Origin of the sequence: Halomonas cupida, from assembly GCF_900142755.1 — a bacterium.
In the GTDB taxonomy this organism is placed as follows: domain Bacteria; phylum Pseudomonadota; class Gammaproteobacteria; order Pseudomonadales; family Halomonadaceae; genus Halomonas; species Halomonas cupida.
In genome coordinates this window covers 399,346-457,016 of the sequence record NZ_FRCA01000003.1, presented here as the reverse complement: position 1 = coordinate 457,016, position 57,671 = coordinate 399,346, and the positions used below count along the sequence as shown (strand labels likewise).

Annotated in this window: 56 protein-coding genes (2 of these 56 only partly in view); 33 read left to right on the top strand and 23 right to left on the bottom strand. The window is 59.7% G+C overall.

All coding sequences use genetic code 11. The features are described 5' to 3' along the window. The 8 genes from BUE38_RS08435 to BUE38_RS08400 form a co-directional block, all read left to right on the top strand. Window positions 1–6,177 carry the 3' portion of a DUF4781 domain-containing protein gene (locus BUE38_RS08435; protein WP_143166241.1) on the top strand. It extends 1,188 nt beyond the left edge of the window, so 6,177 of the gene's 7,365 nt are visible here — the last part of the coding sequence; the start codon falls outside the window, past its left edge; its stop codon occupies window positions 6,175–6,177. A gap of 533 nt (window positions 6,178–6,710) precedes the next feature. Then, window positions 6,711–6,902 (top strand): hypothetical protein, encoded by a 192-nt coding sequence (locus BUE38_RS08430; protein ID WP_073434597.1) that lies wholly within the window; start codon window positions 6,711–6,713, stop codon window positions 6,900–6,902. Between the two features lie 154 nt (window positions 6,903–7,056). Further along, entirely contained in the window at window positions 7,057–8,220 is a 1,164-nt protein-coding gene (locus BUE38_RS08425) for a SctD/MshK family protein (RefSeq protein ID WP_084541823.1), read from the top strand. A gap of 57 nt (window positions 8,221–8,277) precedes the next feature. Next, window positions 8,278–8,670 (top strand): hypothetical protein, encoded by a 393-nt coding sequence (locus BUE38_RS08420; RefSeq protein ID WP_073434593.1) that lies wholly within the window; start codon window positions 8,278–8,280, stop codon window positions 8,668–8,670. Next, the gene (locus BUE38_RS08415; RefSeq protein ID WP_200802162.1) at window positions 8,667–8,999 is read left to right on the top strand and encodes a tetratricopeptide repeat protein; all 333 of its coding nucleotides are present in this window, start codon (window positions 8,667–8,669) and stop codon (window positions 8,997–8,999) included. Before BUE38_RS08420 ends, BUE38_RS08415 begins: the two co-directional genes overlap by 4 nt. Continuing rightward, window positions 8,996–11,170: a type III secretion system export apparatus subunit SctV gene (gene sctV / locus BUE38_RS08410; protein WP_073434591.1), complete on the top strand. Its 2,175-nt coding sequence runs from the start codon at window positions 8,996–8,998 to the stop codon at window positions 11,168–11,170. Before BUE38_RS08415 ends, sctV begins: the two co-directional genes overlap by 4 nt. Window positions 11,171–11,275: 105 nt before the next feature. Beyond that, window positions 11,276–12,547 (top strand): type II and III secretion system protein family protein, encoded by a 1,272-nt coding sequence (locus tag BUE38_RS08405; protein WP_073434589.1) that lies wholly within the window; start codon window positions 11,276–11,278, stop codon window positions 12,545–12,547. A gap of 9 nt (window positions 12,548–12,556) precedes the next feature. Continuing rightward, a complete protein-coding gene (locus BUE38_RS08400; RefSeq protein ID WP_073434587.1) occupies window positions 12,557–12,988 on the top strand; it encodes a hypothetical protein in 432 nt (143 codons plus the stop codon). An 8-nt stretch (window positions 12,989–12,996) separates the two neighbouring features. On the opposite strand, the gene BUE38_RS08395 is transcribed toward BUE38_RS08400, so the two are convergent. Both BUE38_RS08395 and BUE38_RS23360 read right to left on the bottom strand, forming a co-directional pair. Then, window positions 12,997–13,878: a tetratricopeptide repeat protein gene (locus BUE38_RS08395; RefSeq protein ID WP_143166240.1), complete on the bottom strand. Its 882-nt coding sequence runs from the start codon at window positions 13,876–13,878 to the stop codon at window positions 12,997–12,999. Between the two features lie 11 nt (window positions 13,879–13,889). Further along, window positions 13,890–14,015 (bottom strand): hypothetical protein, encoded by a 126-nt coding sequence (locus BUE38_RS23360; RefSeq protein WP_255320731.1) that lies wholly within the window; start codon window positions 14,013–14,015, stop codon window positions 13,890–13,892. 22 nt (window positions 14,016–14,037) lie between these two features. Between BUE38_RS23360 and BUE38_RS08390 the strand changes: the two genes are divergently transcribed. The 16 genes from BUE38_RS08390 (at window position 14,038) to BUE38_RS22915 (ending at window position 26,042) form a co-directional block, all read left to right on the top strand. Continuing rightward, the gene (locus BUE38_RS08390; RefSeq protein WP_143166239.1) at window positions 14,038–14,583 is read left to right on the top strand and encodes a hypothetical protein; all 546 of its coding nucleotides are present in this window, start codon (window positions 14,038–14,040) and stop codon (window positions 14,581–14,583) included. A gap of 110 nt (window positions 14,584–14,693) precedes the next feature. Continuing rightward, window positions 14,694–14,885, top strand: coding sequence for a hypothetical protein (locus BUE38_RS08385; RefSeq protein WP_073434583.1), 192 nt, complete (start codon window positions 14,694–14,696; stop codon window positions 14,883–14,885). 63 nt (window positions 14,886–14,948) lie between these two features. After that, window positions 14,949–15,356, top strand: coding sequence for a hypothetical protein (locus BUE38_RS08380; RefSeq protein ID WP_073434581.1), 408 nt, complete (start codon window positions 14,949–14,951; stop codon window positions 15,354–15,356). A 60-nt stretch (window positions 15,357–15,416) separates the two neighbouring features. Beyond that, window positions 15,417–16,163 (top strand): type III secretion system inner membrane ring lipoprotein SctJ, encoded by a 747-nt coding sequence (sctJ, locus tag BUE38_RS08375; RefSeq protein ID WP_255320732.1) that lies wholly within the window; start codon window positions 15,417–15,419, stop codon window positions 16,161–16,163. Next, window positions 16,160–16,864, top strand: coding sequence for a hypothetical protein (locus BUE38_RS22920; RefSeq protein ID WP_073434579.1), 705 nt, complete (start codon window positions 16,160–16,162; stop codon window positions 16,862–16,864). Before sctJ ends, BUE38_RS22920 begins: the two co-directional genes overlap by 4 nt. Further along, window positions 16,857–17,456 carry a FliH/SctL family protein gene (locus tag BUE38_RS08365; protein WP_073434577.1) on the top strand — a complete coding sequence of 200 codons (600 nt, stop codon included), beginning with the start codon at window positions 16,857–16,859 and terminating at the stop codon, window positions 17,454–17,456. The genes BUE38_RS22920 and BUE38_RS08365 overlap by 8 nt, the downstream gene beginning before the upstream one ends. After that, entirely contained in the window at window positions 17,453–18,802 is a 1,350-nt protein-coding gene (locus BUE38_RS08360) for a FliI/YscN family ATPase (protein ID WP_073434574.1), read from the top strand. The genes BUE38_RS08365 and BUE38_RS08360 overlap by 4 nt, the downstream gene beginning before the upstream one ends. Then, the gene (locus tag BUE38_RS08355; RefSeq protein WP_073434572.1) at window positions 18,799–19,272 is read left to right on the top strand and encodes a hypothetical protein; all 474 of its coding nucleotides are present in this window, start codon (window positions 18,799–18,801) and stop codon (window positions 19,270–19,272) included. The genes BUE38_RS08360 and BUE38_RS08355 overlap by 4 nt, the downstream gene beginning before the upstream one ends. Then, window positions 19,272–20,378, top strand: a complete 1,107-nt coding sequence (sctQ, locus tag BUE38_RS08350) for a type III secretion system cytoplasmic ring protein SctQ (RefSeq protein ID WP_084541819.1) — start codon at window positions 19,272–19,274, stop codon at window positions 20,376–20,378. The genes BUE38_RS08355 and sctQ overlap by 1 nt, the downstream gene beginning before the upstream one ends. Then, window positions 20,371–21,027 (top strand): type III secretion system export apparatus subunit SctR, encoded by a 657-nt coding sequence (sctR, locus tag BUE38_RS08345; RefSeq protein ID WP_073434568.1) that lies wholly within the window; start codon window positions 20,371–20,373, stop codon window positions 21,025–21,027. The genes sctQ and sctR overlap by 8 nt, the downstream gene beginning before the upstream one ends. 3 nt (window positions 21,028–21,030) lie before the next feature. Further along, window positions 21,031–21,300 (top strand): EscS/YscS/HrcS family type III secretion system export apparatus protein, encoded by a 270-nt coding sequence (locus BUE38_RS08340; protein WP_073434566.1) that lies wholly within the window; start codon window positions 21,031–21,033, stop codon window positions 21,298–21,300. A gap of 11 nt (window positions 21,301–21,311) precedes the next feature. Further along, window positions 21,312–22,127 carry a type III secretion system export apparatus subunit SctT gene (sctT, locus tag BUE38_RS08335; RefSeq protein ID WP_084541818.1) on the top strand — a complete coding sequence of 272 codons (816 nt, stop codon included), beginning with the start codon at window positions 21,312–21,314 and terminating at the stop codon, window positions 22,125–22,127. 11 nt (window positions 22,128–22,138) lie between these two features. Next, the gene (locus BUE38_RS08330; RefSeq protein WP_073434564.1) at window positions 22,139–23,188 is read left to right on the top strand and encodes an EscU/YscU/HrcU family type III secretion system export apparatus switch protein; all 1,050 of its coding nucleotides are present in this window, start codon (window positions 22,139–22,141) and stop codon (window positions 23,186–23,188) included. Between the two features lie 371 nt (window positions 23,189–23,559). Then, window positions 23,560–24,273, top strand: a complete 714-nt coding sequence (locus BUE38_RS08325) for a carbonic anhydrase (RefSeq protein WP_073434561.1) — start codon at window positions 23,560–23,562, stop codon at window positions 24,271–24,273. Between the two features lie 51 nt (window positions 24,274–24,324). Then, window positions 24,325–25,848 (top strand): SulP family inorganic anion transporter, encoded by a 1,524-nt coding sequence (locus BUE38_RS08320; protein ID WP_073434559.1) that lies wholly within the window; start codon window positions 24,325–24,327, stop codon window positions 25,846–25,848. A 41-nt stretch (window positions 25,849–25,889) separates the two neighbouring features. After that, on the top strand, window positions 25,890–26,042 hold the full coding sequence (locus BUE38_RS22915) for a hypothetical protein (protein WP_159438872.1): 153 nt from the start codon (window positions 25,890–25,892) through the stop codon (window positions 26,040–26,042). Between the two features lie 82 nt (window positions 26,043–26,124). On the opposite strand, the gene BUE38_RS08315 is transcribed toward BUE38_RS22915, so the two are convergent. Together BUE38_RS08315 and pobA are read right to left on the bottom strand one after the other, a co-directional pair. Next, on the bottom strand, window positions 26,125–26,970 hold the full coding sequence (locus BUE38_RS08315; protein WP_234986827.1) for an ion transporter: 846 nt from the start codon (window positions 26,968–26,970) through the stop codon (window positions 26,125–26,127). 66 nt (window positions 26,971–27,036) lie between these two features. Then, window positions 27,037–28,239 carry a 4-hydroxybenzoate 3-monooxygenase gene (gene pobA, locus BUE38_RS08310; RefSeq protein ID WP_073434557.1) on the bottom strand — a complete coding sequence of 401 codons (1,203 nt, stop codon included), beginning with the start codon at window positions 28,237–28,239 and terminating at the stop codon, window positions 27,037–27,039. 199 nt (window positions 28,240–28,438) lie between these two features. Here pobA and BUE38_RS08305 point away from each other — a divergent pair, with 199 nt between their 5' ends. Continuing rightward, entirely contained in the window at window positions 28,439–29,374 is a 936-nt protein-coding gene (locus BUE38_RS08305; RefSeq protein WP_234986825.1) for a helix-turn-helix domain-containing protein, read from the top strand. Between the two features lie 11 nt (window positions 29,375–29,385). Here the strand turns inward: BUE38_RS08305 and BUE38_RS08300 are convergent, their stop codons facing one another. The 3 genes from BUE38_RS08300 to BUE38_RS08290 are packed head-to-tail and all read right to left on the bottom strand — an operon-like array spanning window position 29,386 to window position 32,226. Then, on the bottom strand, window positions 29,386–30,675 hold the full coding sequence (locus BUE38_RS08300) for a TRAP transporter large permease (protein ID WP_073434555.1): 1,290 nt from the start codon (window positions 30,673–30,675) through the stop codon (window positions 29,386–29,388). Next, window positions 30,665–31,192, bottom strand: coding sequence for a TRAP transporter small permease (locus BUE38_RS08295; RefSeq protein WP_073434553.1), 528 nt, complete (start codon window positions 31,190–31,192; stop codon window positions 30,665–30,667). The genes BUE38_RS08300 and BUE38_RS08295 overlap by 11 nt, the downstream gene beginning before the upstream one ends. A gap of 5 nt (window positions 31,193–31,197) precedes the next feature. After that, on the bottom strand, window positions 31,198–32,226 hold the full coding sequence (locus tag BUE38_RS08290) for a TRAP transporter substrate-binding protein (protein WP_073434551.1): 1,029 nt from the start codon (window positions 32,224–32,226) through the stop codon (window positions 31,198–31,200). A gap of 434 nt (window positions 32,227–32,660) precedes the next feature. Between BUE38_RS08290 and BUE38_RS08285 the strand changes: the two genes are divergently transcribed. After that, on the top strand, window positions 32,661–34,739 hold the full coding sequence (locus tag BUE38_RS08285) for a TonB-dependent receptor family protein (protein ID WP_073434549.1): 2,079 nt from the start codon (window positions 32,661–32,663) through the stop codon (window positions 34,737–34,739). 100 nt (window positions 34,740–34,839) lie between these two features. Here the strand turns inward: BUE38_RS08285 and BUE38_RS08280 are convergent, their stop codons facing one another. After that, complete coding sequence (locus tag BUE38_RS08280; RefSeq protein WP_307725390.1) at window positions 34,840–36,171, bottom strand: OmpP1/FadL family transporter; 1,332 nt, start codon at window positions 36,169–36,171, stop codon at window positions 34,840–34,842. 394 nt (window positions 36,172–36,565) lie between these two features. Here BUE38_RS08280 and BUE38_RS08275 point away from each other — a divergent pair, with 394 nt between their 5' ends. From BUE38_RS08275 to BUE38_RS08265, 3 genes are all read left to right on the top strand, one after another. Then, window positions 36,566–36,997, top strand: coding sequence for a MerR family transcriptional regulator (locus BUE38_RS08275; RefSeq protein ID WP_073434547.1), 432 nt, complete (start codon window positions 36,566–36,568; stop codon window positions 36,995–36,997). Next, entirely contained in the window at window positions 36,994–39,570 is a 2,577-nt protein-coding gene (locus BUE38_RS08270) for a heavy metal translocating P-type ATPase (protein WP_073434546.1), read from the top strand. The genes BUE38_RS08275 and BUE38_RS08270 overlap by 4 nt, the downstream gene beginning before the upstream one ends. Window positions 39,571–39,698: 128 nt before the next feature. Beyond that, on the top strand, window positions 39,699–40,115 hold the full coding sequence (locus tag BUE38_RS08265) for a VOC family protein (protein ID WP_073434545.1): 417 nt from the start codon (window positions 39,699–39,701) through the stop codon (window positions 40,113–40,115). 115 nt (window positions 40,116–40,230) lie between these two features. Here BUE38_RS08265 and BUE38_RS08260 read toward each other — a convergent pair whose 3' ends face one another. The 12 genes from BUE38_RS08260 to ffh all read right to left on the bottom strand — a co-directional run bounded on the left by BUE38_RS08260 (window position 40,231) and on the right by ffh (window position 52,005). Then, window positions 40,231–40,482: a GlsB/YeaQ/YmgE family stress response membrane protein gene (locus BUE38_RS08260; protein WP_073434544.1), complete on the bottom strand. Its 252-nt coding sequence runs from the start codon at window positions 40,480–40,482 to the stop codon at window positions 40,231–40,233. Between the two features lie 203 nt (window positions 40,483–40,685). Further along, entirely contained in the window at window positions 40,686–42,485 is a 1,800-nt protein-coding gene (gene recJ, locus BUE38_RS08255) for a single-stranded-DNA-specific exonuclease RecJ (RefSeq protein ID WP_073434543.1), read from the bottom strand. Window positions 42,486–42,675: 190 nt separating this feature from the next. Continuing rightward, window positions 42,676–43,293, bottom strand: coding sequence for a glutathione S-transferase family protein (locus tag BUE38_RS08250; protein WP_073434542.1), 618 nt, complete (start codon window positions 43,291–43,293; stop codon window positions 42,676–42,678). Window positions 43,294–43,384: 91 nt separating this feature from the next. Next, entirely contained in the window at window positions 43,385–44,776 is a 1,392-nt protein-coding gene (gene thrC / locus BUE38_RS08245; RefSeq protein WP_073434541.1) for a threonine synthase, read from the bottom strand. A gap of 4 nt (window positions 44,777–44,780) precedes the next feature. After that, window positions 44,781–46,094, bottom strand: coding sequence for a homoserine dehydrogenase (locus tag BUE38_RS08240; RefSeq protein WP_073434540.1), 1,314 nt, complete (start codon window positions 46,092–46,094; stop codon window positions 44,781–44,783). A gap of 129 nt (window positions 46,095–46,223) precedes the next feature. Continuing rightward, window positions 46,224–46,961 (bottom strand): DsbC family protein, encoded by a 738-nt coding sequence (locus BUE38_RS08235; protein ID WP_073434539.1) that lies wholly within the window; start codon window positions 46,959–46,961, stop codon window positions 46,224–46,226. A 2-nt stretch (window positions 46,962–46,963) separates the two neighbouring features. Next, complete coding sequence (gene xerD / locus BUE38_RS08230; RefSeq protein WP_073434538.1) at window positions 46,964–47,899, bottom strand: site-specific tyrosine recombinase XerD; 936 nt, start codon at window positions 47,897–47,899, stop codon at window positions 46,964–46,966. A gap of 142 nt (window positions 47,900–48,041) precedes the next feature. Next, window positions 48,042–48,398 carry a 50S ribosomal protein L19 gene (gene rplS, locus BUE38_RS08225; protein ID WP_073434537.1) on the bottom strand — a complete coding sequence of 119 codons (357 nt, stop codon included), beginning with the start codon at window positions 48,396–48,398 and terminating at the stop codon, window positions 48,042–48,044. Between the two features lie 141 nt (window positions 48,399–48,539). Next, window positions 48,540–49,334: a tRNA (guanosine(37)-N1)-methyltransferase TrmD gene (gene trmD, locus BUE38_RS08220; protein ID WP_073434536.1), complete on the bottom strand. Its 795-nt coding sequence runs from the start codon at window positions 49,332–49,334 to the stop codon at window positions 48,540–48,542. Between the two features lie 86 nt (window positions 49,335–49,420). Then, window positions 49,421–49,978, bottom strand: a complete 558-nt coding sequence (gene rimM, locus BUE38_RS08215; protein ID WP_073434535.1) for a ribosome maturation factor RimM — start codon at window positions 49,976–49,978, stop codon at window positions 49,421–49,423. A 167-nt stretch (window positions 49,979–50,145) separates the two neighbouring features. After that, window positions 50,146–50,394, bottom strand: coding sequence for a 30S ribosomal protein S16 (gene rpsP / locus BUE38_RS08210; protein ID WP_021818040.1), 249 nt, complete (start codon window positions 50,392–50,394; stop codon window positions 50,146–50,148). Window positions 50,395–50,595: 201 nt separating this feature from the next. Beyond that, complete coding sequence (gene ffh, locus BUE38_RS08205; RefSeq protein WP_073434534.1) at window positions 50,596–52,005, bottom strand: signal recognition particle protein; 1,410 nt, start codon at window positions 52,003–52,005, stop codon at window positions 50,596–50,598. A gap of 326 nt (window positions 52,006–52,331) precedes the next feature. Here ffh and BUE38_RS08200 point away from each other — a divergent pair, with 326 nt between their 5' ends. Both BUE38_RS08200 and BUE38_RS08195 read left to right on the top strand, forming a co-directional pair. Continuing rightward, entirely contained in the window at window positions 52,332–53,132 is an 801-nt protein-coding gene (locus BUE38_RS08200) for a cytochrome C assembly family protein (protein WP_073434533.1), read from the top strand. A gap of 75 nt (window positions 53,133–53,207) precedes the next feature. Further along, on the top strand, window positions 53,208–54,497 hold the full coding sequence (locus BUE38_RS08195; RefSeq protein WP_073434532.1) for an HlyC/CorC family transporter: 1,290 nt from the start codon (window positions 53,208–53,210) through the stop codon (window positions 54,495–54,497). Here the strand turns inward: BUE38_RS08195 and BUE38_RS22910 are convergent. The 3 genes from BUE38_RS22910 to BUE38_RS08185 all read right to left on the bottom strand — a co-directional run bounded on the left by BUE38_RS22910 (window position 54,478) and on the right by BUE38_RS08185 (window position 56,052). Next, entirely contained in the window at window positions 54,478–54,633 is a 156-nt protein-coding gene (locus BUE38_RS22910) for a hypothetical protein (RefSeq protein ID WP_159438871.1), read from the bottom strand. The genes BUE38_RS08195 and BUE38_RS22910 overlap by 20 nt on opposite strands. 82 nt (window positions 54,634–54,715) lie before the next feature. Continuing rightward, entirely contained in the window at window positions 54,716–55,435 is a 720-nt protein-coding gene (locus tag BUE38_RS08190; RefSeq protein ID WP_234986823.1) for a 1-acyl-sn-glycerol-3-phosphate acyltransferase, read from the bottom strand. After that, window positions 55,432–56,052, bottom strand: coding sequence for a TetR/AcrR family transcriptional regulator (locus BUE38_RS08185; RefSeq protein WP_073434531.1), 621 nt, complete (start codon window positions 56,050–56,052; stop codon window positions 55,432–55,434). Before BUE38_RS08185 ends, BUE38_RS08190 begins: the two co-directional genes overlap by 4 nt. A 270-nt stretch (window positions 56,053–56,322) precedes the next feature. On the opposite strand from BUE38_RS08185, the gene BUE38_RS08180 reads away from it, so the two are divergent. Beyond that, complete coding sequence (locus BUE38_RS08180) at window positions 56,323–57,009, top strand: SOS response-associated peptidase (protein WP_073434530.1); 687 nt, start codon at window positions 56,323–56,325, stop codon at window positions 57,007–57,009. 29 nt (window positions 57,010–57,038) lie between these two features. Then, window positions 57,039–57,671, top strand: the 5' end (the start) of a protein-coding gene (locus BUE38_RS08175; RefSeq protein WP_084541829.1) for an insulinase family protein. Its footprint extends 2,274 nt past the window's final position; only the first 633 of its 2,907 coding nucleotides appear in the window; its start codon is at window positions 57,039–57,041; its stop codon lies off the right edge, out of view.

Below are 57,671 nucleotides of genomic sequence, written 5' to 3'. Positions count from 1 at the left end.
CAGAACATCACCCGCGAAGGCATTGATGACATCGTTACCGCCGTGGCCAACGGCAAGAGCATCGAGGAGATAGCCGACGCCCAGGGACTGGATCCAGAGCAGGTGGAGGCTCAATTGCGGGCTGCCGGTTATGTTGTCGAATCCAGCAGCGGGCAGCAGACCAATGGTCTGGAGCGTTATACCACCGAGATCGTCAGCGCCGATGATCCCCAGCAGGTCATAGCAAGACACACCTCAGCAGCCGGTACGACACCAGAAACATCCCTGCACGTCGACAGCAACGGTACCGAAACCCGCACCACTGAGTACAACGATGGCCGTAGCTACGAAACCGTCACTCGTAAGGATGGACGCGAAACCACGACCGACGTGGACGCCGATGGCAACACTACCACCTCCATCACTGACAATGGCTATACGCTGACCACCCACCCCGATGGCAACCTGACCCTACAGCGGAATGAAGACGGCACTGAAATCACTATTGAGGAAGGTACTCCCGAAGCCTCACTGGCCGACACCCTGATGGAGATCAACCCCGACAGCGAGGACACCTCTGAAGCGCGAGCTGCCGAAGTCGTTCAGACCGCCATCGAAGGCATGATGGCAGGAGAACGCATTGAGGATCTGCAACCGTCCGTCGATGACAAGACGGAAGAACTGAATCAGGCGATAGAGGTTTATCAGCAAGAGTACGGGGATGGCAGCACTGGGGTAAAACCTGAAAACAACGTCACGACGGAAGACCCCTACGGTGATCCGCCGACGGAGGAACCTCCCTCAGGCGGCACCTGGGTGCCGATGAATGGCGTGTGGATGGACTCGGCTGTCGCCAGAGCCACACTGGAACTGAACGAACTGGTTTCCGAACAGCTTGAAGCCAGTTCCGAGTTCAAGGCCAGTCAGGCTCAGTTGGACGTCTACGCCCTGGACAGTGACTACGACGGTGCCCTTGACCGCGCCCAGCAGATTCTTGATGAAGCCCTGGCACCCCATGGCTTGGTATGGGTATCTCCCGAGGAGCCTTCCGGTAGCCTGGCTGATGCCGAGGAACATCTGGATGATGCCGAGGCCATGGTCGAACAGGCCCGGGGTGCCAGCACCGAATTCGCCGATGCCCAAGACCTGCTGGACAGAGCCACTTCCGCCAGTAAAAACGTGCCTGACATCACGGCTCAGGGTGTCTGCACCGCGGATGATACCCCGGACGACCTCAAACTCATGCAGGACCAGTACGAGCGTGAGCAGAGCGATCGTAATGCCGCCCTGACCAACGTCGACTCGCTGTTCTACGACATGGGGCTGCATTTCGCCAAGGGCAACAATTTCATGTCCGACTACAGCGTCGGTTTTCATGAACAGCAGCTGGCCGAAGCCGAGCCTGGCAGCAAGCAACACGATGAACTCACGGCTGCCTTAGAGGAAGCCCAGCAACAACAGGAAGACAGCAGCAATCAGGTCGATGTCGCCCGGGCCTATTCAGACTTCCATCATGCCCGGAGCGATCAGGCACAACTAACATCCGACGCCTACGACATTCGTGATGATCTGCTCGAAGCCTTCAATGAAGAGAAAGGGTTGAACGAGGAAGGCAAGGAATTTCGCACTGTCGGCGGTGACTACCTGGGCGAAGCGACCGGCGAGCAAGTCATCGAAGAGCGTGAAGATGGCCTTTGGGTCACGACCCATTTCGAGCACGGCACCACAGAAGAGCAACTCGCCCCTGAAGAGATGAGCGAGTTCTGGGAAGAAAACCGCGATCCGGAAGTCACCGCGAACTGGCTTGAACACCTGGACGAACGTCAAGGCGCGCACGAACAAGTATCGAATGCCCATGCAGATCTGACCAACGCCCTGGAACAGGACTACGGCATTCGCCAGCAAGACATGGCCGACAACATCTCCGATCTCGAAACCGAACTGGGTGAATTGTTCGACGAGCATGGCCAGGGCACCACTGAAGCCCCGGAAGATGCTTTTCCCGATGGCAGCGAACCCCGGGACATCGGTACAGATGATCTGCCGATACTGGTGACCCAAGAGGTCGAGGATACCTTTGATGATGAAGGGCTGCTGGCCGCCTTGAACGCCAGCGACCAACCGGTGGGAATCGAGATAGATGGCGAGACTCGTTGGGTGCACCCTGATATCGCCATTACCACCATTGCCCTGGCGGCGGCCAATGACGACCATAAGGCCCTCGGCAATATACGTCAGGAGCTGACGCAAGCCTCAGAGCGTTCGTCCCTGATGGCTGAGCAGCCTGCTCAGCGCATGGGCGAATCTGACATGGATTTTCATGCCCGGCAGGAATACGGCGCCTTGGAAGACGACAGAGAACAGGCCCTGGATGATCTCTATCAGCCCAGGTTCCAACAACTGGCCGACCAGGGGTATGACAACGAGTTCACGACCTACAAGAACGATGAACTGGAGCCGATGCTCGATGAAAGATTCGGACTGAACCGGAACACTGATGAACGCAGCGAAGCGCTGGACGAGGTACTGGAATCGATACATGACATCGGCGGCGACGCCCCCCAAATCAATATCGTGCCGATGTTTCATGTCGATGAAGCCAATGGTGTCAGCCAGGTCAATTTGATTGCCGTTCAGGGAGATGATGGTGAAGTCCGCTATGTCGACATGAGCGGCAAGCACTATTCCGATATCGAGGACTTCCGCGACAACAACCAGATGTTCAGCGATGACGGAAAACTGGTTGCGCCCCGTGACTTCGACATGTCCTCCGAAGATGGCAAGTTCGACCTGGAGGTCGTCGATGCGCATGCCACCTCGGCCTGGGACAGCGTCGTTGACCCGCTGGTGGGTATCGGCACCGGTATTGCTACTATCGCGTCCTTTTTCCCTCCCGCCACCCCATTCGCGGCACCACTGGCTTACGCTGGCGGCGCCTACCTGGGAGGGAGAGCTCTCCTGAACCAGATTGATCATGTCAATCATGGCGGCGACTGGAACGACCTGGAGTCGGGGCTCAACTATCTCTCCATCGCCACCACGGCCTTCCCGATCTTCTCCAGTGGTCTACGTACCGTTGGCATGGCGGGGCGCACTTTCGATGTGGCTGGCACAACTGGCGTCACCATGACCAAAGGGCAAGCCTTCATGGCCAGCATTGGCGGCGTCAAGCCAGGCTCGGATGTGGCCAAGGCAGCGCATATCTACATGAGCAGCGGGGAAACCCTGAATCGATTTGCACGAGGATTCGACTGGGCCGCCATCGCCACCGGTGTGCCACTCATGGGCTACTCGGCCTACAGCCTGTACAAGAATGGCGACCAGATGTCCGGATTGCAGTTAACCGATGCCATCGTTGGTCTGACCACAGGTTTTGCCGGTACCGGACTGGGTGCCCATGGCCTGTGGACGACGCGTCCCAGCCGCAGCCATGGTGCTGATACAAACACCAGCAACTCCGGCATTGATCCCACCCCCCTGGAAGGCACGTCATCCGGCGAAAACACGCCAACGCCTCATAGCAACACACCACACCAAACGACATCTCCTCCCGATGGGATGGCGCAGCTCTATCGCCTCGGTGATCTGGATGCCCTCAACCAGGCCTCACAGGATGGCAGCCTACCCCCGGGACTGTTCGTGCATATCGTTCGTTCTTCCAACCCAGGCCTCGAGAACGGAAGCCAAGTCATCGGTGAAGGCACTGTACCCAAGAGCGGTCGCATCAACGATGACGGGCGTATCGTATGGCCATCGACTCGGCCGGAAGACAGCGTGCGTCTTTCTCTGGACTCAGGCAACAATGGGCGACAGCAGCTACACATCGCCAATACCTCTGGTGATGCCACGCCGCGTTCTCTCAATGTCGGCGCTGATACCCATTTCATCGTGCTCAGTACAGATCGAGTGAGCGATTTCCGGGCACAGGTACAGGGTAACGGCCTGCCCTTTGCTCTTCATGATAATGGGCAGTGGACATTAGCCACCAACCAGACAACGACTCCGTCCCACGCCGGTGAAGCTAGCCAGCCAACATCAACGGTGCACCCGGCTCATGAAGAAACCTCAGCGCCAGCAAGCAATGAAGAAACCTCTGTGTCTGAGGGTACGCAAACCATCTCAGAGCCGAACTCAAGCATCGCCAATGGAGAAATTTCACTACGCCAGGATGGCCAGGGAACGGTGGTTCACCTACAAGGGGTAACAATTGACGGGGCTGTTATTGGTCAATCCAATCGCAAGGTCACTTCCTCGCCCTACGATCGCAATGGCAATACCGGGGCGATTCCTGACACGGTGCTGATGCCTCGTAGCGTACTGGAGCAGGCATTGTCTCCCGAAGCTGCCACCCAACTACCGGAAGGCGAACAGATCCGCGTGTCGTTGGCTGCGGACCCAGAAGCACCTGCGCAAACAGTGGCTCCCAAGCCCGCAGACAGCACACCCTCAGACACCCGTCGTCGGATAGCAAGACTCCTTGCTGCATTGGGAGTGGGCGGTTCTCTGTATGGGGTCAACAGCGCTCACGCCTGGACAGGCAATGTCTTCAATCGTGCGATGTCTCCTGAGTCTCCCGCGCTTATCTTCAACGGCTCAGGGTTCATCGCCCGCGGTGTACTCAATGCCCTGAAAGCACGCTCTGATGGTAAGCACCAGGCCAACGGCAAGTTGATGGAAAGCGGTGAATTGAGCGCAGAACTGCTCAACTGGGAGGCGAGCCGCATCATTGCCTCACGTAGACCGCTGAACCTGAGCAACGAACACATTGGACAAATATCCGGGTTGATCGAGGGGTTATGGGGACGCTATCAACTAATCGACAGCCTACCGGTCACTCAGGCAAGCGAACAACGTGGCTGGACAGCTGATGCCAGGAACACCGCGATCAAGCAGGAGGTCAACAACTACTACGAGCAGCTCGCCGACATAACGGGCAAAACGGTTGATGACATCAAGGGCGTCAACCCTCTGGACCCACAGACTCTGAAAGGGATCATCTTCAATAGCTCGATCTTGACGACACACCTGATCAACGACGTCGTATCCTGGCAATACCTGCAACATCAAGCGAACAATGGAGAACTGTTCAGCCTCGCTCCTCTTGATCTAGTGGGCAATCTTGGGCTGGCGGGTTTTCTTGCTGCCAATGTTGCTCTTGCCGGTAGTGCCGCCGTCAAGGTGGGAACAGGCCTGGCTCGAGTCGATCTCAATTCGCTACGAATGACGGAAAAGCTGACCAAGACCAGCACTTTCCTCGGCTCCTACCTCTACGGCATCATGACGCCGCCTTGGGCAGCCCTCACGCTGAACAGCGCTGCAACAGCCTTCTCCGAGGGTAATTGGCTGGCAGGCAGCATCAATATGGCCGCGGTACCGTTCCAGGTCGGCCTGTCCTACTACGGCATCAAGGGCTTGCGCGACGACGCTATTTCCATGGTGCAGGCATGGAAGAACGGTGCTGATCCCAGCAAGAAAAACTGGCCAATGCGCAGCATCTTCGCTGCTACCACAATCCCCATGGCAGCCTTGACAGGAACTGCTGCCGGCATGCAGTTAGCCGAAGGAAACCTTTTCGCCGCCAGTGTGCTTGGTGGAGGCACCGCCTTACAGGCTTACTTCATATCACTGGGCGCACGCCTCAACTGGCATGACGTTAACGCACGTCATAACCCCTTGTTCCTGCCGATGAGCGAACAAGCCAGGCAAGTCGACGCCAACCGTCTCTGGCAAGGTGTTGGATGGACACTGGCAGCCGGCATGCTTCTACCAGGCGTGCTGGACTTGAGAGAATGGCTGAATGAAAAGGAGATGTTGCCAGAATGGGAGTGGTTGATCGCCGATCTCGACAACGACCCTGTCGCCACAGAAAGTGGCGCTCAACCGCCTGACAACCAACCAGCAGCCCTACCAGATGGGCAAGAGGGCGAAGACTATCACCTTCTCGACCTGATGCCTTTGCCTCAGAATCGTCCGCTGGAATATATCGCAGACCAGGGCCATCGCATCAACCCAGATCTCGAGAATCATCAGGATTATTACAGTGTCGAAGTTCAGGATGGCCAGACACTGGGCAGTATCATTCTCGGTCATGGCCATCATGATGTGGCGAGCGTCGTAGCCAGGAATATGGAGCACATTACCGACCCCACATCACTGCGTGCCGGAGACCGTATTTATCTCCCCAGAAAATCGGCTTGACTGCTGTCGTGAAGCGTCAACGGCAGCACGCCACTTCTCCAGAACACTCGTAAATTCTACCCCCGGGCTCACTGCTGAAAATCAGGCATGGGCCCGGGGCTTATTCCCCCCCCCCTCCACGCCATCTCCCACGCTACATTTTCTTTTCAATGTGGAAGCGTGATGCAAGGCTATCCTGCCAATAACCGGGCAAAGGATACGATGTGATTTATCGTACATTTGTCCTTGCAAATCGATGACAAGTGTCTCCAAAAAGCATCAAGTAAAATGCACCAGAAAATTGCCATGAGACAATCATTTTCTTTTATATCAATCATTTAACATATTGATTAAAAATCTCTCAAAAACTTACCCAAATCCATCTAGCGGCATTTGTATTTCCTTCTACCTTGAACGTGTGCAGCAGCAAGCACCTTTGGTTTTCGAGAAACGCAGTAACTTCCAACCTGATGCCGCTCGGCGATATCAAGGATCGTCCTTAGTGGCTCAGGTTTCTATCGTTCAGCAAGTCCATTCAACAGGGGATAGCAGCAATGACGATGTTTTTCTTGAAGCACAAGCTGAATCAGGTTGAAGGCGCCGGCGGTTCAGGCGGTGGTATCGACGTCAACCAGTTGAAGCAGGTCTTCGAAGAGGCCGCTCAGAAGTCCATGGAAGTGAGCAAGGCCAAGACCGAAGGTAATACTGAAGTCGATACCGCTCGCTCATCACGTCCCAACAACTGATTGCCTGAACGTCAGGTGGGTAGCCGGATTCTGTCTCGGTCGACAGCCCAGTTCGGCAGCCTTCCTGATCCTCACTTCGGGCTCCGTTTCCCCTTACCGGCTGTCGTCAAGTTCGACGGCAGCCGGTGAGGGGTACGTTGGTTAGGTGTATGCCATGGCTTCTACATTCTTGACATCAATACATTCGTTGTTTGCGCCAGTGACGGATCTGTATTCGACACTGGAAGTCACGGAAGGGCTCCATCGAGGCGTCACCATTCCGGTCGAGCAGTCAATCTGTCGCCTTGGGGCATCCTCTGATGTGGATGTCATGCTCAGTGATCCCGGCATCGCCGATGAGCATGTCACCCTGCGTTTCCATGCACGTATGGTGGCCATCGAGGCAAACGGTGGAGATGTACGCGTCGGCAGCAAGGTGCTGACCCAGGGCACGGGCTGGCGGACTACGCTGCCGGTGACCTTCGAGATTGGTGGCGCACGACTGCAACTGGCACAGCCGGAGGTCTCACTTCCTCCAATCATTCGCCATGCCCGGGAACGTCTACAGCCGCTCCGTGAACGACTGGGTCAACAGCTCCCGGTTGTCGCACAGAAAACAGGCAGCATGCTGCAGCGAGCTACAGCGCCTTTGCAGCGACCACTGGCTGCCACTCGCCATGCGATCCGTCGTGGCCTTTCCAGAATACCGTTACCCAATGCCTGGCGGGAACGTATTCAGCGACTGTCTCTCCGCCGCCAACAAAAACCACTGGGCCTGAAGCGAGGCTCCGTGATGACCAGCCTGGGAATCGTCACCCTCGGCATCATCGGGCTCTACCAACTCGGCAACAGTGACAAGGCCGGTGCCAGCATTACAGCCAGCGCCCTTCACTCCACGGCCATCCTGCATCCTCAGGCAGCCGAGGCGGCCCTGATGCTGGCCGAATTGAGCGCCTCCCCCTCCGAGGCGCTACGGGCCCAATTGCGCCAGGCAGGGCTCGAAGGCCTGCAGGTGGAGGATGCAGGTAATCACCTTGTGGTATCCGGAAATTTTGGCGCTCAGCAGCACAGCGATTGGCAAACCGTGCAGCGTTGGTTCGACCAGCGCTATGGCAGCCACCAGGTACTGATCAGTAATGCCACTCCCAGCGTAGAACCGAACCGGCCGGCGTTCCGTTTTCAGGCCGTATGGCTGGGCGACAACCCTTATGTCATCAACGCCACCGGCGAACGTCTGTATCCCGGAGCGGCCCTGTCGGAAGGCTGGGTACTGGCGGAGATTGCCGCCGATGGACTGACCCTGCGCCGCGGCGCTGACGAGATGTCCCTGACCCTATAGCCCTGGTGCCAGGCCTGTTGATGGCGCCAGATCCAGCGACGCGACAAGAGCTCTGCCATGAAAGTCACTGCTGATCGCAATGTTGATGGTTACCGTCCTCTGGACTCAACGCGAACGCTGACCGAGAACAGAGAGATCGATGCGACCGGTGCCGTGGATGCCGACCGCAAGGCGTCCTTCGCGCCACCGCCGCTGTTCAATGACTCGGCACGGGAAAGCGAACTTTCGTTGAGTGCCCAACTCACCCAGGCGACGTCACCTGTGGTGGATGACCCGGAACTCCATGCCGGCGAACGAGGCATCGCACTACTGCAACATGTGGTTGATAACGTGCTGCCCCAACTGGACACCGGAGGCGACATTGCGGAACTCGCGACGCAGCTGATCAATGAGGAGATAGGAATGCGCATCGAATGGGAGGCACGGCGTGTCGAGGAGAGCGAAACGTGAGCGATGATGATCGCCAGGCGGCAACGCTCCTGCATGTCATGGGCCATCTCTACGTGAAGGGTGGCGAGCGCAAGCGCGGCTTGATCCTACTGCTGCTGGCAGCCCATATGCAGCCGACGGATTCCGGCATTCTGCATACTCTGGTCCAGGCATTCATTGCCACCGGAGACACCGAGCGTGCTCTCGATGCCATTGTCCGACTCGAGTACCTGCAGGGACCCACGCCAACTCAGGCACTGCTGCAGAGCCGAGCGCTGTTGGCCGCCGGACGCACCGACGATGCTCGTGCGTCCTTCCGCCACTATCTGCAGCGGCGGGAGGAGGGATGAGCGGAATGCTGAGCAGACTCAATGCGATTGCACTGCGTGCAGCACAGCGCAGTGACGTGGTAATCGCCCTGTTCATCGTGCTGGCGGTGGTGATGATGATCATTCCGCTGCCCACGGCCCTGGTCGACACCCTGATCGGCATCAATATCGGGTTCAGCCTGCTGATCCTGATCGTCGCCTTCTACATTTCCCACCCGGTGGACTATTCGTCGCTACCGCCAATCATTCTCCTCGCCACCCTGTTTCGACTGGCACTGTCGATCACCACCACACGCCTGATTCTGCTGGAAGGTGATGCCGGCCAGATCGTCTCGGCCTTCGGCAACTTCGTGATCGCCGGCGAAGTGGTCATCGGCCTGGTGGTGTTCATGATCATTACCGTGGCGCAGTTCCTGGTCATCACCAAGGGCGCCGAACGAGTGGCCGAGGTCGCCGCGCGCTTCATCCTCGATGGTATGCCGGGCAAGCAGATGAGCATCGACAACGATGTTCGCAACGGTGATATCGATCAGGCCGAGGCTCGCGTCAAGCGCCAGCGCCTTGAACGCGAGAGCCAGCTCTACGGTGCCATGGATGGCGCCATGAAATTCGTCAAGGGCGACGCCATTGCCGGCCTGGTCATTCTCTGCGTCAACCTCATCGGCGGCCTGTTGATCGGCATGCTCAAACGAGGCATGTCATTTGGTGACGCCATCAACACCTACTCCCTGCTCACCGTGGGCGACGGCCTCATTGCCCAGATACCCGCACTGTTGATTGCCGTGGCAGCAGGTACTGTCGTGACCCGAGTGAACTCGGACCAGGCCAGTGACCTGGGCAGTGAAATCGTCTCGCAGCTGGGCAGTAATTCTCGTGCTCTGGGCCTGACAGCCACCATCCTGTTCTTCGCCGCCTTCATTCCCGGATTCGCCACCACGGTGTTCCTGGTGCTGGCCGCAGGGCTTGGTTTTGCCGCCTGGTGGGTGCGCAAGCGCCAACGGTCCTCTGAGGAAGCCTCGCCAGCGACTCCGGCTGCCGCCCAATCATCCACCACTACCGCTGCTCCTGAGCCTTCGGCCCCCTCCGAGGCAGGCTCCCTGCCATCCGAGACCGTCCACCAACGCCTGGTGCTGGCGTTGGGTCCGGCACTGGCCGAGACCCTGTCACTGGAATCCCTGCGTGGCCTCGTTGACGCCACACGTCAGCGTGTCGGCGAGGAACTGGGCATCCAGATTCCAGATGTAGGGGTCCGCGTCAACCAGGCGGAGCACCAACGCAACCTGGCCATTGAACTCGATGAGGTTCCCGTGCTGGAAGGCGAGATTCCCGTCAACCATGCACGGCTCGACGACGACCCAATGCATCTGGAATTGATCGAGGTGGAAGCGACGGAAGGCCCTCCTCTGACCGGGCGCCATGCGGAACACTGGGTAGCTGAACAGGATCTGGAACGCCTTGATGAGGCCGGTATCGGCTATCGGAAGGCTCCCCAGGTCCTGTGCGACTGCCTCGAAAAGGTCCTGCTTCGCTATGCCGGAGAGTTCATGGGAATTCAGGAAACACGAGCACTGCTGTCACGTATGGAGCAACAGTACTCGGAATTGGTGGGCGAAGCCGTGCGCATCGTGTCACTGCAGAAGATGGCCGATGTGCTTCGGCGTCTGGTGGATGAAGGAGTCCCTCTGCGCGCCCTGCGCACCATCCTCGAAGCCATGGTCAACTGGGGCGCTCAGGAGCAGAGCGTCGTGCGGCTGGGGGAACGTATTCGTGCCGCACTGTCCCGCCAGATATGCCATCGCTATGCGCGTTCCGACAGAGTTCTGCCGGCCTGGGTCGTCAGCCGTCAAGTGGAAGACAGCATCCGTACAGCGCTGCGCGATGGCGAGGGCAACTCGGGCAAGAATCCCGGCCTGCCAGTGACATTGTCACGTTCCCTGAATGGCTGGTTCCAGCAGCATCTGGAGAACCTCGATGCCGATATCACTCCCGTGGTCATCGTGTCCGGCGATATCAGGCCGGTCCTCCAGCAATGGGTCAATCGCCATCACCTGGACCTACCGGTCATGTCCTGGCAGGAAGTGGCCAGCGAATTCAATCTGCAGGCACTGGCTCAGGTCAAGCCCGGGGCGGAACCCGCTCGTAACACCGGCGCAGCCACCACTTCCGCCAGGCAACAGCAGGCTCATCCATAACAACAACCTCTTGCATGGAGCAAAGCAGTGACGCAAGCAACTTTCATGAAGCCCCCAACCATCATGAAGCCCCCGACAGCATGTATAGCGCTGTTGAGCAGCGCCATGAACCGTCTACTGACACCATTGATGCTGTTGCTGGCCATGGTGGGTCAGGCCCATGCCCAGTCCTCGGCGCTTGAACTGGAAACCGGGCAGGGTCGCGTTCTGCGCTTCGGCAATGATGTGGCCTCGGTGCTCGTCGCCAATCCCGACATTGCCGATGTGCAAGTGGTTTCCCCGGGCGTGATCTATGTCTTCGGCAAACAGCATGGCGATACCAATCTGATCGCCCTGGCCAACGATGAAAGCACTCAGGCATCCATGCGACTGCACGTCAGTGATGGGGATCAGGGCGCCAATCGTGCGCTGCAGAACGCCGACGCCGGCAGCCCCATCCAACTACGCATGGCCGGTAATCAACTGGTCGCGGAGGGCCAGAACCAAAGCATCGAGGGCGCCATCGCCACGCAATCCACTCTTGACCAGCATGCTCCTGCAGAGGGAGCAACGCTGAACAATGCCACCTACTCCGACGCGACCCAGATCAATCTACGGGTGCGTTTTGCCGAGGTGGCACGTGAAGAGCTGCTGCAGTACGGCGTCAGCTGGAGTGCTTTGATCAACAACGGCTCCTTCTCGCTGGGCATCTTCCCCGGATCCATGGCCAACGCCTCGTTCGGCACCATTGCCGACGGTATCGACGGTGTCGACGGTCTCCTCCAGGCCCTACAGGAAAACGGGCTGCTGCAGATTCTTGCCGAGCCCAATATCACCGCGGTCACCGGCGAGACCGCCAGCTTTCTGGCCGGAGGAGAGATTCCAATACCCGTACCAGCCGGCAATGACCTGGTGGGCATTCAGTACAAGCAATTCGGTGTATCACTGATGTTCACCCCGGTACTGCTGCCCAACGGTCGCATCTCGCTGGAGGTTCGCCCCGAGGTCAGCACCCTGACCGAGAATGGCGTCGAGATAGGAGGCACCAGCGTGCCGGGGCTGCAGGTACGGCGAGCCGACACGGTTGTCGAGGTGGGAAGCGGCCAGACCTTTGCCATCGCCGGCCTGTTTCAGCGCGAGGCTTCCAACAACGTCGAACAGATCCCGGTCCTCGGCGACCTGCCGATCCTCGGCAATCTGTTTCGCTCGCGTTCATTCCAGCGTAACGAAACCGAGCTCGTCATCCTGATTACCCCCTACATCGTGGCACCAGCGCCAGGACGTTCGCTGCGCACCCCGCTCGATCAGGGACATGTCAGCAATGGCGCCATGCGCGTCGATGGTCAGGCGGCACCCGAAGTGGTGCGTAACGATCCCTTCGGATTCTACCTGCAGTAAGGAGCACTGATGACGGCCACGAACTGTTCACCCCGTGCCCTGTGGATTCTGGTGCCCTGGCTGGTTGTGCTGGGAGGATGCAATTCGGCGCTGGGACCCATGACCTGGCAGAGCGGCTATCGCGCCACTGCCGTTCCTGCATCGGATAGCCGCTCCGATCAACTACAGGCGATAACGCCCTACACCTGTGACCTGTTCAGCGAGCAGAAAGGCATCGTGACACTGCCATCGGGCTGTGCCAACGAAATCAATCTGCAGTACATGGTCGAGCGCCCGCAGGATCTGCTCTACGGACGCGAGATGGGGCCTGCTCAGGCACAGCCGATCGCCAATGCCGCACGTGAGCGCCTCACCGATCGTGAGCAGAGCAGAGCGCGCTCGGACCGGCTTCGCGAGGAAGCTCGCGGCATCGGCAGTTATGCCACGACAGGAGACATGTGACGCATGCGCTACTTGTTCATTGCCAACCCGATGGCTCGTGCCTGCTGTGCGGGAATCCCGATGTCACGGATCTCCTGTGCGTGCCCGATCAAGGATTGCCGGAGATCGGCAGGCATATCCGGAATCTCGATGGTTTCCGCCAGCGATTCCTGGCCTGACATGACAAGCACCAGAATCAGGCTGCGAAAGTGGCGCTCTTCGGCCAGGGGCGAAGCTGCAACATCGCGCATCAAGGGCACAGCCTTGTTGCCCTGCCCGGCCAGGGCCTCTACCACCGCTAGATTGGTTCTGGTATCGGGGTCATTGGGTGAAAGTTCGGCGGCACGACTGAAGGCGGTGACCGCCTCGGACTCCTTGCCCATCAATGCCTGGGCGGCTCCCAGACGGCTCCAGGCGGCGACAGTATCAATCTCGGGTGCCGCCTGCCGGAGACTCCGTTCGGCACGCTCCACCTGGCCAAGACGAAGCTGTGCAGTCCCCATGCCCAATAGGGCTTCCTCGTTGTCGATATCGGCTTCCAGGGCAGCCCGATATGAGCGCAAGGCACCCTCGAAGTCACCGGCGGCGAGACGGGCATCCGCCAGCCGAACCTGGATATCGACGCCTTCGCTACCCGGCACCTCGCCTGCTCGCTCATACATGCTGGCCGCCGTGGCGTAGTCACCATGAGCCGCGATGTCATCAGCCAGCGCCAGCAGTCGGGATTGCTCAGCACGTTGAGAGGACGCACAGGCGGCCAGCAGCATACAGGACATGATGATGGGTAGACGTATGACGTATTGCATCGACATCAGGAACTCCCGGCCATGGTTCATGGCGTTCTGCTTCGTCAGAGGGATGGTTGCCGGGCAGAAGTTGAACCCGGCATTCCGGGGTATTGAGTCACTCAATCATGCCTCCGTCAACCAGAACCGAACAATAAAACACTCTTTTCATATAGCGCCATTACAGCCATGAAAGCATCAGCAATCGTCAGGTCACCACGGCTTTTCTCCGCCAGGAAAGCCCATAGCTCCATCATCCTCATGCCAACACTCATTGGCTTGATAATGATGATGCTTCCTATCACAACCATGGCGACAGAAGAGCGCGTAGACAGCAGCAATGACTGGATGCAGCGTGAGTACCACTACATTATTGTCGAGCAGGATGTGCGCGATGTTCTGAGTGAATTTGGACGAAACCTTTCACTCCCCACCGAGGTTTCACGCGACGTAAGGGGAGAAGTCAGGGGTGATATCCAGGCAGGAAGTGCGCGTGACTTCCTGGAGCAGGTGTGCGCTGCCAATGATCTGGCATGGTATTTCGACGGTGGCGTACTGCACGTCACCACTCGGCAGGAATTGACCCAGCGAACATTTGATCTTTCTCGAGTCGATACGGATTTATTGATGACCAATCTCGAGTCCGCTGGCGCCGGCGATCCCATTCAGACCAGGTTAGTGGATGGCGGCAATGCCCTGCAAGCCTGGGGCATGGAAGCCTGGATCGACAGCGTGTCTCGTCACGTCGAACACTTGCGCCGCCCTGCCCCGGGTGGCCGTGGCGAAGTCCAGGTATTCCGGGGCAGTGTGGCACGTAGCAGCGTTGAGTAATGAAAACTCATGAGCAACGGAAATTCGCGAGAGTTGAAGATCCGCGAGTGTTGGAAATACGAGAATAGCAGCAACCCATGAATAGCGGTAAACCCAGAGGAGAGCGAGAGATGGCAGCACCAGAAGTCACCAACGCACCAGGGGCAGACCCGTCAGCCCCCATCAACAACCAGCAACAGCAAGACTTTGAGCAAGCCGCTGAAAATGCTCGAGCCATGCAGATCGTGGGGCAGGCAGTCGGTTCGCTGGCCGTTTCCCAACTCATGGATTATGCCGGAGATATGCTCAAGGATGAGGGCTGACAAGCGCCCTTTTCCGAGCGGGGCAGTTCGCTGCCCCTTACGGCTCATCACTCAGGAGTATTGATGATGATACCAGCGACAGAAGTCAGTACAGGGGCCATCCCCGCCGCACCCAATGGCGGAGGGATGGAGCGTATTCCGTCACAGAACCTGTTCGAACACATTGCCAGCCAGTCAGGCACCACCGCCCAGGCTACGACACCGGCCGAGCTGGGGGCTGACATCTTGAGTGCACTGGAAAACCCCATCGATCAGGCCCAGAGTTTCTCGGCCCAGTTGCGTGACAATCAGGGAGCGGTCACCAGCGACGCTGTCAATCAGGGCAACGCCTCGGAGCTGGGAGACATGCAGTTCGATCGCATGCTCGATTCACTCTCGGTCATGTTCGACCATGCAACGCTGATGAAGCTGATGTCGTCCTGTGCGTCCCAGACTTCCGGCGCGGCACGAACGCTATTGCGGGGGCAGTGAACCTTGGCCTTGATTCCTGTCCTGCTCAGTCCTCCAACGAGGACATTGAAGCTGCTGTTGGTGGTGGTCATGGCCCTGCTTCTGCAGGCCTGTGACACCGAGCTGTACACCGACCTCAGTGAGCGCGAGGCCAATATCATGGTCGCCAGCCTCGCCCGCCATGGCATCGCTGCCAACCGCGTGGTCAAGGAAGGTGGCCTGATGAGTGTGACGGTCGACGAGGACTATTTCGCCGAGGCAGTCGGCATCCTCGATCAACTGGGGCTACCGGAGCAGAAGTTCTCCAACCTCGGAACCGTCTTCGAGAGCAATAGTCTGGTGTCATCGCCGGTGCAGGAGCGCGCCCAGATGATCCACGCGCTCAGCGAGGAGCTCTCTCACACCGTATCGCAGATTGACGGGGTGCTCTCAGCTCGCGTGCACGTCGTACTGCCCGACAACGACTTGCTCGATCGCAACAGTACGCCCTCATCCGCCTCGGTATTCATCCGCTACTCACCAACACTTGATGTCAACCCACTGATTCCCAAGATCAAGACACTGGTGGCCAATGGCATCGCCGGTCTGGCGTATGACAGCGTTTCCGTGGTGCCGGTGGTCGCGGAACCACTGCGCGTGGCCGATGGCAGTTCCCCAGTGACGCTGAGCTCATTCCTCGGTATTTCCATGCCGGCATCCAGTGTCACCCGTGCTGTCTGGATCTTCGGCCTGCTGCTGGTTCTCGTGCTGGGACTGGGGGGGGCGCTGGGATGGTTGCTCTGGCACCAGCGGCGCCGCGGCCCCTATGAGCTGGAGACACCACCATGAACGCCGAGGTCGATACCCGTCCCGGGTTCCACTGGCAGGACTTCATTGCCTCACCAGCACGTTGTGTGTCGCTGCACTGGGTTGCCGACAGCCTGGAGGATACCGCCGACGAAGCCAGTCTGGCGGTAATCGCTCGACACCCGCGTTTTCAGCAGCGGCTGACGGAACGTCTGGTGATGCGCCACCACCTGACAGCGCCCAGCGCCTTGCCTGTCCCGGCCGAGGAGGACCTCGTTATCTTCCAGTTGGCACCGGATGGCGGCGGCGACCTGGCACGCTTTTGCGGAATGATCTGCCACGCCATTACCTTTGTTCGCGAAATCCGTGCTCCACGGGTCGTCGCCCTCAAACAGCGCTTCGGCACCACCGCCTTTCTCACCGCCCTGGCCAACCGTGCCCTGGCGCTTCCATCCTCACCCTACGTCGACGCGGATGCCCTCGACGACGGCTTCGCCGACACCGTGCATCAGGACGGCCTGGTCTGCATTGCCTGTTGGCTGGCCCACCAGCCAGATGAACTTCGAGCATGGCTGCGCCTGGGCATTGCCGCGGATCCGCGACTCGACGAACTGGAGCTACCGCATCAGGAAGCGGAGCAGAGGGTCGCCATCGTGCGTCGCGCAGCCGCAGCTCTCGCCACTGAATACCGTAGGGTTGCCGCGCAAGGCTCAGGGGAAGCCGAGAGGTCGCATAATGAATGAGCTACCGGCGCGTCCGACAAAGGTTATTCTCAAGGCGCAGGAGGCTGAAGCCTGGATCAATGGTTACGCCATGCTCGAGCGCGTAAAGCAGCGCGCCAGCGAAGCCGATCAGGAGGCTCGACAGGTCAGAGCCAGAGCCTATGCCGAAGGCTTCGAGGAAGGACGTCGTGCCGGAGAGACTCAGGCTGCCGAACTACTGGCAAGTACCACTCGCCAGGTCGATGGTTATCTAGCGGGGCTGGAGCCTTCCATGGCCGAGCTGTGCCTGAAGATGGTTCGGCGCATCCTCGGCCAGTTCGACGACACCGACCTGATCGTCAGATGTGTGCAGCAGGCACTCAGCGAGTATCGCCATGACATGACCGTCACCATTCGGGTCGCACTGCAACGCGTTGAGGAGGTCGAAGCGCGTCTCGGCTCGGCCGGCCACAACATGTACGACCATCCATCGTATCGTGTCGAAGGTGATGCTCAGCTCGGTCCCGGACAATGCCTGCTGGTCAGCCCGGTAGCGATCGTCGATGTAGGGCTGGAAGCCCAGCTCAATGCTCTGCACGAGGCGCTGAAGCCATCCCCGGGAGACACTGAATGAGCTCCGACTCCCGTCTACCCGACATTGACCTCGATTCGCTGCTGCCACGCCTCGATCAGCGTGCCAATCGCGCCGAACTTCGACCGGTCAGGGGGCGCGTGCGGCGTATTCTCGGCCAACTGGTTCATGCCAGTGTCGATGGTACTGGTATCGGAGAGCTGTGTTACCTGCGCGATCCGCTCAGCGGACGCCGCGTGGCCGCCGAGGTCATTGGTTTCGAGGATGAGGATGCCATCCTCTCACCGATTGGAGACCTGCGGGGCATGTCGACACGTGCCGAAGTCATCGCCACCGGAGCGCCACAACAGGTCGCCGTGGGCGAAGCGCTGCTCGGCCGAGTCATCGACCCTATGGGGGCCTTTATCGACAACCGGCCTCCACCGGCGAAAGACACACTGATCACTTATCCGGTACATGCCGATCCACCGGAACCACTGGCTCGCCAGTTGATTCAGCATCCGCTGAGTCTCGGCATTCGCGCCATCGATGGCCTGCTTACCGTGGCACGTGGTCAGCGTCTTGGCATCTTCGGCGAACCCGGTGTCGGCAAATCATCTCTGCTGTCCGCCATTGTGCGCAATAGCGAGGCTGATGTGATCGTTCTTGGACTGGTCGGAGAACGTGGACGCGAAGTGCGTGAGTTGTTGGATGTGCAACTGAGCACGCAGGCCCGTCGACGCACCGTCTGTGTGGTGGCCACCTCGGATCGACCGGCCATCGAGCGCACACGTTCAGCAATGGTCGCAACCAGCATCGCCGAATTCTTTCGTGACCAGGGGCGAGATGTGCTGCTGCTGGTCGACAGCATCACCCGCTTCGCCCGTGCACAACGAGAGATTGGCCTGGCCGCCGGCGAGCCTCCGACACGCCGAGGGTTTCCTCCGTCGCTGTTCGCCGCCCTGCCACGTCTACTCGAGCGAGCCGGCCCCGGCGCGACCGGCAGCATCACCGCACTGTATACCGTGCTCACCGAAGGCGATGGAACCCTGGACCCGGTCAGTGAAGAAACGCGCGCCATTCTTGATGGCCACATCATGCTCAGTGCCGATATGGCGCGTCGCAACCACTTCCCCGCCATCGATGTACTGGCCAGCCGCAGCCGCTTGATGGAAACCGTCACTGCTGCCGAACATCGCAGGTTTGCTGCCCGCATGCGCGACCTGCTGGCACGTCACCAGGATGTCGAGTTGCTGCTGCAGGTAGGCGAGTACCGGGAGGGCCAGGATGCACGCACCGATGAGGCGATACAGAAACAGGCTGCGATTGAAACCTTCCTGCGTCAGACCAATGAGGAAACCAGCAGCATGTCAGACACCTTGAAACTCATGGATGAGATCCTGTCATGAATGATCAGCAACAACTCGAGAAGCTGATGGCCCTGCGCCAGCAACGCGTGCAACAAGCCGAGCGTGCGCTGCTGGAGCAGCAGAGGAATTGTCGGCACAGCGCCGAACAACTCTACATGCTGGAGCAACGACTCAGCGACCACCTCCACGCCGTCGACGAACATGAGCAGCACTGGTTCGATGCCGCAGGCGGCAGCCTGACGGGACCGGAACTCGAGGATATTCGCCAGGCCATTGATGACCATCAGCGCGAAACCGCTAGCCTGGATCATCAGCAACGGGAACAGGGGCAGCAACACCAGGCTCATCAGGAAGAACGGGAACAGCGCGCCACGGAGTGGGCTGGCAAGGTGCGTGCGCACCGCGCCCTCGAAGAGCTTTCCCGACGTCATGACAGGAAGCGACAGAGCCGCCAGGAGCTGTACGCCGAACTCGAGCTCGAGGATGCCACACCACGAGGAGGGCATTGATGGTCGCAGACAGGTTGCCCGACACCACAACAACGCCCCGGGACCCTGGTATGGAGCGTCTTGATATGCCGCACCTGGCGATTATCTCGCCACAGACCGTCCCCATTCTCAACAGCATCAGTCGGCCACGTGCACCTGTCCTTTCGCGACTCGGAGATCGCCCTCTCACCATTCAGGTGCACAGCCCCGATCATCGGCAGCCGGAAGCCCTGACGCTGGGTCTGGTATTGGGCGAGGCCCCAGCGCTGTTGCGCCTGGATGACGTCGCGCTGCAGATGCTTTCCGTCCCACTGGCGCTGAAGCGCTCACTCAAGCACTGCTCCGTCGACATCAGCGCACTCTGGCTGGAATACGCTCTGTTGGAGTGGTTCGAACCACTGGAACAGATGCTGGACGTGTCGATCCACTTGAGCGGTACACCTGCCCACCCGGCCGATTTTCCGCTGGCCCTGCCGCTCAGTCTGGATAACGGCGAACAGCGTGGTCACCTGTCACTATCGCTATCCTCGGCAGCAGCCGAAGTTCTGTCTCCCGGGCTGGAGCAACACTGCCCCGTGGCTCCACGCCCCTGCTCGAATGTGACGTGGCCGGTGCAGTGGATCGGCGGATACCAGCACCTGACCCTCGCTGAATTGTGCAGCCTCCAACCAGGCGATGTGGTCATGGTCAACCGGCCCGACCAGGGGTCGGCAGTGCTGGTGGGAAACGATCTGCTGGCAGCCACGACAGAGCACCAGAACAACCGCAAACCTGGTCTGCAACTAGGTTCTCGGCTCCATCCCCCAACGCGAGGAGATTTTCACATGGCCAAACCAGCCAATGGCGGTCCCGAAGATCACAGCACGGAGGCACCCTCCCGAACAACCGATTCGGACAATGTGCGGCTGGATCAGCTTCCCGTGCACCTGGTATGCGAGTTCGGACGACTGGAGCTGTCGCTGAAGGAACTGCGGGAACTCAACCAGGGCAGTGTGCTGCCCCTGTCGCGTCCCCCTGAGGAGGCTGTCGATCTGGTCATCAATGGCCGGGTCATGGGCAAGGGGCGACTGGTCGAGATCGGTGATGGTCTGGGGGTACAGATCGAAAGGCTGGCCACTGATGAGTGAGTTTGAACCCAACCTGATTGGAATCATCATTGTTGTTGCATCACTTGGCCTGCTTCCTCTGGCCGTGGTGACCATGACCTCTTTTCTCAAGATTTCGGTCGTGCTGTTCCTGATCCGCAATGCCCTTGGTGTCCAGCAGACGCCTCCCAATCTGGTGCTGTATGGCATTGCGCTGGTCTTGACCGTATATATCACCACCCCGCTGGTGGGCGAGATGGTCTATCAGCTGGAAAGCCACAACACCGAACTCAACACCATGGCAGATATTCAGGCTACGGGGGAGGTACTGCGTGAACCGCTCAAGGAGTACCTTGCCACCTACGCCAACGAGCGCGAGCGAGCCTTCTTCCTGGATGCCACTCAGGATATCTGGTCGCAGGAAGCTCGCGATAACGTGCAGGACGATGATCTGGTCACGCTGATTCCCGCCTTCGTCACCTCGGAGCTGGCACGTGCATTCGAGATCGGCTTCCTGATCTACATCCCCTTTCTTGTCATCGACTTGATCGTCGCCAACGTACTGATGGCCATGGGCATGGTGATGGTAGCCCCGCCCTTGATCTCGGTGCCGTTGAAGATATTCCTGTTCGTCGCCGTCGATGGCTGGTCACGGCTGATGCATGGCCTGATTCTCAGTTACGGGGGTTAGATCATGTCCGAAGACATCTTCCAGTCACTGATGACCGATGCACTATGGACCGTGCTGCTGCTGTCGGCGCCAGCATTGCTGACGGCCATCCTGATCGGTTTCGGTATCGGGTTGTTGCAGGCCCTGACACAGATTCAGGACCAGTCACTGCCGCAGGCGGTCAAGGTCATCACCATCATGCTGGTGCTGATCTTTGCCGGCCCCCTGTTGGTTGGTCAATTACTCGGCCTGACGAACCAGATACTCGACAACTTTGCCGCCTGGTCACGGTAGGGAGCGTCTCCATGTTTCAGGATGAGCTGATGGGCGTTCTCCTTGACCAGATCTACCCGGTCATGGCGGCTCTTGCCATCAGCATGTCTCGAGCTCTGGGGGTCATCCTGATCACTCCGGCCTTCAATCGCCTGGGGCTGACCGGCCTGATCCGCTCGGCGGTTGCCTTGACCCTGGCGATACCGATGCTGCCAACGGTCCTCGCCCTTCTCCCCGAACTGGACATGAACGCCCCCACCCTCGCTGCGTTGTTGCTCAAGGAGCTGTTGGTGGGTGTCCTCATCGGCATGGTGTTCGGCATTCCATTCTGGGCCGCGGAAGTCGCCGGGGAAGTCGTCGACCTCCAACGGGCCTCAACCATGGGCCAGTTGCTCGATCCCATGGGCAGCACGGAGTCCGGCGTCACCAGCACTCTGCTGGTGATCATGCTGGTGGCCCTGTTCTTTGCCACAGGTGGCTTCAACATGCTGCTTGAAGGCTTCTACCGCAGCTATACCCTGTGGCCACTGGATACGTTCACTCCAAATCTGGAGACCCAGACAGCACTGGCGGTGCTCGGCTTCCTCGACCAGGTCATGCGCATCGGCATTCTGATGGTCTCTCCCCTGATCATCGCCATGCTGATCGCCGACCTGATGCTGGCCTACCTCGCACGCATGGCGCCGAACCTCAACATGTTCATTCTGTCACTACCGATCAAGAACCTGCTGTTCACCTTCCTGTTGGTGATCTACATCGTCTTTCTGGTGCCACTGATGTTCAACGAACTGGGCGCTCTGCCCAGCTACTACCAGCATTTCGAGTCGCTGATCGAAGCCACCCGTTAGAGGATCGCCGTATGGCCCAGCAGCCCAGTGAAGAAAAATCCCTCCCGCCATCGAAGAAGAAACTTCGCGACGCCCGCAAGAAAGGTCAGGTCGAAAAGAGCAACGATATGGTCTCGGCAGTCGTCATGCTCGGCTGCACGCTATATCTGGTGGTCAGCATGGATGGTATCGAAACCCGCGTGCGAGGCCTCATTACCCTGGTCACCCGGATGTACACCCAGCCCTTCGACACGCTGTGGCCACGGTTGATGGCCGCAGGACTGGAAGTTCTGGTGTGGTCCGTGCTGCCCCTGATTCTGATCACCGTGGTAGCCGCCATACTCACCAATATCCTCATCATGGGCGGCATGCTGTTCTCGGTGGATCCGATCAAGCCCAGGCTTGAGCACATCAATCCCGCGGAAGGTCTCAAGCGGATCTTCTCGGTGCGTGGCATCATCGAGTTCATCAAGTCGCTGCTCAAGATCGTGACCCTCGGCGTGGCCTTCGTCGTCGTCTGCAGGGTGGGCCTGCAGGCATTGATGGAGTCCTCGCGCTGCGGCTATGGCTGCCTCGAGGGCATCTTCATGACCTTGATGAAGCCACTGGTGATCACGGCTCTGGTGGTGTTCATGATCGTTGGTCTGCTGGACATACGAACCCAGCGCTGGTTGTTCCAACGAGACCAACGCATGACTCGCACCGAACACAAGCGTGAACGCAAGGACATGGAGGGTGATCCGGATATCCGCAGGGCACGTCAGCGGCAGCGCCGTGATATTCAGGCCTATTCATCACGCACCGGTGTGCAGCAGGCCTCGATCATGATTGGTGGCACCAGCGGCTGGTTGGTCGGCATTCGCTACGTCAAGGGTGAAACGCCAGTACCGACAGTGGTATGCAAGGCTTCCCCTCAGGAGTCTTCCAGCTTGATGCGCGAAGCCATCAAGCATGGCTTACCGGTCATCGAGGATCGCTCGCTGGCCGAGAAGGTCGGCAAGCGTGCCGGTAATGGAGAGCCGATTCCCGAGGACAGTTTCCAGCCGATAGCCGACATTCTGGTGGCCAGAGGGATGCTGTAACGCTAGATTCCTCGCCATCTCATCAACGGAATTTTCCCTGATACATCATCTTCCAGCACACTCTCCCCGGGCAAATAATCTCTTTCTGGAATATATTTATTCCTCAAACCCTATTTCCAACTTCCTACTATTCATCCGACTTTCCATACATGGATTTATGCACCATCATGGCGCAAGGTTCTTCCGTTTCAAACAGACGGCCGCATCACAAAGAAACTCAAAACCTCATTAAAGACAATTAAAAACAACACGATAAAACATATCAGAAAACACTCACTCAACATGAATGAAACATTAATTGCGATGAAAGGTTGTAGAAAGAAAACGTCTGCTACTGTGCCGAATCCACCATATCAGCAAGGAAGCAGAGCATGCGTGAACAGGAACCGATCTCTCATTGCCAGTCCCTGAGCAGCGACGAAGCACTGACCACCCTTATTCAGGGGTTGCAGAACTTTCGTCGTGACATCTATCCCCAGCAGCGGGAATTATTCAAACGCCTCGCCACGGCTCAACAACCGCGCATCATGTTCATCACCTGCGCCGACTCCCGTATCGTGCTGGAGTTGATTACCCAGAGCGAGCCCGGCTCGCTGTTTGTAACCCGCAACGTCGGCAATGTGGTGCCTCCCTATGGCCAGATGAACGGTGGGGTTTCCAGCGCCATCGAATATGCGGTGCTGAGTCTCGGTGTTGAACACATCATTGTCTGTGGCCATTCCGATTGCGGGGCCATGAAAGCCGTACTCAACCCGGCCAGTCAGGAAGGCATGCCCACGGTGAAAGCCTGGCTACGTCACACCGACGTTGCCCGAAGCGTGGTGGAAAGCCACTGCAACTGCGCAGCCGGCGAGACGCTGGACGTACTGACGGAAGAGAACGTCGTCGCCCAGCTCGACCATCTGCGCACCCACCCCTCCGTCGCCTCACGCCTGGCCAGTGGTCGGCTCAATATCCACGGTTGGGTCTATGACATCGAGAGTTGCGCCATCCGGGCCTATGACGCCAGCAAGCGCCGCTTTGTACCGCTGGATGGCAACAGCCTGCCATCCGCCAGTCCTCAGCCACGCTACGCCCAGGCCTGATACATCAACTCTCCCCGTCTTCCCTGACTCAACTGTTCTGGAAAAAACCTCATGACTGCTCTCCGCACACTACCACGCGATGGACTGGCCTCCGTTGTGGTGTTTCTGGTCGCACTCCCTCTGTGTATGGGTATCGCCATCGCCTCCGGCATGCCGCCCGCCAAGGGACTGATCACCGGCATCATCGGTGGCCTGGTGATCGGCTTCCTGTCCGGCTCCCCTCTGCAGGTCAGCGGACCTGCCGCCGGGCTGGCAGTGCTGGTGTTCGAATTGGTCAATAGCCACGGCATGGCCGCACTCGGGCCTGTGCTACTGCTGGCCGGTCTGATCCAGTTACTGGCAGGACTACTGCGCCTGGGTGGTTGGTTCCGAGTGACTGCCCCGGCTGTTGTTTCCGGCATGCTGGCGGGTATCGGTATTCTTATCGTGCTGTCGCAGCTGCATGTAATGGTCGACGCTTCGCCGTTGGCCTCCGGGCTGGACAACCTGCTGGCCTTTCCCGGTGCGCTGATCGATACCCTTAGTCTGGCCAACGGAAGCGCTGCTCTGGCCGCCGGCGCCATTGGCCTCGGCACCATCGCCTGTATGTGGTTGTGGGATCGCCATCGCCCGAAACGACTGCGCTTTCTGCCAGGCGCGCTGATCGGTGTAAGCCTGGCAACCCTGATCAGCAGTTGGCTGGCACTGCCGATCAAGCGCGTTGAATTACCCGCCAATCTCGGCGATGCCATCGACTGGATCGGCCCTCAGGACCTGGCCAGCCTGGCCAATCCCGAGTTGTTGGTCGCCGCGCTGGCCATGGCCTTCATCGCCAGTGCCGAAACGCTGCTGTCAGCAGCGGCGGTGGACCGGATGCATTCGGGACCACGCTCAAAGTTCAATCGCGAGCTTTCGGCGCAGGGGGTCGGCAATATGCTGTGTGGTGCTCTGGGCGCCCTACCGATGACCGGTGTCATCGTGCGCAGCTCGGCCAATGTGCAGGCCGGTGCCTGCAGCCGTGCCTCAACCATTCTGCATGGCCTCTGGTTGCTGGCTCTGGTCTCACTGCTGCCCTCCGTGCTGCAGAGCATTCCGATTGCCAGCCTCGGCGGCGTACTGGTCTATACCGGCTTCAAGCTGGTCGACCCCAGAGCCATGCGTAACCTGAGGCAGTACGGACGTGTTCCGCCCTTGATCTACATTGCCACGGCGTTGTGTATCGTGGTGACCGACCTGCTCACCGGAGTGCTGACCGGCTTTGCACTGACACTGCTGAAGCTGCTGTGGAGTGCCTCGAGACTGCGTATCAAGCTGATGCCCATCGAGTCCGGACATGCCGAACTGCACCTGCGTGGCGCTGCAACCTTTCTGCGGGTTCCGCAGTTATCCGCCACCCTCGCCGACATCGAGCCCGGCACTCATCTACGCATCTGTATGGACCGGCTCTCCTATATCGACCATGCCTGCATCGAATTGCTGGAGGACTGGGAGCGATCGGCTCGCCTCCAGGGGGGTAGCCTGACGATGGGACGACGCACTGCGCTGAAACAACGCGTCGAAGGCAGACGTAGAAGGGTGTTGGCCCAGACAGCCTGAGGCAGTTCGGTATTAACCCGGCATGCTTTCATGTTGGGTGAATGGCGGCACAGGGACGTGCCGCCGTCGGCCATCAGGCCGACGCGAGGCCGCACCACACCAGCAGATCCGTGCATCTGCGCCAGTGTGGTGCGGGCGAAAATCAAATCGATCAGGATGAGCTATTTGATTGCCATGTTAATAGTATCTTCTGAAAAACAGCAGCTCGGGCGATTAACTCGCCCGAGCTGCTGTCATTTCGGTCTCGGCATCTCCAGGTCCAGCATCAAGGCCTGGCTATTTCTCTCCTGGCACTCGTCCCGGTGCTTCATCCGGCTGTGTCGGCAGTGATTGAATACCATCACGCTGGACCAGCTCGGTACGCAAGGCAGCCACTTCCTCACGCAACGCCGTGATTTCCTGATGAAGCTCTCGCAGCATGCGGCGGTTGGCACGGTGCAGGCGCTCGCTTTCATCTTCCTGATCACCGACGAACAGCGAGCCGACATAAGCCGCAAAGCTACCGAACAGGCCGACCCCCGCCACCATCAGGCAAACGGCCACGACACGACCAAGCGTCGTGACGGGATAGTAGTCGCCATAGCCCACTGTGGTAACGGTCACGAAGGCCCACCAGAGCGCCTCCTCGGCGGTATCTATGCTGCTCTCCGGGTTGGGCCCTTCGACCATCAGAATGATCACCGAGCCGAAGATCAGCAGCATGACGGTGGACGAGGCGATCGACGCAAAGACCCCCTTGGCCTTGTTGCGGAACAGCAGTTCCCAGACCAGGTGCAGTGACTTGATCGTGCGCAGCATGCGAATGATCTGCACCGCTCGGATCAGGCGGCCGGCATACAGGTAGCCCACCGGGATACTGGCCAGCAGATCGATCCACCCCCAACGCATGAATCGCCACTTGTCAGGAGCAGCACGAAAACGCATCACGAAATCGGCGAAGAAGAAGCCACACACCACGAAGTCAATGCGGTGAAGCAGTCGATGTATCTCCGGAGGCAGGTCGTACAGCTCCTGGGCCGCCATGGCGCCCAGGACATAAAAGGACAGGATCAGAATCAGAATCTGGAAAGGATTTAGACGCTCGGACGGCATGGACTCGGCCAATCGGACTCTATGGAACACGGCCCTTGACCATACGCCAGTCCCCGACAGCTGCCTAGTTCCTCCTTCGGGTCACTCCCGATCAAGTCAAGATTCCAGCGATTCATAGGGCAGCCCAACATAGTTCTCGGCGAAGGTCGTCAGACCAGCCTCGGAACCTGCCAGGTAATCCAGCTCGGCGAGTTGCATGCGTGAGTCGAAATCATCGCCATCGCTGAAACGGTGCAGCATCGAGGTCATCCACCAGGAAAATCGCTCGGCCTTCCAGATCCGCCGCAGACAGGTCTGCGAGTAACGCGGGATCAGGTCGGTGCGTCCCTGGTGATAGACCTTGATCAATAGTCGATACAGGGTGTTGACGTCACTGGCTGCCAGATTCAGGCCCTTGGCTCCGGTGGGCGGAACGATGTGCGCGGCATCGCCGACCAGAAACAGCCGCCCGTACTGCATCGGCTCGACAACAGAACTGCGCAACGGAGCAATGCTCTTCTCCAATGCAGGTCCCGTCACCAGGCGATCCGCCACCTCCTCAGGCAGACGTCGCTTGAGCTCGGACCAGAATCGCTCATCCGACCAGTCCTCGACGCGCTCATCGAGCCCAACTTGAACGTAGTACCGGCTGCGTGTCGGCGAGCGCATGCTGCACAGGGCAAAGCCACGTTCACTGCGTGCATAGATCAGCTCTTCGGCGACCGGGGGCGTATCGCTGAGCAGGCCCAGCCAGCCAAATGGGTAGACACGTTCGAAGGTCTTGAGACGGTCCTCGGGAATCGAGCGGCGCGAGATGCCGTGATAGCCATCGCAGCCCGCGACATAATCACACTCGAGCCGATACTGCCGCCCAGCATGACTGAAGGTGACGCAAGGGCTATCGCTCTCGAGATCATGGGGCATGACATCCTCGCTCTCGTAGAAGCTCGGGGTCCCCAGTGCCTGGCGAGCCTCCATCAGGTCTCGAGTGACTTCCGTCTGGCCATAGACCATGACCGAACGCCCACCGGTATGGGCTGCCAGGTCGACGCGTATGCGGCGGTTATCGAATGCCAGTTCGACACCTGTGTGGGAGTGCCCCTCCTCGTCCATGCGATCACTGACTCCCGCTTCACGCAGCAGATCGACCATGCCCTGCTCCAGCACTCCGGCGCGGATGCGTCCCAGCACATGGTCAGCGCTGCGCCGCTCGAGAAGTACATTATCAATGCCCTGGCGGCTCAGTAGCTGGCCCAGCAGCAACCCCGAAGGTCCCGCGCCGATGATGGCAACCTGAGTCCTGAGTACAGTAACGGTCATGCGACTTCTCCCACGGCTCTTCCTGTCGAGATATTGCTCGCCAGGGGGCCTCGCCAACGACAGGTCGGTGACGAGCTGTTGTGTTATGGTCTTATTGTATTTTTCACCACAACGAACGCCGTCTTAAGGCACTATTCGATCCATAACTTGTACTTTCCATGGATCCAGCATCCACTTTGGTCGCATCCGGGAGACTCCTGTGCACAACCACTCCCCGCTGGGTGACATCCCGGTCTTCGCTCTCTACGGCGAAACCGCTCAATGGCCCACACCGGATCTGCTGCATTGCGAGTCGATCGCCGAACGCAGTCGACTACATGACTGGCATATCCGTGCACATCGTCATGCTGATCTGGTGCATCTACTGGTGTTGTATGAAGGAGAGGTGGAGCTGGAACTGGAGGGGTCGACTCGGCAGACCGAAGCACCGCTGGCCATCGTGGTTCCGCCGCTGTGCATTCACGGGTTTCGTTTCTCGCCAACGATTCAAGGCCACATCCTGACGCTGGCCGCTCCACTGGTCGACCACCTGGCGAAGGTATTGCCGGAAGCCTCGAGAACCTGGCGGCGGGCCAGTGTCCAACCCCTTCCCTCAGGGGGGGCCAGTCAGCGTCTGATAGAGCTGGTCAGGCATATCGATGGTGAATACCGCCGCCCTGCCTCAGGGCGCGACGCCCTGCTCGGCGCACTGATCCAGGCCTTGACCATCGAGGCATCACGACTGGCCATCGGCTCGAGTGACAATGGCTCAAGTGACAATGGCTCAAGTGACAATGGCAACAGCGCCACTCCCCATCAGCGTTCACGACACCACCTGCGTCGCTTCGAGGCACTGGTCGAGGAGAGCTTCCGCCACCAACCCAACATCGAGGAACTGGCGGCACAGCTGGAGCTGAGCAGCGCCCACCTCAACAGCATCTGTCGGCAGCAGGCGGGTACCAGCGCTCTGGCACTGTTGCACCAGCGCCTGCTTCTCGAGGCCAGACGGGAATTGACCTACACCAACCTGACCATCGCCCAGGTCTCCGATGGCCTGGGGTTTTCCGACCCGGCCTACTTTACCCGCTTCTTCAAGCGCCTGACCGGGGTATCTCCCAGCAACTTCCGCAAACGCCAACAACGGTCACCGGGCTGAGCAACACTGGATCAGATCAGAAACCAGGTCGTCAGCACCGGGAAGGCCAGCAGCAGGACCAGACGCACAAGGTCGGAAGCAATGAAGGGCGCGACACCACGGAAGATCTCCCCCAGCCCCACGTGAGGCGCCATGGCCTTGATCACGAACACGTTCATACCCACAGGTGGCGTGATCAGCCCCAGCTCCACGGTCAGCACGGTGACGATGCCGAACCATACCGGGTCGATGCCCAATGACTGGATGATCGGGAACACCACCGGCACCGTAATCACCAGCATGGCGATGGAGTCCATGAACATGCCGAGCAGGAAGTACATGACCAGGATGCACAGCACCACCACAAAGGGCGACAGCTCAAGGCCATAGAGCAGGTCACTGATCGAGAACGATATCCGCGACACCGAGATGAAGTAACCCAGGGTCTCGGCACCGACCAGCATGAAGAACACCACGCTGGACAGCGCCAGGGTCTCCTGTACCGCCGCCCACAGCCCATTGCCACGCATCCCCTTGACCAGGGCGTAGACCAGTGTGGCAAAGGCCCCGACACTGGCCCCTTCGGTGGGTGTGAAAACACCGAAATAGATGCCGAGGATCATGATCAGGAATACCGCCAGAAAGGGGACAAGCCCGCCCAGCGACGCCAGCTTGGCACGCCATGCGGTGGACTCTCCGGCCACTGCCAGTTCAGGCTTGAGGCGCATCACCACACTGACGGTCAGCGCGTAGAGCACCAACCCCAGCAGTCCGGGAATCAACCCGGCCATGAACATGTCACCCACCGACTGCTCGGTGAGAATGGCGTAGATCAGCAGGGCAATACTCGGCGGGATCATGATGCCGAGAGTCCCTCCCGCTGCCAGGGCACCGGTTGCCAGACCGCGGTGGTAGCCATGCCGCTCCATCTCCGGCAACGCCACTCGCGTCATGGTACTGGCCGTGGCCAGTGAGGAACCGGAGATCGCCGAGAAGATGCCGCAGGAGCCAATGGCCGCAATCGCCAGGCCTCCCTTCCAGCCACCGCAGATCACTCGCGCCGACTCGAACAGCTTTCCCGCCATACCGGAATGTGCCGCCAGCACGCCCATCAGGATGAACATCGGCACCGCACTGAAACTGTAGTTGGTCAGTACCTCGACCGGGACCGACTTGAGCATCGATACCGCCGCGCCCCAGCCGATGATCTGCGAGAAGCCCCCCACGCCCACCAGCAGCATGGCCAGTGCTACCGGCACACGGATTACCATCAGCACCAGCAGCGACGCCAGGCCAATGGCGCCTATCATTTCAGTCGCCATCAGCGGTCTCCGACGGTTGCGCCCAGCAAGCCCCAAGTAGTGCATGCAGCAGGCTGCGCAACCCCAACAGGGCGCTGAGTACCGCAGCAATGGCATAGATGGGACTCAACGGCAGTCGCAGGTCCTGAGTCACTTCACCATGGCCAGCCGCACTGGTCGCCGCAGCCAGGAGCCCCACACAAAGCACCCCGCCCAACACCGCAAACCCCAACAGATAGAGCCCATGCAGACGGGAAGTGAGTGAGTCGGGCAGCGCATGGGTAAAGGCCTCGACCACCACCTGACTGCGCTCGACGTTGGCAGCCATCGCCGCAAGCAGAGCAAACAGCATCAGATAGCTGACCAGTTCGACACTCCCCACCACTCGGACGGATATGGCACCTTCCGTCAGCCGATGCAGATAGCGAGTCGCCACATCGCCGATGGTCACCACCAGCATCGCCACCAGCGCCACGCCTGCGATCAGACGCCCCAGCCATGCCAGCCATAGACTGGCTCTCTCGATCCCTTCGCGCATGATGGCTACTCGACGACCGTGCAGCTTTCACGTGCGGCCAGCGCCGCCTCGTAGACATCCCGGGCCTGCTCCAGACCACGCTCTTCGAGCCCGGTCAGGTAGTCATCGATACCCTTCTGCAGAGGGGCCGACCACTCATCGTCATTGAGCGGGTCCTCGACAACGCGAATGGTGTGTCCCGCGTCGACTGCCTCCTGGCGGCCTACCTGATCAATGGAATGGAAGACTCCGCCAGCCTGCTCGGCCCAACGCATGCCGGAGTTGGCCTCGATGACAGCCTGCTGCTCCGGGCTCAGGCCCTCCCAGGCACGCTGATTCATGGTGGCGACGAAGATCAGCGAGTAGAACGGTACCTGGGTGTGGTACTCCACCAGCTCATTGATCCGGAACCCCTTCATGCCCTCCCATGGGAAGCTCAGCCCATCGATCACCCCACGCTGCATCGAGGTATAGATATCCGGCGCCGGCATGCCCACCGGATTTGCGCCCATGTTGTCGAGAATGTCGCCGGCCACGGCCGTCGGGCGGCGAATACGCAGGCCCTCGAGGTCAGCCGGCGTCTGCACATCAGTATCCACGGTATGGATGTAACCGGGACCGGTGGTGAACATGAACAACACATGGGTATCGTCATACTCACCATTCAACTGACCATCGTCGTAGAGCGTCTGGAGAATGCAGGCACCTTGCCGGGCATCATCGGCGACACCAGGCAGCTCGACGATCTGCGACAGAGGAAAGCGTCCCGCCGTGTAGCCCTGAGCCGTGGCGCCGATGTCGGCAATACCGTTCACCGTGGCCTCGTAGATGTCGTCGGCCTTGGCCAGGGTGCCGGACGGAAACAGCTGCACACGCAACTCACCTCCGGAGTCCTCCTCGATCTCCTTCGCCCACTCCTCGAAGATCTGCGTATTGATGCCGGAAGCCCCCGGCCAGAAGTGCGCCATGCGCAGCGTAGTGGCAGCCTCGGCACCAGTGGTCGTCAAGCCGACAAGGGACACCGCCAGCAGGCAGCTCGCGAGTTGCGTTTTCATCGGGAATCCTCCAGCCATTATCGTTATGTTCCATTTCTGGACAGCTCGAACCTGGACAGCTCAGTGCCTCTACAAATCAGTACCAGGATAGGCCATCGACCTGATAGCTATGCCGAATATCCAAGTTCGCATAGTGAACAATCGTACGCATCCATTGCAGCAAAGTACCCCATCGCCAGACACGGCAAAAAGCGACTTTGGTCCAGGCCATGCCCACAGCGCACCAGGTTAGTGTCCGTCATAGCGTTGAGCGTGCTTATTGATAGCGTTGAGCGTGTTCATTGATAGTGCTGAGCGTGCTCATTATTTGCAACTAAAGTAGTATCCTGCTCACACCTTATCTAGAATGCCGGGCCTGCAACATCCAGATGCCCAGCGAGCCTGCTCAATACCACATCTTGAAGTGGATCCCGAAACTCGGACCAGGGAAAGTCATGATACGCCCCGCCCCTCTACTCAGCGCTCCCGCTCTACTGCTGGTGATTCATCCGGCACTCGGCCAGTCAACCGAGACAGCATCGGTCAGCCCGCCCGTCGAGCTGGAACCGATCACCGTAGAAGCCACTCGCCTGACACGCGAGCTCTATACCACGCCGGTTGCCGTGTCGGTCGTGGACCAGTCGCTTATCACCCCGGGGCAGCAACGCATCCGCCTCGACGAAGCTCTCTCCACGGTGCCGGGTGTCTTCATCAACAACCGCGACAACCAGGCCCAGGGCGCACGGGTGTCGATTCGCGGTTTCGGCTCCCGGGCACAGTTCGGTGTACGCGGCATCACCCTGGTGGTGGATGGCATTCCCTATACCCTGCCCGATGGTCAGGCCCAGTTGGACGCCATCGACCTCGACAGCGCCGAGCGTATCGAGGTGATTCGCGGCCCCGCCGCGGTGCAGTACGGCAATGCAGCAGGGGGAGTGATCTCGGTCACCACCGCCGATGGCCGAGGTGAAGGACCCAGCACCACTCACCTTCATGCGGGTGTCGGCAGCGATGGCTATCGCAAGGTGGCGGTGCAGAACGGCGGCGAGAACGGCGACTGGTCCCACCATATCAGTGCCTCCAGTTGGCAGATCGATGGCTACCGGGATCACAGTGAAGCCCGCAAGACACAACTCAATGCCCATCTGAGGCGTCAGTTGGACGACGACCGCGCCCTCAGTGCCACCCTCAACCTGCTCGACAACCCCAAGGCCGAGGATCCGGGTGGTCTGACGCTGGAGCAGGTCAAGGAGGACCGTCGTCAGGCGGGCGCCTTTACCGAGGAGTACGACACCGGCCAGAGTGTCGACCAGCAGGTGTTCGGCCTGCAATACGAGGACCTCGGCTTCGGCCCCGGCGAGCTCTATCTCAGAGGATTTGTCAGCTGGCGCGACTTCGAACAACAACTGCCCTATCCCGGTGACAGCCTGATCGACTACCAACGCAACTACTACGGCGGCAGTGCTGAATATCGCCAGCAGCTATCAGTCGCAGGCCGACCGCTCGATGTCCTGCTGGGGGTTGATGCGGCACGTCAGAAGGATGACCGTCATCGCCAGGAAATCGCCTTCAGCGGCGAGAACCTTGGCGAGGTGGCTGATGAAACCCAGATCGGTGAATCCGTTGGCGTCTTCGCCCAGGGCGATCTCGCGCTGACGGATGCCTGGAACCTGTCACTCGGTGCCCGCTACGACCACATCAGCCTCGAGGTCGAAGACGACTACCTCGACGATGGTGACCAGAGCGGCAAACGCAATTTCGATGAGTTCAACGGCAGTCTGGGCGTCAGCTACCGCTACCATCCCCTTCATCAGCTGTATGCCAACACCGGCACGGCCTTCGAGACTCCCACCTTCTCCGAGTTCGCCAATCCGAACGGCAGCGGCGGCTTCAACCCGGATATCGAACCGCAAAAGGCCTGGAGCCGAGAGCTGGGGGCTCGAGGCACCCTCGACTGGGGGATCGACTATGATGTTGCCCTGTTCTCCGTCGATGTCGAGGACGAGTTGGTGCCCTACGAGGGCGACAGTGGCCGCACCTTCTACACCAACGCCGGAGATACCTCACGCGATGGTGTGGAACTTGCGCTGGGCTGGCAGGCACTGGATAGCCTGCGACTGGATACCGCTCTGACCCTGGCGCGCTATCGCTTCGACAAGGTGAGAGGAAACGATGATCTTGACGACAATCGCCTGCCCGGGTTGCCGGAAACCACCTGGGTCAACGAACTGACCTGGTTCGGCGACGGTGAAGGCCTGGAGCGGCCCTTCGCCAGCCTTGAAACCCAATATATCGGCGACATGGTGGCCGACAACGCCAACCAGGTCGACGTCGACAGCTACTGGCTGGTCAACCTGCGCGCCGGCAACGGCTGGAAAATGGGTACGAACAGCGTACTGGCAGGCTATGTGGGCATCCGCAACCTGTTCGACGAAGAGTACTACTCCAACGTACGGATCAACGCCAACAACGCCCGCTACTTCGAGCCCGCGCCGGATCGGGCGTTCTATGCCGGTGTTGAACTGGAGTTTTGATGGCACTGCCTGATAACCACCCAGTCCTGTCTCATGGAAACAACAACGGCGCCCCAGGTGGGCGCCGTTGTCACGTGGCAGATACTACTGACAGTAACGATCAGAAGCGATAGGTCACCTGAGCACCGAAACCATGAGCGGAGTTGTCGTAGTCCGCCTCATAGATACCGCGTTCCGGATCTTCCTCGGACAGGCTGGCGGTGTCTTCATCCAGGTAGGTGTAGGCCACATCCACTGTCAGGTTCTGTACTGGCGTCCAGCCGGCACCGACGGAATAGATCATGCGGTCACCGGACGGCACGCGGACGGTGCGATGCTCGTCACTGATCGGTGATTCATCATAGGCCACACCACTACGGAACACCCACTGGTCATTCAGCTGATAGCTGGCACCCAGGGCATACTGCATGCTGTTCTCGTAGTTCTGTTCCTCGACAATTTCCCTGACATCATTCTCGACGACCAGCTTGTCGAAGCTACCCCATTGCACCAGGCTCACACCGCCCATCAGAGTCCACTGATCGTCGAGCTCGTGGGTCACCGAAAGGTCCCAGGTCGCCGGCAGGCTAATGCCCAGGTTGGCATCACTCTTGGCTGAAGCTGCACCAACCGGAACGATCGGACCAAGTATCGGATGGTTGACCGGATCACCCTGTCCCCGCACATTCTCGAAATTGGCATCGCCTTCGAGGTCATAATCCACCTCGGAGTGATAGGCCAGACCGAAGGTAGTGCTCTGCCAGGGCTTGTACATCATACCCCAGGTAAAGCCCCAGGCTTCATCATCACCCTCGACAACAACTCGACCGTCTCCTTCAACTCCGGTCGGAGTAAAGGCGCCGGTAGAGTCGTAATAACCTACCGGGCCGCCCGGTGTACGCGCACCCAGCTTGCCTTCGATACGGTTATAGGTCACACCGAAACCGGCGGAGAACTGCTCGCTGAATTTCACCGAGATGGTCGGTTGAATCGTGGCGACCTTGACGTCGCTGTAGTCACCGAAATAACGGCCCTGGAAGTCATTGTCATAGTCGGTTACCAGACCGAACGGAGCATAGACGCCCAGGCCGAAATGCAGGTTGTCATTGATCGGTTGCACATAGTAGGCAAAGGGAATTGCCTTGTCCGGCACCATATCACCATCGTTGGTGCCGGCTGCACTGCCGGAGGCATTACTGATATCCGAGCTCGGCATCAGATAGGTCGTACCGCCGGTCACCTGGGCGCCGCTCAGGAAGGACATGCCCGCCGGGTTGCCATAGACGATGGAAGCGTCATTGACCGTCGAGGCACGCCCCGCAAAGGAGGTCCCCTGAGCACTGACACTCTGCTCATTGAGCTGGAAAGCGCCTGCCATGGCCTGACCGGAAACGGTAGCGGCAGCAACAGCGGCCGCGAGAGTCAAAGGTTTGAACTTGTTATGCATCATCATCTCGGCATCCTGTAATCAGCAAGCTAGCCAGTCATTATGGTTGGTCAACCCTTATGCGCTGAAAACACTGCAATATTGATGCTGGTACCAGGAGCATTTTCCAACGCAAGGACTTGATCGCAGTGTTTGCGATAGTTCCGAAAAGTTCAAGGCCAAACGTTCGTTTGAATAGCGAATCGGCTCATACTTTGGTCACAGAGTAATAATGAATTCTTATATTTCAATGAGTTGATTTTTCCGCTCGAAAACAGTTCTGTGCCGATTCCAGCGCTTGACCATTGTGTTACACAAAGGTTTTACACTAGCAGCAGATCGAAACCCCATGCCCTGATGATCGAGCACAACTGCTGCCAACGGCGGCCCGCCCGTCATGGGTTCAAACGCAGGAGTTCAAATGAAAGTCAGCGAACTGGCCCGAGCGGCCGAAGTCACCGCCGAGACGGTACGCCACTACACCCGTGAGGGGTTACTGGCTCCGGAACGTGATCCCGACAATGGCTATCACATCTATTCCGCCCGAGATCTAGAGAGGCTGGACTTCATCCAGCGCGCCCGTCATCTAGGCTTCAGCCTCGGTGAGATCGGCGAGATCCTCGATCATGCCGACCACGGAGACTCTCCCTGCCCCATGGTCCGTGATCTGCTCGCCGCACGTCTGCCCCAGATTCGTCAGCGCATCCGTGAGCTGGAGGAGCTGGCTTCACGCATGGAACAAGCCATGGAGTCCTGGCAGGAGATGCCGGATGGTGTCCCGGACGGGCATAGCCTGTGTCGCTTGATCGAGAGTGTCCCTACCAACGAGGCCCATGCCGAGGAGGATGCATGAACGCACAACAGCCACTGACTCGGTATATCCCGGCCATGACCTGCCAGGGATGCGTCAAGCGCATGCGTGAAGCGATCCAGCAACACGACGGTGAAGCCCGGGTGGAAGGCGAACCCTCGACCCAGCGCCTGTCTGTGGAATCCCGTCTGGTGGCGGATGAGGTAGATGAGATTCTGCGCGCGGCAGGCTATCCCGGCGAAACCACTTCCGCCGATGCCTGCGATATCACCACCCCCGAGGACCAGCTCCCGGCCAATGCGGATGCCGAGGACACCCCCTCTAACCAGGCCGACAATCTGCCTTCCCAACGGCTGGCCATTCAGGGCATGACCTGCGCCAGTTGTGTGGCGAGCGTGCAGAAGGCTCTGCGCCAGGTACCAGGCGTGGTGGATGCCGAGGTCAATTTCGCTTCCAACACCGCCCGGGTACGTGGCGAGGCAACCAGCGATGCACTGATTTCGGCAGTGGAAGGGGTTGGTTACGGCGCAGAGCCGATTGTCGATCTGCGCGAGGCCGAGCGCCGTCGTGCTGAATCCAGTCGCCGTGAATATCGGCGTAAGCTGAAAGGCAGCCTGATAGCGCTGACTCTAGCCGTTCCGTTAATGGTGATGATGTTTATCCACCACCCGCAACCAGTGGGTATAGCTCGCCTTGGATGGGGGCTGGTGGGGCTGGCGACTCTTGCGATCCTGCTTGGCCCGGGTCGCCATTTCTTCGTCAATGCCTGGAAGGCCGGGCGGCATCGCCAGGCCAATATGGATACCCTGATTGCCATCGGTACCGGCAGTGCCTGGCTGTACTCCATGGTGGTGGTGCTGGCCGCGCCCTGGCTACCGGAAGCCGCACGTGGCCTGTATTTCGAGGCAGCCGCGATGATCATCGGCCTGGTATTGCTGGGCAACGCGTTGGAGCTGCGCGCCCGCGGCCGCACTTCGGACGCTCTGCATCGCCTGCTCGACCTGCAGAGCAGTACGGCACGCGTGGTGCGCGATGGCCGCGAGCAGGACGTGGCCATCGATGAGGTACAGAGTGGCGACCTGATCCGCGTACGGCCCGGCGAGCGACTGCCGGTGGACGGCGAAGTGGTCGAAGGCCAGAGCTATATTGATGAGTCGATGCTCACCGGTGAGCCGCTGGCTGTCTCTCGGGAACCCGGTGACGATGTCAGTGCCGGTACCGTCAATGGACGTGGCTCGCTACTGTATCGCGCCACACGTGTCGGGGCCGACACTCGCCTGGGGCGCATCACCGAGCAGGTTGCCAATGCCCAGGGCTCGAAACCGCCAATCGGCAACATGGCCGACCGCATCTCCTCGGTCTTCGTACCCAGCGTGATGATCATCGCCGTCCTCACCGCTCTGGCCTGGTTCCACTTCGGCCCGGAGCCGCGAGTCATCCATATGCTGGTCACGGCAACCACCGTACTGATCATCGCCTGCCCCTGTGCGCTGGGTCTGGCAACACCGCTGTCGACCATGATCGGTGTCGGCAAGGCCGCCGAACATGGCGTGTTGATCCGCTCCGGTGACGCCCTGCAGACCGCCAGCCACCTGACCACTCTGGTGGTCGACAAGACCGGCACGGTGACCGAGGGCAAGCCACAGGTCAACGATCAACGACTGCTCGGCGAGAACACCTCGGATCTGCTGAATCTGACGCATGCCCTCGAAAGCCGTTCCGAACATCCGCTGGCCATTGCACTGACTCAGCATATCGAGAGTCAGCTGGGTGACGATCTGAGTGCGGTGGAGATCACCGACTTCACTAGTGTCACCGGGCGTGGAGTACGTGCCCGGGATGCCCAGGGCCGAGAACTGGCAATCGGCAACGCCGCACTGCTTGAGGATATCGGCGCCAGTCTTGATGCACTGGGCGATGAACGCGAGAGTTGGACAAGCCAGGCACGTACGGTGGTCTACCTTGCCGTCGACGGTCAACTGGCGGCGAGTTTTGCCATCGAGGACCCGCTGCGCCACGACAGCATCGAAGCCATTGCTCGTCTGCGCCGGGATGGACTCAAGGTGGTCATGCTCACCGGTGACAACACAGCCACCGCCAACGCCATCGCCAGCCAGGCCGGTATCGATGAAGTGCGTGCCGAGCTGACTCCTGAGGACAAGCATGCCGAGATCGAACGTCTGCAGCGTCAGGGGGAGGTCGTCGGCATGGTCGGCGATGGGATCAATGATGCCCCTGCACTGGCTCAGGCCGATGTCGGCTTCGCCATGGGCCAGGGCACAGATGTGGCCATCGAGAGCGCTGGAGTCACACTGATGCGCTCTTCGCTGCACGGCATCGTCGACGCTATCGAGATCAGCCGCGCCACCCTCGGCAACATAAAGCAGAACCTGTGGGGCGCTCTGGGCTACAACACCCTGTGTATTCCCATCGCGGCGGGGGTGCTCTACCCACTGACAGGCACCCTGCTGTCGCCGGTAATCGCCGGAGCGGCCATGTCACTGTCTTCGATCACCGTGGTCAGCAACGCCAACCGGCTGAGACTGTTCAAGGTATCGCAGTCGCCAACATCAACCTCGTCGAAAATCTCATCAACAGGGGAGGCCAACGCATGAGCATTCTGGTGACTCTAGTGGGTTTTGCCCTGATCGGGCTGATCATCTGGTGGTTCTGGATGGGCTGAGCCGCCTGTCCCCGTCATGCAAGGCTATGCTGGAAGTATATCGGTGCAGGGAGTCCGACAATGCCACATCTCAATGCTGTCCTCGAAACCGCCCTCTACGTCCGGGACATGGCCCGAGCTCGGGCCTTCTTCGAGGAAGTACTGGAGCTGAGACCATCGACGGCGGATCACCGAATGACGGCCTACGCTGTCGGCCCCAGCGTGCTGCTGCTGTTCATGGAGGGGGGAACGCTGTCGACCGTACAGCTTCCCGACAACCGCGGCAGCATTCCACCACATGATGGCAAGGGTCCGGTGCACATGGCCTTTGCCATCGACCGCGACAGCCTGGGGGAATGGGAGCGCAGGCTGGATGCCCATGGTGTGAAGATCGAGGGACGTACCCACTGGTCGAAAGGTGGAGAAAGCCTGTATCTGCGTGACCCGGATGGCCATCTATTGGAGCTGGCCACTCCCGGCATCTGGCCCAACTATTGACACTCCAGCCGAGTCGATCAGGATCGAGTGGAGCAAGCCCGCATCAACCTGACTCGACAACGGGCAGCGTAGGCTGCCCGTTGTGGTTCCCGCCATTATCGTCAAGGAGTGGCGCTCAACCCTTGACCTTGCGGTAGATGAACAGCAGCACCAGTGCACCGATCACCGCAGTAATGATACTGCCGATACTGATTCCGGAGACCGGGCCACCGATACCCACCAGTGAGCCGAGGAAACCGCCGACAAAGGCACCCGCGATACCGATCAGGATGGTGATGATGAAACCGCCCGGATCCTTGCCCGGCATGATCCACTTGGCCAGGATACCGGCAATAAGCCCCAGAATAATCCACGAGAAAATGCCCATACTTCTTCCTCCTTGATGTCGCATTGATCAGCAGTTGACTGACTGTCCCGTATCACATTAGCACATCATATGGCGCCGTTTCGTATGAAAACAGTGATGGAGGCAGTGGGCAAATTCCTGGTCCGCATCTGCCTGCATTTGCACATTCGGGCATGGAGCACTTCCTCCGAGCCGCTACAGCATGCCTTTTCTGGCTTGCTGCCCTACCCCACCACCTCGGCATATTCGATCATCAGTTGCAGGGATTCGCGGCCACGATAGCGGTTGCGATTGAGCTTGTAGGCACATTGCAGCTGGTGGCCCTCGCTGAAGGGCGGAATATCGCCGGGTTTGATGGCACGGAACCAGATGGCTTTCCAGCTCTGCCGCTGCAGCGACAGCTCCATCATCAGATGGCTACCATCGCCGACCGGACGTACGCGCTCGACCAGAAACTGCCCGGCAAACAGCGGAGCATCGAACTCGCGTCCGTAGGGGCCCAGGCTGTCGATTTCGTCGAGGGTGGCGAGTTGCAGTTGATGGCCATTGAGTTCTCCGTCGGTGTACAACCTCGGAACCAGTTCCACTCCTGCCAGTTGTTCACCGGCGGCCTGGATCAGTGCCCGACGAAACTCTTCCAGCCGCTCCCGAGGCACCCCCACCCCAGCAGCGCCGCGATGACCGCCGAAGCGTGGCAACGCGTCCGGGGCCAGTTCATACGCACGCTGCAACGCGTCACGCAGGTGCAGCGCCTCGATCGAGCGCCCGGAACCGGTGAGCATTCCGGCCTCCGCGGCCGGCGTCAGAACCACCGTAGGTCGGCCATAGGACTGCACCAGACGCGAAGCCACGATGCCCTGTACACCGGGGTGGCCATCTTCGAGAAAGACGATGATCACCGGATCGTTGGCTTCCAGCGACTGACCAGCCAACAGCCTGGCCTGTTCGGCCATGTCGGCCTCGATCGCCTTGCGAGACTGATTGTCATCGTCCAGCACCTGAAGATGACGCTGGGCAACAGCGTCATCGGCGGCCAACATGAAGTGCAGTGCCGCATAGGGATCATCGAGACGCGAGCGCGCATTGATGCGCGGCCCCATCTGGAAGCCGAGGGTCTCGGCATTGAAGGGCACACTGTCCTCGCCCAGTCGCTCGGCCATGGCACGCCAGCAGGGCTCGTTCATCCGGTTGATCAGGCTCAAACCATGTCGAACCACGGCACGATTGATGGCGCTGCCGCCCAGCGATACACAGTCCGCCACCGTCCCCAGCGCCACATAGGACAGCCAGGCCGAGAGTTTGGGCACCGAAGACGGTAGCACGCCCATTTCGATCAGAGTGCTGCGACTCAGCGACATGAGCAGCCAAGCTACCATACAGCCGGCGATAGTGGCATCGGGATAGCCGCAGTCACTGCGAGTGGGATTGACGGTAGCGTAGGCCGACGGAGGAGGCCCCTCAACCGGTAGTGCATGGTGGTCACTGACCACCACATCAATCCCGGCTTCGCGCAATCGAGCAATACGAGGCTCGTCGGAGGAGCCGCAGTCGGCAGTAATCACCAGGCTAGGGCGTGGCGACAGCTTCAGGGCCCGCTCGACCAACGGCAGACTGATACCATAACCATCGTGAATACGGTGACCAATCAAGCTATGCAGTCGCTGCTCCGGCACGCCGAACAACTCATTCAGCGTGCGACGGATGACCACGTGAGAAGTGATGCCATCAACATCGTAGTCGGTGAGGATACCGATGTGCTCGCCTTCCGCCACCGCCTGCGCGATACGTTCGGCAGCACGCGGGCCATCGGCCAGCAATCCGGGGTGGGCCAGGTGTTTCAGTGCAGGATCGACCAGCGCCGATACCTCCCCCTCATACTGCGCCAGGCGTCCGGCCAGGATCCGTGCCTGAAGTTCCGACAGCCCAGCAGCCAGGCCGCGCTGGTACAGCGCTTGATCAATGGAACGGGAAACAATCAGCGGGCGTGGCGATGCCACACTACCGACATCCGGCACAGATGACATAGGGGTCTCTTTGAAGATAAGCCACGAGCAACGAGGTGCGAGCCTCGAGCTGTCCAAAACAGGATTGTCGGGACAGTGTCGATAACGAGCCTGGGAACTATAGCTCGACGCCGCCACAGAGCCGCTCGTAGCTCGTAGCTCGTAGCTCGTAGCTCGTAGCTCGTAGCTCGTAGCTCGTAGCTGAATATTGTCAGGTCAATGGCAACATGACGTGGGTGCGATAGCCTTCGCGCTCTGTCAGCCGCTCATACCACGCCTGGAGATGCGGCAGTTCGGGACGCTCGATATCCATGTTGAACCAGCCGTAGGCATAGCAGCCCATGGGGATGTCGCCGATGCCGAATTCCTCGCCGGACAGCCAGACCTGACGTGCCAGAACGGCATCGACCACGGCCAGTTTCTCGCCACTTGCCACCAGGCCTCGGGCCATGGCTTCGTGGTCACGAGTCTCCTCGGTCTTGCGCACCTTGTTCTGGAACAGCTCACGGAAGGGAAACGACAGGGTCGACAGAACCCAGTCCATCCACATATCGCTGCGGGCCATGCTGGTGGCATCGTGACTGCCAAGACGTCCCTGGCCACGAGTGGCCAACAGGTAGCGCAGGATGGCGTTGGACTCCCAGATCGTCAGGTCGCCATCTTCCAGTACCGGGATCAACCCATTGGGATTGCGCTGGCGAAACTCTGGGGTATCGACGCCACCGAAGGGACCGCCCAGGTCCACGCGTTCGAGGCTGATATCCAGCTCATGAGCACACCACATGACCTTCTTGACGTTGACAGAGTTACTCCGACCCAACAGACGCATCGCACACTCTCCTCAATGAACAAAAAAACCAGCGCAACACCCATCAGCGGGGCCGCCATGGTGGACCTCACCACGGCGGCGACACAATGCCTCAGCTCCGTCGATGGCTGGCGACGAAGGACTGCACAGCATCCAACTCGGCCGGCAGCACGCTGTAGCGCTCCTCCCTCTCGAGCAGGTCATCCATATGCGGCGGCAACGGCACACCTGGGAATCCCGCCTTGACCACTGCCTCGGCGAACTTGGCCGGATGCGCAGTGGCCAGGGTGATCATCGGCGTGGCCGCATCGACGCGCTCGCGCTCCGCGGCACGGTAGCCGGTCGCTGTGTGCGGGTCGAGGATTTCCTGAGTGCGATGATGCGCCTCACGGATCACTTCGAGGATGGTGGCATCATCAACGCTGTGGCTGGCAAACTTGTCACGCAGACGCTCCAGCGGGGCGTCCGCCAGTACTGCCGGCTCCTGCTGGAAGCGGCTCAGCAGCTCGTTCACCGCCTGACCATCACGCTCGTAGGCCTCGAACAGCAGGCGTTCGAAGTTGGACGACACCACAATGTCCATGGAGGGTGCCAGGGTCGCCAGCAGCTCACGCTTCGAGAAGTCGTTGTCCGCGAGGGTGCGGTGCAGGATGTCATTGGCGTTGGTGGCAATGATGAACTGCTTGACCGGTAATCCCATGCGCCAGGCCACATAGCCGGCAAAGACATTACCGAAGTTGGCCGAAGGCACACAGAAACTGACTTCACGGTGGGGAGCACCTACGGCGACAGCGGAAGCCACGTAGTAGACCACCTGAGCCATGATGCGCGCCCAGTTGATCGAGTTGACCGCCACCAGACGCGTGCCATTCAGGAAGCTCTGATCGGCGAAGCTGGCCTTGACCATCGCCTGAGCGTCGTCGAAATTGCCCTCGATGGCGATGTTGAACACGTTATCGGCCAGTACCGTGGTCATCTGACGGCGCTGCACCTCGGATACCCGATTGTGCGGGTGGAGGATGAAGATATCGAGGTTGTCGCAATGGCGGCAACCCTCGATGGCCGCCGACCCGGTATCGCCCGAGGTGGCGCCCATGATCACCGCTCGCTCGCCACGCTTGCTGAGGAAATGATCGAGTATGCGGCCCAGCAGTTGCAGCGCGACATCCTTGAACGCCAGCGTCGGGCCATGGAACAGCTCGAGCAGGAAGTGATTGGCATCGAGCTGATTGAGCGGTACGACAGCATCGTGGCTGAAGGTGGCATAGGCATCGCGCACCAGGCCACGGAAGGTATCGTCGTCGATCTCGCCGCCCACGAAGGGCTTCATGACCCGGAAGGCAATCTCGGCATAGGACAGCCCGGCCATATCGGCCAGATCGTCGGCGGACAGGCTGGGGAAGGACTCCGGCACATAGAGGCCGCCATCGGAAGCCATGCCGGTGAGAACCACGTCCTCGAAGGACAATGCGGGCGCCTGCCCGCGAGTGCTGATATAGCGCATCGGCTTATTCCTCATCGAGGCTTTCGACGCGAATACGCGTGACGGATCCCGCGATGTCCGCCAGCGACTCAATGCGACGAATCGCTTCGTTCATGTTCCTTTCCTGGGTGCGGTGGGTCATCAGGATGATCGGCACCAACTCACCTTCTGTGGCTTCCTGCTGGATCAGCGCTTCGATGGAGATGCCCTCCTCGGAGAGGATCGAGGCAACACGAGCCAGCACCCCGGGGCGGTCCACGGCCAGCAGGCGCAGGTAGTACGCGGTGATGATGTCTTCCATGGGCATGATCGGTAGCGACTCACCATTCTCGGTGATGCCACCGAAGGCCAGGTAAGGCGTGCGATAACGATGCTCGGTAGAGATATCGCGGGCCACGTCAAGCAGGTCGGCCACCACCGCCGAGGCAGTCGGCTCTGCACCGGCACCAGCGCCGTAGTACAGCGTCGGACCCACGGCATCGCCCATCACCGCAATGGCGTTCTTGACGCCATGCACGCTGGCCAGCAGGCGCTCCTTGGGAATCAGGGTCGGATGGACACGCAGCTCCAGACCGCTGTCGGTACGCTTGGAGATGCCCAGATGCTTGATGATGTAACCGAGGTTATCGGCTTGCTCCACATCTTCGGCGGTCACCCGAGAGATGCCCTCGGTATAGGCCTTGTCGAATTGCAGCGGCACGCCATAGGCAATCGAAGCAAGGATGGTCAGCTTGTGGGCTGCATCGATGCCTTCAACATCGAATGTCGGATCAGATTCGGCATAACCCAGTGCCTGGGCCTCGGCCAGTACATCTTCGAAAGCGCGGCCTTCGTCACGCATATGGGTCAGGATGTAATTGCCGGTACCGTTGATGATGCCGGCCACCCAACTGATGCGGTTGGCGCCCAACCCCTCACGTAGTGACTTGATCACCGGAATGCCGCCAGCAACGGCGGCCTCGAAGGCCACGATCACGCCCTTCTGATGAGCCGCCTTGAAGATCTCGTTGCCGTGCACCGCGATCAGCGCCTTGTTGGCGGTCACCACATGTTTGCCGTTTTCGATCGCGGTGAGCACCAGATCACGAGCCAGGTCATAGCCACCGATCAGCTCGACCACCACATCGACATCGGGGTTGGACGCCACCTCGAAAACATCATTGGTGGTGCGAATGCCGGTGAGATCGCAGGCCGGATTGAGGCTGCGATGTGCAACCTGCTCAATCACAATCGGACGACCAGCACGCCGCGTAATCTCGTCGGCGTTGCGCGTTAGAACGTTGAAGGTTCCACCGCCCACGGTGCCCAGGCCACAGATTCCCACTCTCACCGGTTTCAATGTCTTTCTCCCTCGAATTGCATATGTATCTCAGCGTGTGTTGAAGGGCCCTCGATGGAAGCCCTTCTCTTTAATCGCGGCACCTCTATGGAGATGCTGCGGGGAAGACCGTGAGCCGATCCTCCATTGTCAACCATCGATACCAAGCATGGCGGCCAGTCGGTCCGCCGGCACGTAGCCCGGCACCATGGTGCCATCGGGCAGCACAATGGCCGGGGTTCCCTGCACCCCAAGCTCGCGGCCCAATTGATACTGTTCAGCTACCGGATTGTCGCAGCTTGCAGGGCTCTCTGGTAGTTCATCCTGCTTGGCGTCGGTCAGCGCCTCTGTCCGGTTGTCGGTACACCAGACCTGCTCGAGACGGCGAGCGCCGTCGCTCAGCATACCGCCGCGCGGGAAAGCGAGGTAATTCACCTCGATGCCCATGTCATTGAGCTGCGGAACTTCTTCATGGAACTTGCGGCAATAGCCGCAGGTGGTGTCGGTAAACACCGTGATCGTCGCCTTCGGCTCAGCGGTACCACGGTACACGATCTGTTCGTCGACCGGTATCGCTGCGATGCGCTCGGCACGCTCTGTATTGCGGCGCTGCTCGCTCAGATTGACGAGGCCATCGTCGGTATTCTCGAACAGGTCACCGATCAGGAAGTGATTACCTTCAGCATTGGTGTAGAAATTCTCGCCAGTGTCCAGCCGCACCTCATAGATGCCTTCCATTGGCGTTTCCAGCACCTGCTTGACCGGCATCTTCTGCCCATTGACTTCAAGCTCATTGAGCGCTTCCGGCGTATCGGCCATCGCCATGCTGGAAGCCAGCAGGCCAGTAGTCAGGGTCAGTGCCGTGATGACAGACAGGGTACGGGTCATGTTCAACCTCGAGGATGATGATCAGCATGCAGGGCTTCCAGACGCGCCTGCGCTACATGGGTATAAATCTGGGTGGTGGACAGGTCGGAGTGTCCCAGCAACAGCTGTACGACCCTCAAGTTGGCCCCATGATTCAATAAATGGGTGGCAAAAGCATGCCGCAACGTATGCGGCGACAATGGCCGCTCGATACCGGCCACTTTCGCGTAATGCTTGATGCGATGCCAGAACGTCTGGCGCGTCATGCTGGCATCGGCGCGCCCGGGAAACAATGCCGGACGAGTGATGTCGCTCATCAGGGCGCCGCGCCCTTCACGCAGGTAGCGTTGCAACCACCAGCTTGCCTCTTCGCCAAGCGGCACCAGACGCTCCTTGCCACCCTTGCCGCGGACCCGCACTACCCCCTGGCGCAGATTGACCGCATCACCGGTGAGTCCGACCAGTTCACTGACACGCAACCCTGCGCCATAGAGCACCTCCAGCATGGCGCGATCCCTCAGGCCCAGTGGAGTCTCGAGATCCGGTGCGGCCAACAATCTTTCGACTTCGTCTTCCTCGAGAGTATTCGGCAGCGACGGACGTACTCTCGGCAGGCGCACTCCGGCCAGAGGATCATGGTCGATCTGACCTTCGGCCAGCGCCCAACGATAGAAACGCCGGAGACTGGCGAGCAGACGCGCGTTACTGCGCAGTTTGTAACCGGCAGTGCGACGCTCATCCAGCCAGATCGGCAGCAGTGTCTCGCCCGGATCGAGCAGAGCACCATTCTCTTCCACCAGGCGCGCCGCCCAGGCCTGAAGGTCATGCCGATAGGCCGACAGCGTATTGTCACTGGCGCCCTGTTCGAGCCACAGGACATCAAGAAAGGCGTTGATCAGATCGCTGGCTGCGTTGCTGTTGTTTCCCTGAGTGTGACTCAAGTCCGGCTGCTCGCTCATTCAGGCGATTCCGTCAGTAGCGCCATTATCATCCCGGCAGGGTAGCCCAAATACCACGACACCCCGCCCCGCAGATGCGGTGACGGGGTGTCGAGGCTGGCGAGAGCCGCAAGGCTCCCACCGATACTGGCTGGCTTGCGCCTTAGGCCAGCTTTTCCTTGATGCGTGCAGACTTGCCGCTACGCTCACGGAGGTAGTACAGCTTGGCCTGACGCACGTCACCGCGACGCTTGACGCTGATGGAGTCAACCAGCGGGCTGTAGGTCTGGAAGGTACGCTCGACGCCAACACCGTGGGAAATCTTGCGCACGGTGAAAGCGGAGTTCAGACCACGGTTACGCTTGCCGATGACAACGCCTTCGAAGGCCTGCAGACGCTCGCGGTTACCTTCCTTGACCTTGACCTGAACGACGATGGTGTCACCCGGCGCAAAGTCAGGCATCTGCTTGCTCATCTGCTCGGCTTCGAGTGCCTGGATCACCTTGTTCTTGCTGCTCATGTCATCAAACTCCTGAAAATGTTGTGACTCACCAATCGATCATGGGTGTTGGTGAATCGTGATCCCGGCACTCGCAGCACGAGTCTATCTGCACGAGTACAGGGCCTGTTGGTGACACAGGTCCGGCCAGTGAGCAGCGATCTATTGATCGTCAAGTCTCACTGGTGCGTCCTGCACCTCCGCCGTATCGGCGTATTCGTCGATGAACTCATCCAGCAGTCTCTGCTGTTCGGGCAGTAACTCCCGATTCTCCAGCAGATCCGGCCGACGCAACCAGGTACGCCCCAGCGATTGTTTCATCCGCCAACGGCGAATCTCGCCGTGGTGCCCGCTGAGCAGGACATCCGGCACTCGACGTCCGTCGATTTCCTCGGGACGGGTGTAGTGCGGACAATCCAGCAGACCGTCGTTGAACGAGTCCTCGACGGCGGAATCCTGATGGCCCAATACTCCGGGTACCAACCTTGCCGCCGTGTCGATCAGTACCATGGCCGGCAGCTCACCACCACTCAACACATAGTCACCGATGGACCATTCTTCATCGATGTCGGCTTCAACCACACGTTCATCGATGCCTTCGTAGCGCCCGGCCACCACGATCAAGGGTGGACCTGACGCCAGTTCCTGAGCCCCCTGCTGATCCAGCCGCCGCCCCTGGGGCGAGAGGTAGATCACACGTGGCCGCTGACCTGTGGCCTCGACGGCACGCTCACGGGCATCATGGATAGCGCTACGCAGCGTATCGACCTTCATCAGCATGCCGGGGCCACCGCCATAGGGGCGGTCATCCACGGTGCGATGGCGGTCAGTGGCGTAATCCCGTGGGTTCCAGAATTCCAGACTCAACTGGCCTCGTTCAACAGCTCTTCCGGTGACGCCCTGGCGAGTGATCGCCTCGAACATCTCGGGGAACAGTGATACGACTCCTATCCACACGGCACTCGTCCTTTCCACACTGCGAGGGTCTTCCGATGGCCCGATTCTTCCTCTGGCCAGGCCCATCAAGAGCCTGGAACCAATCGTCAGAATTCGGGATCCCAGTCGACCACTATCTCCCCTGCCTCGAGATCGACGCGTTTGACGACGTCGTCCGGCAGCCAGGGAAGCAGACGTTCACGATCATCAGGGGCACCTTCGCCCTTCACGACCATCACATCATTGGCACCTGTCTCGAACAGATAGGCCACTGTACCCAGAGAAACAGCGTCCAGTGTCACGACCCTGAGGCCCTCCAACTGGTGCCAGTAGTATTCTCCGTGGTCCAGGTTCGGCAGCTCCTGCTTGGGCAGGAGGATTTCCGCACCGGCCAGAGCTTCGGCCTGATCACGATAATCAACACCCTCGAGCTGGGCGACCAGCCCGCGTCCCTGAGGACGCCCCTGCTTGAGACGATAGCGTGAAAGCTGTCCGTTGTGACGGACCACCCACTCGGCATAATCGAGAATGCCACGTATGGGTGAGGTGTACGAATACACCTTCATCCAGCCCTTGATGCCGTAAGGACTGGTCAGTTTGCCCAACACGACGAAGTCGTCGCTCTGGCGATCGTCGGCCGGCTGGCGCTGTGCGCTGTGGCTCATTGGCGACCCCACGCTACTCCGATAAACGTCTTTCACTGCGGTTACCGATACCAGTGATTCAAGAGCTCAATGCTTCAAGAGCCAGGACCAGGCCTACAGTGACTTGATGATGCTTGTTGGCAAACCGGCTCACGCCGAAACCACCTACTTGTCACAAGTCAGCCGGATCAGGCCTGCTTGCGAGCTTCCTTGACCAGTTCAGCAACGCGGCCAGACAGCTGGGCGCCCTGAGACTGCCAATGTGCAATGCGATCCAGGTCGACGCGCAGGCGCTCTTCCTGACCACGGGCTACAGGATTGAAGAAACCCAGACGCTCGATGAAACGGCCGTCACGGGATTTGCGGGAGTCGGTCACGGTCAGGTGGTAGAAGGGACGCTTCTTGGCGCCACCACGTGCCAGACGAATGGTAACCATACGTTGACTGTCCTTCGGTTGATTACAATTTTGAAACGGCTGGAGAAACGAATCTTCAAACCGAATTTTTACTCACAACGAGTTTTTCACTCACGAAAAGGGCCGCGTTGAACGCGGACCCAATAGTGAAGACGCGACATTCTACGGAAAACCATGCCGCATGGGAACCTTTTTCGGCCCTGCCGACCAGGGCCGGGCATGCTATTTCCAGGGCATACCGCCAGGACCACCCATACCGCCAGGGCCACCTGGGCCACCCATACCGCCTGGGCCCATCATTCCAGACATGCCGCGCATCATCTTCTGCATGCCGCCCTTCTTGCCCGCCTTTTTCATCATCTTCTGCATCTGCTTGTGCTGCTTGAGAAGACGATTGAGGTCGGGCACCTGCAGGCCAGCACCAGCGGCAATGCGACGCTTGCGTGAACCGTTGATGATATCCGGCTGATGACGCTCGCGAGGCGTCATGGAGTTGATCAACGCCTCGAGCTTGCCGAGTTCCTTCTCGGGGCCAGGCCCCTGCGCCATTTCGGCCATCTGCCCCATTCCGGGGAGCTTGCCGAGCAGACCACCCATGCCGCCCATCTTCTTGAGCTGCTGGAGCTGCTCCCGAAAATCCTCGAGGTCGAAGCCCTGGCCCTTCTTGACCTTGCGTGCCAGTTGCTCGGCCTTGCCACGGTCGACGGTACGCTCGGCTTCCTCGATCAGCGACAGTACATCGCCCATGCCGAGGATTCGCGAGGCGACGCGATCAGGGTGGAAGGGTTCCAGCGCATCGACCTTCTCGCCGACACCCATGAACTTGATCGGACGCCCGGTCACATGGCGCACTGACAGCGCCGCACCACCGCGAGCATCACCGTCGGCCTTGGTCAACACCACGCCGGTCAGCGGCAGAGCATCAGCAAAGGCACGCGCGGTGTTGGCGGCATCCTGACCGGTCATGGAGTCGACGACGAACAGTGTCTCGGACGGCTCAATGGCCTTATGCAGCGCCTTGATCTCGTCCATCATCGCTTCGTCGATGGCCAGACGACCAGCGGTATCAACGATCAGAACGTCATGGAACTGGATCCGCGCATGCTTGATGGCCGCCTCGGCAATGGCTACCGGCTGCTCATCCGAACGTGACGGGAAGAAGTCCACCTCGACTTCCTTTGCCAGCGTCTCGAGCTGATCGATCGCCGCCGGACGATAGACGTCGGCAGACACCACCAGCACCTTCTTCTTCTCACGCTCGCGCAGATACCGTGCCAGCTTGGCCACGGAGGTGGTCTTACCGGCACCCTGCAGACCCGCCATCAGCACGACCGCCGGAGAGCCCTTGAGGTTCAACCCCTCATTGGCCTCGCCCATGGTCGCTTCCAGCTCCTGCTGGACGATCTTGACGAACTGCTGTCCTGGCGACAGGCTGCGCGACACTTCCTGGCCGACAGCACGCTCGCGCACACGCTCGATGAAGGACTTGACCACCGGCAGCGCCACGTCGGCCTCGAGCAGCGCCTTGCGCACTTCGCGCAGGGTATCCTTGATGTTGTCCTCGGTCAGGCGCGCCTGACCCTTGATGGACTTCAGCGTCTGCGACAGACGCTCACTGAGATTCTGGAACATGAATGGCCCCTTGAATGCGATGGCCTGGTGTGGCGTCCCACAAGACTAGAGTGGTTTCGACGCCACCTCCTATAGCGTTGGGCAGAAATTATACGCCTTGTCGGCACGACTCTCCATGCAAGTTGGCCGGACTATCCATGCAGCTATCTCCGTGCAACTGTCAGACGCGACTTCGATTCGGTATAGTGAGGCCCACGCTGGACTCATCAGTTACAGGAACTCGTGGCCAGTCGAGGATGCCATTCCGGGATGGTTTTCCGCCTGGCGTTTTTCCAGTTGACGTTTTTTCGAGCCGTCTGCTCATTCACCAAAGGCGTACGGACAGCATGCAGGCCTTACCCCTGGCCTTGATGGCCTTCGTTTTCTATATCGCCGCCGCATCCTGGCAGGGCCTTGCCCTGCTACGTCGTGTGCCGCCCAGAGACCTGCTGGTACGCGGACTCGGCAGCCTGGCGGCACTGCTCCACGCTCTCATTGCAGTAGGCCTGATCCTGCATGAAGGCTCGCTGCTACCGGGCTTCTCCACCAGTGCGGTACTGGCCACGGGTATTGCTGTCATCGTGCTGCTTGGCGCCAGCCTGTTCAAGCCGGTGCTCAACATAGCCACTGCGTTATTTCCCTTTGCCGGGATCGTCCTGCTGTTGGGCATCGAGATGCCCACACCGACCAACGAAAGCGGCATGACACCAGGCATCGCCCTGCACGCTGCCAGCTCTGCACTGGCCTTCGCCGTTCTCGCCATTGCCGCACTGCAAGCCATTCTGGTCGGCATCCAGAACAAGGCACTCAAGCATCACCGTATTCGCGGCGTAGTGCAGTCTCTGCCTCCGCTGACAACAATGGAGCGCGTGCTGTTCGAGATGATCTGGGCCGGCCTGGTTCTGCTGACCCTGTCGATCGCCAGCGGCGTTGTGTTTCTCGAGGACATGTTCGCCCAACACCTGGTCCACAAGACTGTACTGTCACTGCTGGCCTGGCTGGTCTTCGCCACCCTGCTGCTGTGTCATCACCGCCTTGGCTGGCGCGGCATGCGCGCGGTGCGCTGGACCTTGACAGGATATATCGTGTTGCTACTCGCCTATTTCGGAAGCAAGTTTGTGCTCGAAGTGCTGCTGGCGCACCACTGACCCGCCGATCAGCTTGACACACCCGGTTCGCGACCATGAAACTCGACGCTTACCCGTGACCCAGGATTCAAAGACTTGAGCGACGACTTCCCCGTAGGAACACTTTTTGGCCTGCTGTTCCTGCTCATCGCCCTCTCGGCTTTCTTTTCCAGTTCCGAAACCGGCATGATGTCGATCAATCGGTATCGGCTCAGCCATCAAGCCAATAGTGGCCAACGTAACGCCCAGCGTGTTCTGCGCCTGCTGACACGGCCAGATCGGCTGATCGGCGTTATTCTCATCGGCAACAACTTCGTCAACAACCTTGCGGCATCCATTGCCACTATCATCGCCATCCATTTCTTTGGTGAAGTCAGTGGTCCAGCCATCGCCACGGCACTGTTGACCATCGTGGTACTGATCTTCGCCGAGGTGACGCCCAAGACCTTTGCGGCCATCAAACCGGAGCGCATCGCCTACCCGGCGTCGATGATTCTGGAGCCGCTGCTGAAGCTGCTCTATCCGCTGGTCTGGATCGTCAATATCGTCTCCAACGGCCTGCTTCGACTGACGGGCGTGAAGAGTATCGAAGGCGGTGGTGACAATCTGACCCGTGATGAGTTGCGCACCGTCGTGCATGAGGCCGGCACCCTGATACCGCGCCGCCACCAGGCCATGTTGCTGTCGATCCTTGATCTCGAGAATGTCACCGTCAACGACATCATGGTTCCGCGACACGAGGTTGTGGGCATCGACCTGGATGATGACCTGGAGGATATCCTGGCGCAGATTCGCACCAGCCAGCACACTCGACTGCCGGTCTACAAGGGCGACATCAACAGCATCATCGGCATGCTCCACCTGCGCAACGCGGCTCGCTTCCTGTCCCGCGACGAAGTCACCAAGGCGGCGATCGTGCAGGAGGCCAGGGAACCTTACTTCATTCCCGAGTCCACGCCGCTGCATACCCAATTGCTCAACTTCCAGAAGCAGAAGCGACGCATCGGTATCGTGGTCGATGAGTACGGGGATGTGGAAGGCCTGGTGACGCTGGAGGATATCCTCGAGGAGATTGTCGGTGAGTTCACTACCGATGTCACCGACCTCGAACAGGACATGTTGCCTCAGGCCGATGGCAGCCATGTCATTGACGGCACTGCCAGTGTCCGCGACATCAATAAGTCACTGGGCTGGCAACTGCCTACCGACGGTCCCAAGACCCTCAATGGATTGATTCTGGAATACCTGGAGTCCTTCCCGGATGGCCAGGCCTGCCTGCAGATCGGCAATATCCGCATGGAGATTCTCGATGTGCGCGATAACCTGATCACCTCGGTATGTTGCTGGCCGGCGGCGCGCCGCCGGGTCAACGAGACAAACTATTGACATGGCAATCAAATAGCTCTTCCTGATCGATTTGATTGTCGTCCGCACCACACTGGCGCAGATGCGCGAATCTGCTGGTGTGGTGCGGTCTCGCGTCGGCCTGATGGCCGACGGCGGCACGTCCCTGTGCCGCCATTAACCCAACATGAAAGCATGTCGGGTCAATAAGCCAGCACACCTGAGTCAGAACACCAGAGTCAGAACACCTGGACCAGCCTCTAGCTTTCCGACTCTGATGGGTGATTGTCTCCCCACTCATCCGCTTGCCGCTTGAGTTCAAGCACCTGCTGTTCAAGCAACTGCCGGGTTGCCTGGCCCGGCGCTATCGGCTCACCGAAGTACAGCGCCACCCGGGCACGGAAGCGACGAGGCCAGCGACTCAGCGCCCGGCCATGAGCATGTGATGTCCAGGATCCCCACAGCCCCGACAGCGCGGCAGGAATGACCGGTACCGGATCACGCCGGAGAATCAGGTCCAGACCCCGACGGAACGTATGTGTCTCACCATCCGGCGTCAGCCGCCCTTCCGGGAACAACATCACGATATCGCCATTGCGCAGTGCTCGGCTCACTTCATCCAACGCACGGCGCACGTTGCCCGGGTCGCTGCGATCGGACTCCACGGGAATCGCACCGACCATGCGAAACAACCAATTGAGACGTTTCGACTCGTAGATCGGCTTGTCCATCAGGAAGCGTAGCGGTCGAGGGCTACCTCCCCCCATCACCAGCGCATCAACAAAGCTGACATGGTTGCACACCACAAGCGCAGGGCCACGAGAGGGAATATTGCTCCGGCCCAGAAAGCGCAGCCGGTACATGACGTGAATCAGCGCGTAGACCAGGCCGCGAATGTGCCAGGCAGGCTGTCTAGTGAAGTGCCAGATATAGGCTACGACCAGTAATGTGCCGACGCCCCAGATAAAGAGTGAGTTCACGGATCCTGTGGCATCCTCTCAAGGCCAGCCAGAGTGGTGCACAGCAGTTGCTCAAGGAGCTCATCCGCCCCGAAGGCGCCCCCCTGCCAGTATCCCAGACGGTCGTTCAACCCCAGCTGTACCAGTCCATGCACACTGCCCCACAGGGTGCGTGCCAGGCGCCGCGCTTCCAAGTCCCCCAGCCGCGGCTGATATTCCTTCAGTGCTGCCTCTACCCGGGAGAACAGCGCCTCGATCATATCGGACTGGCGACGGTCCAGCTCACCTTCCTGGGCCAGTGGATAATCGAACAGCAGCTCCCAGCGATGAGCCGCGTCGCGAGCAAAGCTCCAATAGCCCATGGCCAGAGCGCGTAGCCGCTCCTCGGGCGGAGTGGTATCCGCCAGCAGCGGCTCGATCACCGCACGCAGGCTGGCCAGACTCTCGATATTGACGTGCTGAAGCAGGTTATTGAAGCTGCCGTAGAGTTTGAGTAGCGTACTCGGCGCACAACCCACCTCACGCGCCAGAGAGCGCAACGACAGCGCATGTACCGGCTGCTCACTCAGCCAGGCATCGCAGGCCGCCATCACCTGAGCGTGAAGCTCTTCAGGGGCATGCTGTCTGGGACGAGCCATCGCTTTCCTCTCACAGTAACGCCGGATGGCGACAAGGGTTGATACCTGAAAGTCTTGACCTGATACAGCATGATCGCAACGAAAAACGCCGTTTCACCTGTATAATTGGTCAGTGCTTCCTTACGTTTGCACTTCAGGATACATTAATCGAACAGTGTTTTCGACAGAATACCCCAGACGGCCGCCAGCACAAGGTAAATGCCGTTCTGCCCATTGCTGTTGTCCTGACTGTGGACACACGACGCCGGGTGCTTCCTGGCCGGAGATTTCATGACAGGTCGACTGTACATCCCCCCTGCCTGTATCGAGCAGGCGGTTCCCGACCTCTACGTCCCCACCAGCATCATCAGCGGTGTCAATATGGCACCGCGTCGACCGCTTTCGGTGATACGCCTCGAGGCCGCTCGCCCGACCCTGGGCGATGCCTTCTGGGGCTTGACTCCACCGTGGCTGAAAGTCCTCGACCACGCTCCCCATTGCGCCCGCGCCGAAGGCCTCTCGCAGCGGCGAATGTTCAGCGACGCCATCCGCTCGCGGCGTTGTCTGGTCCCTGCCGCGGGCATCTATGCCTGGCAGCCGAGGCCGGGCTACAAGCAGCCACACCTGATTACCCGAGCTGACCGGTCACCAATGCTGCTGGCGGGCATCTGGTGCCGCTTTCACACCACCCTGACCGATTACAACGACTCCTTTGCGCTCATCACCGTACCCAGCCCAACGTTCCTCGAGCCATTATCGGACCGCCTGCCGGCCCTTATCCGACCCGAGGATTCCCATCTCTGGCTTGACCCTCAGACCCCTGAGGACATCATCAACAACCTGCTCAAGCCAGCAAATGGGGAACTGTTGGGCGCCTTTCCGGTATCTAGACGTGTGAACAATCCACGTGAACAGGATCCATCATGCGCCCATCCCATCGGAATCATGCGGCGCCACAAGCCCGAACAGGAGATATGATGGCCAGTACCCCACGCAGGCGCAGCTCAATGCTGCTTGTCACTCTATGTGCTCTCACACTGCCCCTTCAGGCTGCCAGCACTCTTGCCGCCGAAGCCGCCACGGAGTCAGTGCCCGACGAGGTGGCAAGGGTCGTTACGCCAGTCGTCAGCCCCCATGATCAGCGCGACTATCGTGTCCTGACGCTCGATAACGGTCTCAAGGTCCTGCTGGTCAGCGACCCCGAGGCCGACAAGGCCGCCGCTTCGATGAATGTAGCTGTCGGCAGCTCTCAGGACCCCGGCGACCTACAGGGACTAGCCCACCTGCTTGAGCACATGCTGTTCCTGGGCACCGACGCCTGGCCGGAGCCTGATGCCTATCAGGGGTATATCAGTCGTCATGGCGGGAGCCACAATGCCTTCACGGCATCGCGGGATACCAACTACTTCTTCGACGTCGAGCCCGACGCCCTGGAAGGCGCTCTGGATCGCTTCAGTCATTTCTTTATCGACCCACTGTTCAACGCTGACCAACTGGGTAGCGAACGCACCGTCGTCAACTCCGAGTACCAGGCACGACTGCGCGATGATGCCCGTCGACAGGATGAAGTACTCGACGCGATGCTCAATCCGGAAAATCCGACCGTTGGCTTTTCCGTGGGCAGCACCGAGACCCTGGCC

Bases quoted from the DNA above. Each gene is read 5' to 3' on its own strand.
- BUE38_RS08265 (WP_073434545.1), top strand. From the start codon at position 39,699: ATGCCACATCTCAATGCTGTCCTCGAAACCGCCCTCTACGTCCGGGAC.
- BUE38_RS08285 (WP_073434549.1), top strand. From the start codon at position 32,661: ATGATACGCCCCGCCCCTCTACTCAGCGCTCCCGCTCTACTGCTGGTG.
- BUE38_RS08340 (WP_073434566.1), top strand. From the start codon at position 21,031: ATGTCCGAAGACATCTTCCAGTCACTGATGACCGATGCACTATGGACC.
- BUE38_RS08275 (WP_073434547.1), top strand. From the start codon at position 36,566: ATGAAAGTCAGCGAACTGGCCCGAGCGGCCGAAGTCACCGCCGAGACG.
- BUE38_RS08430 (WP_073434597.1), top strand. From the start codon at position 6,711: ATGACGATGTTTTTCTTGAAGCACAAGCTGAATCAGGTTGAAGGCGCC.
- BUE38_RS08180 (WP_073434530.1), top strand. From the start codon at position 56,323: ATGACAGGTCGACTGTACATCCCCCCTGCCTGTATCGAGCAGGCGGTT.
- BUE38_RS08280 (WP_307725390.1), bottom strand. From the start codon at position 36,171: ATGATGATGCATAACAAGTTCAAACCTTTGACTCTCGCGGCCGCTGTT.
- BUE38_RS08260 (WP_073434544.1), bottom strand. From the start codon at position 40,482: ATGGGCATTTTCTCGTGGATTATTCTGGGGCTTATTGCCGGTATCCTG.
- BUE38_RS08330 (WP_073434564.1), top strand. From the start codon at position 22,139: ATGGCCCAGCAGCCCAGTGAAGAAAAATCCCTCCCGCCATCGAAGAAG.
- sctR (WP_073434568.1), top strand. From the start codon at position 20,371: ATGAGTGAGTTTGAACCCAACCTGATTGGAATCATCATTGTTGTTGCA.
- BUE38_RS22910 (WP_159438871.1), bottom strand. From the start codon at position 54,633: ATGGCGGCACAGGGACGTGCCGCCGTCGGCCATCAGGCCGACGCGAGA.
- pobA (WP_073434557.1), bottom strand. From the start codon at position 28,239: ATGACCGTTACTGTACTCAGGACTCAGGTTGCCATCATCGGCGCGGGA.
- BUE38_RS08405 (WP_073434589.1), top strand. From the start codon at position 11,276: ATGAACCGTCTACTGACACCATTGATGCTGTTGCTGGCCATGGTGGGT.
- BUE38_RS08360 (WP_073434574.1), top strand. From the start codon at position 17,453: ATGAGCTCCGACTCCCGTCTACCCGACATTGACCTCGATTCGCTGCTG.
- rplS (WP_073434537.1), bottom strand. From the start codon at position 48,398: ATGAGCAGCAAGAACAAGGTGATCCAGGCACTCGAAGCCGAGCAGATG.
- BUE38_RS08320 (WP_073434559.1), top strand. From the start codon at position 24,325: ATGACTGCTCTCCGCACACTACCACGCGATGGACTGGCCTCCGTTGTG.
- BUE38_RS08200 (WP_073434533.1), top strand. From the start codon at position 52,332: ATGCAGGCCTTACCCCTGGCCTTGATGGCCTTCGTTTTCTATATCGCC.
- thrC (WP_073434541.1), bottom strand. From the start codon at position 44,776: ATGCGCTATATCAGCACTCGCGGGCAGGCGCCCGCATTGTCCTTCGAG.
- BUE38_RS08390 (WP_143166239.1), top strand. From the start codon at position 14,038: ATGATGATGCTTCCTATCACAACCATGGCGACAGAAGAGCGCGTAGAC.
- BUE38_RS08270 (WP_073434546.1), top strand. From the start codon at position 36,994: ATGAACGCACAACAGCCACTGACTCGGTATATCCCGGCCATGACCTGC.
- BUE38_RS22920 (WP_073434579.1), top strand. From the start codon at position 16,160: ATGAACGCCGAGGTCGATACCCGTCCCGGGTTCCACTGGCAGGACTTC.
- rimM (WP_073434535.1), bottom strand. From the start codon at position 49,978: ATGAGCCACAGCGCACAGCGCCAGCCGGCCGACGATCGCCAGAGCGAC.
- xerD (WP_073434538.1), bottom strand. From the start codon at position 47,899: ATGAGCGAGCAGCCGGACTTGAGTCACACTCAGGGAAACAACAGCAAC.
- BUE38_RS08385 (WP_073434583.1), top strand. From the start codon at position 14,694: ATGGCAGCACCAGAAGTCACCAACGCACCAGGGGCAGACCCGTCAGCC.
- BUE38_RS08235 (WP_073434539.1), bottom strand. From the start codon at position 46,961: ATGACCCGTACCCTGTCTGTCATCACGGCACTGACCCTGACTACTGGC.
- BUE38_RS23360 (WP_255320731.1), bottom strand. From the start codon at position 14,015: ATGAGGATGATGGAGCTATGGGCTTTCCTGGCGGAGAAAAGCCGTGGT.
- BUE38_RS08400 (WP_073434587.1), top strand. From the start codon at position 12,557: ATGACGGCCACGAACTGTTCACCCCGTGCCCTGTGGATTCTGGTGCCC.
- rpsP (WP_021818040.1), bottom strand. From the start codon at position 50,394: ATGGTTACCATTCGTCTGGCACGTGGTGGCGCCAAGAAGCGTCCCTTC.
- BUE38_RS08365 (WP_073434577.1), top strand. From the start codon at position 16,857: ATGAATGAGCTACCGGCGCGTCCGACAAAGGTTATTCTCAAGGCGCAG.
- sctV (WP_073434591.1), top strand. From the start codon at position 8,996: ATGAGCGGAATGCTGAGCAGACTCAATGCGATTGCACTGCGTGCAGCA.
- BUE38_RS08425 (WP_084541823.1), top strand. From the start codon at position 7,057: ATGGCTTCTACATTCTTGACATCAATACATTCGTTGTTTGCGCCAGTG.
- BUE38_RS08325 (WP_073434561.1), top strand. From the start codon at position 23,560: ATGCGTGAACAGGAACCGATCTCTCATTGCCAGTCCCTGAGCAGCGAC.
- BUE38_RS08290 (WP_073434551.1), bottom strand. From the start codon at position 32,226: ATGAAAACGCAACTCGCGAGCTGCCTGCTGGCGGTGTCCCTTGTCGGC.
- BUE38_RS08380 (WP_073434581.1), top strand. From the start codon at position 14,949: ATGATGATACCAGCGACAGAAGTCAGTACAGGGGCCATCCCCGCCGCA.
- recJ (WP_073434543.1), bottom strand. From the start codon at position 42,485: ATGTCATCTGTGCCGGATGTCGGTAGTGTGGCATCGCCACGCCCGCTG.
- BUE38_RS08300 (WP_073434555.1), bottom strand. From the start codon at position 30,675: ATGGCGACTGAAATGATAGGCGCCATTGGCCTGGCGTCGCTGCTGGTG.
- BUE38_RS08250 (WP_073434542.1), bottom strand. From the start codon at position 43,293: ATGCGTCTGTTGGGTCGGAGTAACTCTGTCAACGTCAAGAAGGTCATG.
- sctQ (WP_084541819.1), top strand. From the start codon at position 19,272: ATGGTCGCAGACAGGTTGCCCGACACCACAACAACGCCCCGGGACCCT.
- BUE38_RS08420 (WP_073434593.1), top strand. From the start codon at position 8,278: ATGAAAGTCACTGCTGATCGCAATGTTGATGGTTACCGTCCTCTGGAC.
- sctT (WP_084541818.1), top strand. From the start codon at position 21,312: ATGTTTCAGGATGAGCTGATGGGCGTTCTCCTTGACCAGATCTACCCG.
- BUE38_RS22915 (WP_159438872.1), top strand. From the start codon at position 25,890: ATGGCGGCACAGGGACGTGCCGCCGTCGGCCATCAGGCCGACGCGAGG.
- BUE38_RS08355 (WP_073434572.1), top strand. From the start codon at position 18,799: ATGAATGATCAGCAACAACTCGAGAAGCTGATGGCCCTGCGCCAGCAA.
- BUE38_RS08185 (WP_073434531.1), bottom strand. From the start codon at position 56,052: ATGGCTCGTCCCAGACAGCATGCCCCTGAAGAGCTTCACGCTCAGGTG.
- ffh (WP_073434534.1), bottom strand. From the start codon at position 52,005: ATGTTCCAGAATCTCAGTGAGCGTCTGTCGCAGACGCTGAAGTCCATC.
- BUE38_RS08295 (WP_073434553.1), bottom strand. From the start codon at position 31,192: ATGCGCGAAGGGATCGAGAGAGCCAGTCTATGGCTGGCATGGCTGGGG.